Origin of the sequence: Pseudoalteromonas sp. TB64, assembly GCF_000498095.1 — a bacterium.
Taxonomy (GTDB): domain Bacteria; phylum Pseudomonadota; class Gammaproteobacteria; order Enterobacterales; family Alteromonadaceae; genus Pseudoalteromonas.
Genome location: NZ_AUTQ01000152.1, coordinates 57,672 through 115,342 on the forward strand (window position 1 = coordinate 57,672; position 57,671 = coordinate 115,342).

Annotated in this window: 59 protein-coding genes and 3 pseudogenes (2 of these 62 cut by a window edge); 14 read left to right on the top strand and 48 right to left on the bottom strand. The window is 36.1% G+C overall.

All coding sequences use genetic code 11. The features are described from left to right. The 21 genes and pseudogenes from L647_RS0112490 to L647_RS0112595 form a co-directional block, all read right to left on the bottom strand. Positions 1 to 470: the 5' portion of a DUF3261 domain-containing protein gene (locus L647_RS0112490; RefSeq protein WP_024611391.1), read on the bottom strand. Its footprint begins 91 nt before the window's first position; only the first 470 of its 561 coding nucleotides appear in the window; the start codon lies at positions 468 to 470; the stop codon falls past the left edge of the window. A 2-nt stretch (positions 471 to 472) separates the two neighbouring features. Further along, a complete protein-coding gene (locus L647_RS0112495) occupies positions 473 to 1,747 on the bottom strand; it encodes an NAD(P)/FAD-dependent oxidoreductase (protein ID WP_024611392.1) in 1,275 nt (424 codons plus the stop codon). Further along, the gene (locus L647_RS0112500; protein ID WP_139015442.1) at positions 1,747 to 4,089 is read right to left on the bottom strand and encodes an MMPL family transporter; all 2,343 of its coding nucleotides are present in this window, start codon (positions 4,087 to 4,089) and stop codon (positions 1,747 to 1,749) included. Before L647_RS0112500 ends, L647_RS0112495 begins: the two co-directional genes overlap by 1 nt. Continuing rightward, positions 4,058 to 4,621 carry a hypothetical protein gene (locus L647_RS0112505; RefSeq protein ID WP_024611394.1) on the bottom strand — a complete coding sequence of 188 codons (564 nt, stop codon included), beginning with the start codon at positions 4,619 to 4,621 and terminating at the stop codon, positions 4,058 to 4,060. Before L647_RS0112505 ends, L647_RS0112500 begins: the two co-directional genes overlap by 32 nt. Further along, positions 4,611 to 5,039: an acyl-CoA thioesterase gene (locus L647_RS0112510; protein WP_024611395.1), complete on the bottom strand. Its 429-nt coding sequence runs from the start codon at positions 5,037 to 5,039 to the stop codon at positions 4,611 to 4,613. The genes L647_RS0112505 and L647_RS0112510 overlap by 11 nt, the downstream gene beginning before the upstream one ends. Before the next feature lie 9 nt (positions 5,040 to 5,048). Then, positions 5,049 to 6,607, bottom strand: a pseudogene (locus L647_RS01000000124155) (aromatic amino acid ammonia-lyase). A 19-nt stretch (positions 6,608 to 6,626) separates the two neighbouring features. Continuing rightward, positions 6,627 to 7,616: a family 2 glycosyl transferase gene (locus L647_RS0112520; RefSeq protein WP_010553033.1), complete on the bottom strand. Its 990-nt coding sequence runs from the start codon at positions 7,614 to 7,616 to the stop codon at positions 6,627 to 6,629. A gap of 13 nt (positions 7,617 to 7,629) precedes the next feature. Continuing rightward, positions 7,630 to 8,367, bottom strand: coding sequence for a glycosyltransferase family 2 protein (locus tag L647_RS0112525; protein ID WP_024611396.1), 738 nt, complete (start codon positions 8,365 to 8,367; stop codon positions 7,630 to 7,632). 12 nt (positions 8,368 to 8,379) lie between these two features. Beyond that, positions 8,380 to 8,736 (bottom strand): acyl-CoA synthetase, encoded by a 357-nt coding sequence (locus tag L647_RS0112530; protein ID WP_024611397.1) that lies wholly within the window; start codon positions 8,734 to 8,736, stop codon positions 8,380 to 8,382. After that, positions 8,729 to 10,057, bottom strand: a complete 1,329-nt coding sequence (locus L647_RS0112535) for an AMP-binding protein (RefSeq protein ID WP_024611398.1) — start codon at positions 10,055 to 10,057, stop codon at positions 8,729 to 8,731. Before L647_RS0112535 ends, L647_RS0112530 begins: the two co-directional genes overlap by 8 nt. Next, the gene (locus L647_RS0112540) at positions 10,041 to 10,607 is read right to left on the bottom strand and encodes a hypothetical protein (RefSeq protein ID WP_010553037.1); all 567 of its coding nucleotides are present in this window, start codon (positions 10,605 to 10,607) and stop codon (positions 10,041 to 10,043) included. Before L647_RS0112540 ends, L647_RS0112535 begins: the two co-directional genes overlap by 17 nt. After that, complete coding sequence (locus tag L647_RS0112545) at positions 10,607 to 10,861, bottom strand: acyl carrier protein (RefSeq protein WP_024611399.1); 255 nt, start codon at positions 10,859 to 10,861, stop codon at positions 10,607 to 10,609. The genes L647_RS0112540 and L647_RS0112545 overlap by 1 nt, the downstream gene beginning before the upstream one ends. Before the next feature lie 59 nt (positions 10,862 to 10,920). Beyond that, entirely contained in the window at positions 10,921 to 11,178 is a 258-nt protein-coding gene (locus tag L647_RS0112550) for a phosphopantetheine-binding protein (protein ID WP_024611400.1), read from the bottom strand. Continuing rightward, positions 11,171 to 11,965 (bottom strand): lysophospholipid acyltransferase family protein, encoded by a 795-nt coding sequence (locus tag L647_RS0112555; protein WP_024611401.1) that lies wholly within the window; start codon positions 11,963 to 11,965, stop codon positions 11,171 to 11,173. The genes L647_RS0112550 and L647_RS0112555 overlap by 8 nt, the downstream gene beginning before the upstream one ends. After that, on the bottom strand, positions 11,947 to 12,675 hold the full coding sequence (locus L647_RS1000000124995; RefSeq protein WP_024611402.1) for a beta-ketoacyl synthase chain length factor: 729 nt from the start codon (positions 12,673 to 12,675) through the stop codon (positions 11,947 to 11,949). Before L647_RS1000000124995 ends, L647_RS0112555 begins: the two co-directional genes overlap by 19 nt. Positions 12,676 to 12,756: 81 nt before the next feature. Next, the gene (locus L647_RS0112565) at positions 12,757 to 13,278 is read right to left on the bottom strand and encodes a hypothetical protein (RefSeq protein WP_024611403.1); all 522 of its coding nucleotides are present in this window, start codon (positions 13,276 to 13,278) and stop codon (positions 12,757 to 12,759) included. Then, a complete protein-coding gene (locus tag L647_RS0112570; RefSeq protein ID WP_024611404.1) occupies positions 13,275 to 14,381 on the bottom strand; it encodes a beta-ketoacyl synthase N-terminal-like domain-containing protein in 1,107 nt (368 codons plus the stop codon). Before L647_RS0112570 ends, L647_RS0112565 begins: the two co-directional genes overlap by 4 nt. Beyond that, entirely contained in the window at positions 14,381 to 14,653 is a 273-nt protein-coding gene (locus L647_RS0112575) for an acyl carrier protein (RefSeq protein WP_010553044.1), read from the bottom strand. Before L647_RS0112575 ends, L647_RS0112570 begins: the two co-directional genes overlap by 1 nt. Next, on the bottom strand, positions 14,644 to 15,795 hold the full coding sequence (locus L647_RS0112580; protein ID WP_024611405.1) for an ABC transporter permease: 1,152 nt from the start codon (positions 15,793 to 15,795) through the stop codon (positions 14,644 to 14,646). The genes L647_RS0112575 and L647_RS0112580 overlap by 10 nt, the downstream gene beginning before the upstream one ends. Before the next feature lie 120 nt (positions 15,796 to 15,915). Further along, positions 15,916 to 16,686, bottom strand: coding sequence for an ABC transporter ATP-binding protein (locus tag L647_RS0112590; protein WP_050581985.1), 771 nt, complete (start codon positions 16,684 to 16,686; stop codon positions 15,916 to 15,918). 68 nt (positions 16,687 to 16,754) lie between these two features. Continuing rightward, on the bottom strand, positions 16,755 to 18,779 hold the full coding sequence (locus L647_RS0112595; RefSeq protein ID WP_024611407.1) for an NADPH-dependent 2,4-dienoyl-CoA reductase: 2,025 nt from the start codon (positions 18,777 to 18,779) through the stop codon (positions 16,755 to 16,757). A gap of 266 nt (positions 18,780 to 19,045) precedes the next feature. On the opposite strand from L647_RS0112595, the gene L647_RS0112600 reads away from it, so the two are divergent. Then, entirely contained in the window at positions 19,046 to 19,867 is an 822-nt protein-coding gene (locus tag L647_RS0112600) for a HEAT repeat domain-containing protein (RefSeq protein ID WP_024611408.1), read from the top strand. 29 nt (positions 19,868 to 19,896) lie between these two features. Here L647_RS0112600 and L647_RS01000000124160 read toward each other — a convergent pair whose 3' ends face one another. Further along, positions 19,897 to 20,343: a DUF2141 domain-containing protein gene (locus L647_RS01000000124160; RefSeq protein WP_024611409.1), complete on the bottom strand. Its 447-nt coding sequence runs from the start codon at positions 20,341 to 20,343 to the stop codon at positions 19,897 to 19,899. 84 nt (positions 20,344 to 20,427) lie between these two features. Here L647_RS01000000124160 and L647_RS0112610 point away from each other — a divergent pair, with 84 nt between their 5' ends. From L647_RS0112610 to L647_RS0112625, 4 genes are read left to right on the top strand one after another with little or no spacing between them, the layout of a single operon-like run. Continuing rightward, positions 20,428 to 21,348 (top strand): hypothetical protein, encoded by a 921-nt coding sequence (locus L647_RS0112610; protein WP_024611410.1) that lies wholly within the window; start codon positions 20,428 to 20,430, stop codon positions 21,346 to 21,348. Between the two features lie 9 nt (positions 21,349 to 21,357). Then, positions 21,358 to 22,512 carry a beta-ketoacyl-ACP synthase III gene (locus L647_RS0112615; protein ID WP_024611411.1) on the top strand — a complete coding sequence of 385 codons (1,155 nt, stop codon included), beginning with the start codon at positions 21,358 to 21,360 and terminating at the stop codon, positions 22,510 to 22,512. Positions 22,513 to 22,525: 13 nt separating this feature from the next. Beyond that, the gene (locus L647_RS0112620; RefSeq protein ID WP_024611412.1) at positions 22,526 to 22,927 is read left to right on the top strand and encodes a hypothetical protein; all 402 of its coding nucleotides are present in this window, start codon (positions 22,526 to 22,528) and stop codon (positions 22,925 to 22,927) included. Between the two features lie 10 nt (positions 22,928 to 22,937). Continuing rightward, positions 22,938 to 23,942, top strand: a complete 1,005-nt coding sequence (locus tag L647_RS0112625) for a BtrH N-terminal domain-containing protein (RefSeq protein WP_024611413.1) — start codon at positions 22,938 to 22,940, stop codon at positions 23,940 to 23,942. A gap of 59 nt (positions 23,943 to 24,001) precedes the next feature. Here the strand turns inward: L647_RS0112625 and dapA are convergent, their stop codons facing one another. Further along, positions 24,002 to 24,919, bottom strand: a complete 918-nt coding sequence (gene dapA / locus L647_RS0112630) for a 4-hydroxy-tetrahydrodipicolinate synthase (RefSeq protein ID WP_024611414.1) — start codon at positions 24,917 to 24,919, stop codon at positions 24,002 to 24,004. 172 nt (positions 24,920 to 25,091) lie between these two features. On the opposite strand from dapA, the gene L647_RS0112635 reads away from it, so the two are divergent. Next, positions 25,092 to 25,745 carry a DUF6058 family natural product biosynthesis protein gene (locus L647_RS0112635; protein WP_024611415.1) on the top strand — a complete coding sequence of 218 codons (654 nt, stop codon included), beginning with the start codon at positions 25,092 to 25,094 and terminating at the stop codon, positions 25,743 to 25,745. Between the two features lie 143 nt (positions 25,746 to 25,888). Here the strand turns inward: L647_RS0112635 and L647_RS0112640 are convergent, their stop codons facing one another. The 8 genes from L647_RS0112640 to L647_RS0112675 all read right to left on the bottom strand — a co-directional run bounded on the left by L647_RS0112640 (position 25,889) and on the right by L647_RS0112675 (position 31,241). Continuing rightward, a complete protein-coding gene (locus L647_RS0112640; RefSeq protein ID WP_024611416.1) occupies positions 25,889 to 26,653 on the bottom strand; it encodes a 2-keto-4-pentenoate hydratase in 765 nt (254 codons plus the stop codon). A 97-nt stretch (positions 26,654 to 26,750) separates the two neighbouring features. Further along, complete coding sequence (locus L647_RS0112645; RefSeq protein WP_024611417.1) at positions 26,751 to 27,155, bottom strand: hypothetical protein; 405 nt, start codon at positions 27,153 to 27,155, stop codon at positions 26,751 to 26,753. Between the two features lie 106 nt (positions 27,156 to 27,261). Beyond that, positions 27,262 to 27,420, bottom strand: a complete 159-nt coding sequence (locus L647_RS1000000126125; RefSeq protein WP_010553058.1) for a hypothetical protein — start codon at positions 27,418 to 27,420, stop codon at positions 27,262 to 27,264. Between the two features lie 136 nt (positions 27,421 to 27,556). Next, positions 27,557 to 27,790, bottom strand: coding sequence for a hypothetical protein (locus L647_RS01000000124165; protein WP_253948873.1), 234 nt, complete (start codon positions 27,788 to 27,790; stop codon positions 27,557 to 27,559). 402 nt (positions 27,791 to 28,192) lie between these two features. Then, positions 28,193 to 28,480: a putative quinol monooxygenase gene (locus L647_RS0112660; RefSeq protein WP_024611418.1), complete on the bottom strand. Its 288-nt coding sequence runs from the start codon at positions 28,478 to 28,480 to the stop codon at positions 28,193 to 28,195. A gap of 81 nt (positions 28,481 to 28,561) precedes the next feature. Beyond that, the gene (gene dkgB / locus L647_RS0112665; protein WP_024611419.1) at positions 28,562 to 29,377 is read right to left on the bottom strand and encodes a 2,5-didehydrogluconate reductase DkgB; all 816 of its coding nucleotides are present in this window, start codon (positions 29,375 to 29,377) and stop codon (positions 28,562 to 28,564) included. A 467-nt stretch (positions 29,378 to 29,844) separates the two neighbouring features. Continuing rightward, positions 29,845 to 30,153 carry a hypothetical protein gene (locus tag L647_RS0112670; RefSeq protein ID WP_024611420.1) on the bottom strand — a complete coding sequence of 103 codons (309 nt, stop codon included), beginning with the start codon at positions 30,151 to 30,153 and terminating at the stop codon, positions 29,845 to 29,847. A gap of 122 nt (positions 30,154 to 30,275) precedes the next feature. Further along, positions 30,276 to 31,241: a sensor domain-containing diguanylate cyclase gene (locus L647_RS0112675; protein WP_024611421.1), complete on the bottom strand. Its 966-nt coding sequence runs from the start codon at positions 31,239 to 31,241 to the stop codon at positions 30,276 to 30,278. Between the two features lie 441 nt (positions 31,242 to 31,682). On the opposite strand from L647_RS0112675, the gene L647_RS0112680 reads away from it, so the two are divergent. The 3 genes from L647_RS0112680 (at position 31,683) to L647_RS0112690 (ending at position 32,679) form a co-directional block, all read left to right on the top strand. Next, positions 31,683 to 31,892 carry a cold-shock protein gene (locus tag L647_RS0112680; protein WP_024611422.1) on the top strand — a complete coding sequence of 70 codons (210 nt, stop codon included), beginning with the start codon at positions 31,683 to 31,685 and terminating at the stop codon, positions 31,890 to 31,892. A gap of 185 nt (positions 31,893 to 32,077) precedes the next feature. Further along, entirely contained in the window at positions 32,078 to 32,284 is a 207-nt protein-coding gene (locus tag L647_RS0112685) for a cold-shock protein (protein WP_029880466.1), read from the top strand. Between the two features lie 185 nt (positions 32,285 to 32,469). Further along, complete coding sequence (locus L647_RS0112690; RefSeq protein WP_006792548.1) at positions 32,470 to 32,679, top strand: cold-shock protein; 210 nt, start codon at positions 32,470 to 32,472, stop codon at positions 32,677 to 32,679. A 798-nt stretch (positions 32,680 to 33,477) separates the two neighbouring features. On the opposite strand, the gene L647_RS0112695 is transcribed toward L647_RS0112690, so the two are convergent. Further along, positions 33,478 to 33,747: a hypothetical protein gene (locus L647_RS0112695; RefSeq protein ID WP_024611424.1), complete on the bottom strand. Its 270-nt coding sequence runs from the start codon at positions 33,745 to 33,747 to the stop codon at positions 33,478 to 33,480. Positions 33,748 to 33,989: 242 nt separating this feature from the next. On the opposite strand from L647_RS0112695, the gene L647_RS0112700 reads away from it, so the two are divergent. Together L647_RS0112700 and ykgO are read left to right on the top strand one after the other, a co-directional pair. Next, a complete protein-coding gene (locus tag L647_RS0112700; protein ID WP_024611425.1) occupies positions 33,990 to 34,253 on the top strand; it encodes a type B 50S ribosomal protein L31 in 264 nt (87 codons plus the stop codon). Between the two features lie 2 nt (positions 34,254 to 34,255). Beyond that, on the top strand, positions 34,256 to 34,390 hold the full coding sequence (ykgO, locus tag L647_RS0112705; RefSeq protein ID WP_002958669.1) for a type B 50S ribosomal protein L36: 135 nt from the start codon (positions 34,256 to 34,258) through the stop codon (positions 34,388 to 34,390). Between the two features lie 63 nt (positions 34,391 to 34,453). On the opposite strand, the gene L647_RS0112710 is transcribed toward ykgO, so the two are convergent. Both L647_RS0112710 and L647_RS0112715 read right to left on the bottom strand, forming a co-directional pair. After that, positions 34,454 to 34,840, bottom strand: coding sequence for an OsmC family protein (locus L647_RS0112710; RefSeq protein ID WP_024611426.1), 387 nt, complete (start codon positions 34,838 to 34,840; stop codon positions 34,454 to 34,456). Between the two features lie 173 nt (positions 34,841 to 35,013). Then, positions 35,014 to 35,403 (bottom strand): cytochrome b562, encoded by a 390-nt coding sequence (locus L647_RS0112715; protein ID WP_024611427.1) that lies wholly within the window; start codon positions 35,401 to 35,403, stop codon positions 35,014 to 35,016. Between the two features lie 545 nt (positions 35,404 to 35,948). Between L647_RS0112715 and L647_RS0112720 the strand changes: the two genes are divergently transcribed. Both L647_RS0112720 and L647_RS0112725 read left to right on the top strand, forming a co-directional pair. Next, positions 35,949 to 38,801 carry a TonB-dependent receptor gene (locus L647_RS0112720; protein ID WP_024611428.1) on the top strand — a complete coding sequence of 951 codons (2,853 nt, stop codon included), beginning with the start codon at positions 35,949 to 35,951 and terminating at the stop codon, positions 38,799 to 38,801. A gap of 615 nt (positions 38,802 to 39,416) precedes the next feature. Further along, complete coding sequence (locus L647_RS0112725; protein WP_024611429.1) at positions 39,417 to 42,257, top strand: TonB-dependent receptor; 2,841 nt, start codon at positions 39,417 to 39,419, stop codon at positions 42,255 to 42,257. Between the two features lie 77 nt (positions 42,258 to 42,334). Here the strand turns inward: L647_RS0112725 and L647_RS0112730 are convergent, their stop codons facing one another. The 10 genes and pseudogenes from L647_RS0112730 to L647_RS0112775 form a co-directional block, all read right to left on the bottom strand. Beyond that, complete coding sequence (locus tag L647_RS0112730; protein WP_024611430.1) at positions 42,335 to 44,113, bottom strand: sugar phosphorylase; 1,779 nt, start codon at positions 44,111 to 44,113, stop codon at positions 42,335 to 42,337. A 57-nt stretch (positions 44,114 to 44,170) separates the two neighbouring features. Beyond that, positions 44,171 to 45,391 (bottom strand): glycosyl transferase, encoded by a 1,221-nt coding sequence (locus L647_RS0112735; protein ID WP_024611431.1) that lies wholly within the window; start codon positions 45,389 to 45,391, stop codon positions 44,171 to 44,173. Next, the gene (locus L647_RS0112740; protein ID WP_024611432.1) at positions 45,384 to 47,129 is read right to left on the bottom strand and encodes an HAD-IIB family hydrolase; all 1,746 of its coding nucleotides are present in this window, start codon (positions 47,127 to 47,129) and stop codon (positions 45,384 to 45,386) included. The genes L647_RS0112735 and L647_RS0112740 overlap by 8 nt, the downstream gene beginning before the upstream one ends. 145 nt (positions 47,130 to 47,274) lie before the next feature. Next, positions 47,275 to 48,493: pseudogene (locus L647_RS01000000124170) on the bottom strand (uracil-xanthine permease family protein). A 9-nt stretch (positions 48,494 to 48,502) separates the two neighbouring features. Next, entirely contained in the window at positions 48,503 to 49,132 is a 630-nt protein-coding gene (gene upp, locus L647_RS0112750; protein ID WP_024611433.1) for a uracil phosphoribosyltransferase, read from the bottom strand. A 146-nt stretch (positions 49,133 to 49,278) separates the two neighbouring features. Further along, entirely contained in the window at positions 49,279 to 50,235 is a 957-nt protein-coding gene (locus L647_RS0112755; RefSeq protein WP_024611434.1) for a kinase, read from the bottom strand. A gap of 173 nt (positions 50,236 to 50,408) precedes the next feature. Beyond that, positions 50,409 to 50,553, bottom strand: a pseudogene (locus L647_RS1000000125855) (Mobile element protein); the annotation flags it as partial. Positions 50,554 to 50,801: 248 nt separating this feature from the next. Then, complete coding sequence (locus tag L647_RS0112760; protein WP_024611435.1) at positions 50,802 to 51,140, bottom strand: hypothetical protein; 339 nt, start codon at positions 51,138 to 51,140, stop codon at positions 50,802 to 50,804. 166 nt (positions 51,141 to 51,306) lie between these two features. After that, the gene (locus L647_RS0112770; protein WP_024611436.1) at positions 51,307 to 51,552 is read right to left on the bottom strand and encodes a hypothetical protein; all 246 of its coding nucleotides are present in this window, start codon (positions 51,550 to 51,552) and stop codon (positions 51,307 to 51,309) included. 156 nt (positions 51,553 to 51,708) lie between these two features. Beyond that, positions 51,709 to 52,137, bottom strand: a complete 429-nt coding sequence (locus tag L647_RS0112775) for a LysM domain-containing protein (RefSeq protein WP_024611437.1) — start codon at positions 52,135 to 52,137, stop codon at positions 51,709 to 51,711. A gap of 998 nt (positions 52,138 to 53,135) precedes the next feature. Between L647_RS0112775 and L647_RS0112780 the strand changes: the two genes are divergently transcribed. Further along, positions 53,136 to 53,528 carry an antitoxin Xre/MbcA/ParS toxin-binding domain-containing protein gene (locus L647_RS0112780; RefSeq protein ID WP_024611438.1) on the top strand — a complete coding sequence of 131 codons (393 nt, stop codon included), beginning with the start codon at positions 53,136 to 53,138 and terminating at the stop codon, positions 53,526 to 53,528. 7 nt (positions 53,529 to 53,535) lie between these two features. Here L647_RS0112780 and L647_RS0112785 read toward each other — a convergent pair whose 3' ends face one another. The 4 genes in view from L647_RS0112785 to L647_RS0112800 are tightly spaced (at most 50 nt apart) and all read right to left on the bottom strand, a layout consistent with a single transcriptional unit that may run on beyond the window. Further along, positions 53,536 to 54,939: a TnsD family Tn7-like transposition protein gene (locus L647_RS0112785; protein WP_024611439.1), complete on the bottom strand. Its 1,404-nt coding sequence runs from the start codon at positions 54,937 to 54,939 to the stop codon at positions 53,536 to 53,538. Positions 54,940 to 54,941: 2 nt separating this feature from the next. Further along, positions 54,942 to 55,847, bottom strand: coding sequence for a hypothetical protein (locus L647_RS0112790; RefSeq protein ID WP_139015443.1), 906 nt, complete (start codon positions 55,845 to 55,847; stop codon positions 54,942 to 54,944). A gap of 50 nt (positions 55,848 to 55,897) precedes the next feature. Then, positions 55,898 to 57,304: an ATP-binding protein gene (locus tag L647_RS0112795; protein ID WP_024611441.1), complete on the bottom strand. Its 1,407-nt coding sequence runs from the start codon at positions 57,302 to 57,304 to the stop codon at positions 55,898 to 55,900. Further along, positions 57,301 to 57,671, bottom strand: partial view of a hypothetical protein gene (locus tag L647_RS0112800; RefSeq protein ID WP_024611442.1) — the 3' portion only. It continues 1,924 nt past the right edge of the window; 371 of the gene's 2,295 nt are visible here — the last part of the coding sequence; its start codon lies beyond the right edge, outside the window — the gene reads right to left on this strand; its stop codon occupies positions 57,301 to 57,303. The genes L647_RS0112795 and L647_RS0112800 overlap by 4 nt, the downstream gene beginning before the upstream one ends.

The following is a 57,671-nucleotide window of genomic DNA, read 5'->3' on the forward strand; positions in this document are numbered from 1 at the left end:
ATTAATGTATCGCCTCGATAAAAACGACGTGTTAGTTGCCCTGCAATAGCAGCTTGTGTTACTTGGCAGTTTTTACACATATGTTGTTTAAGTAGTGCTAATGGCCAAAATGCACTTTGCATATCATAAATAATTTTTTTCCCGTCAAGGTCAACTTCTAACGAATTAGTCGTTGTTAACTGCTCCGTGAGGGTATTAAATTGCAACTGAGATAGTGGAACACCTTCAAAACTCAATGCTGCAACGTTGATCATTTCCTCAGAAAATTCAGTAGACACTAGCATTGACTGCTCAACAACACCTGAAAATTGAAATTTCTCAAGCCAGCCTTTGCCAACCATTTCATTAGGTATTGGCATTAACTCAAACAATGCAGTATCAAATTTTGGTTTATGAGTAATCTGGCAAGCATTTAAAAACACTATAAAAATGATAATAAATACCGCTTTAATACTTTTATTAAGCAACATACTTATACAACAGCAGCATCGTTATCAGCCATTTCAGAGTCACATATTTTTTCTAAAATATTGAGACCTCGTTTAGTGTTTTTAACGAACGGATTTTTTTTATCCCATGCATAACCCGCTAAAATGGAGCAGACCATTGCTTTTACATCAGGCTGACCATCTGCAAAAAAGATAACTGATTGTAAACTCGTATCATACCAAGAGTTCACAAAGTATTTGAATACAGTGATCCCTTCACGCAGTGGTATTTCATATTCATTTTTCCAATCAACAGTCTCACCTTGTAATTGTTTAACCACAAGTTCAGATGCCTGTACCGCAGAACGAAGTGCAATTGTTACCCCAGAAGAAAATACGGGATCTAAAAATTCACCTGCATTGCCCAATAACGCAAATTTATCACCATGTAACTGTTTTACATTTGCTGAGTAACCGCCAATAGTGCGAACAGGAGCAATTATTTCAGCATCAGCTAACAATGATGATAAGTTATCATCTTCATTAATAAACTTAAGTAATATTTGCTCAAGGCTCATATCTGGATTTTCTATCTGTGCGGTTTCACCCACAACGCCTACGCTCACCGTACTGTCACTAAATGGGATAAGCCAATACCACACGTCAGGAATATCTGGGTGAACTGTAATAAGTATTTTATTACGATCAAATTTAGGACAATCTATATTATCTTTAAAATGTGTAAATACGGCTTTACGAGGTGATAACTCACTCGCTTCTTCTAAATCTAATAAACGAGGAAGAACTCGACCAAATCCACTACCATCTAAAGTGAAGCGGGCTGTTATTTTACTTTGTTGCTCCGTTTTTAAATTAGTAATGTCAATGCACGTACCATTTTCGTTAGTTGTGAAGTTTGTAACACGGTTCCCAAAGCGAATTTCAGCTCCTTGATTAATTGCTTCTTGAGCTAATAAATTATCAAACTCAGCTCGTTTTACTTGATACGTTGTGCCAGGACCTTCACTAAATTTTTCTTCAAAATTAAAATTCGTATGATGACCACTTCGGTAAAATGCAGCGCCGTTTTTAAATTGGAAACCCAGTTTTTCAGCATTTTCAAATAAGGTATCGAGCATATTTGCTTGGCGTAAGTAGTCCATTGATTGTGGTAATAAGCTCTCACCAATAGAAAAACGAGGAAACTCATCTCGCTCTACTAAACATACACTTAAACCATGCTGCATTAATAAACACGCAGCAACTGTTCCTGACGGACCAGCACCAATTATAGTTACATCAAAATCAGTTGATATCATTAAATATTCCTTTTCGATACAAGAGTAAGGCGCGGGGCCATAATGAACACCATAACAACACCTATAAATACAGTGAAACCAAATTGGCTCACTGCGGGTGTTGAGCTAACAATTAAAATTGCAAATACAAATAAAGAACTTAAAGCTGAGATGAGCGTGGTTAATGTTATTTTTTCACAAAGACCATGCTCAGCATAAAATACGCAGTAGTCTAAACCCAATGCCAAAATGAGTATCCCCGCTACATAATTAAACACACTTAAGCTGTCAAAAAACCATGCACTAATAACAAGTGCTATTACCATAGCAATTGCCGGTCGGCTTACGGCAATAAACGCATTAAGCAATCCGTACCGTAGCCAAAAAACAAGCATTGCAGCACCAAGTGCAAAAATATAAATTAAAACCAAATGATGCCTAAACAAACCTACCTGCTCACTTACAGCTAATACTTTATCAACAAAAAAAACATCTTTGTAGTTATTTAAGGTCCTTTCGAGCATCTTTGGATCGTTAATACCTTGCAACTTAATAATACTGTAATAACGATTATTAATTTCGACCCATTGATCTGTAAATAAGTGGGATATTTGACTTTTTTGCCACGTCCGAAAATTTAACTGGCTTAGTTCTGTATTATTTTGCGTTTCTGATAATTCTAATAAAGCTTTTAATTGATTAAACAAACCGTCATTTTCGGCTTGCAACATTAACGCTTGCGACTTTTTCTGCATAGCAATTGAAGGCAACCACTGGCTGATACTTGAATATTTGGAAAAGGCATTATTTTGCTTTAGTTGGCTTAAGTCTTCAGCTAATTGTTCAGAGCGTTCCAATGTTTGCTGAGAAGAATCCCCCGCCACTAAAATATATGGGCTGTCCCATTGTGCATTTAATATTTCTGAAATTTTCTGTTGTTGAGTCACTAAGCTAGCTGAGCTTTTATAAAACGTACGCGGATCATCAACATTATTAACCATACTTAAAGCTACTATCGCTATAACTAAAAAACCAGCCTGCCACCAATAGTTTAAGCGTTTTTTAAGGAGTGCTTTTTGCCAATTATTAAGTTGAGTAACAAAGTGAGGAATTACGCTTGGTTTTTTTACAATAAAACCAACAATACTTGGGTAAACAAGTAATACCGTAAGCAAAGCCCCTAATAAACCAGCCATAGTAAATACGGCAATTTGCTTAAATAATACTAAAGGTGTAAATACTAAAATTAAATAACCGACTGTTGTCGTAATAAAACCCAATAAAAGTGACGAACGAATACTGAGTAAGGGGTTAAACCTGTCAACTTTACTAAAGCGTAATTCGCTCAATGCATGAAAACTATAATCAGCAGCAATACCAATTAATGTAACTGCAAATACCAACGTTAATATATTTACTTCAGTAAAAAATAAACGTAATGCACTATAACCGTAAAGCATACTTATAGAGATGACAAATAACGTACAAAAAATACTTAACGTGCTTCTATAAACAACCAAAATCAACAATAAAGTAGCAATAATGGAAATACTGCCAAATACAGTCATCTCGTTCTGAGCCGTCATACTTGCGTCAGCGGTAAAAAATGCGGCTCCGGTAACAAGATAATGTACACCGGATTTTTTTTCGTCATTTTGTCTTTTTATATCGTTAACTTTTGCAGCTATGTCTTTGGCTATATTTAAATCTAAGCCAGTATCAGAACTAACAAAATTAATAAGCACATAGTAAATTTTATCGTCAGAACGACCGTTTTTTATCTCATCTTGAGCAATAAGATAACCTTGGTAGTTTTTAAGCTTCATTGAGGGGGCGTATTGTTGATTAAAAAAATCAGCTAAACCCAAATTAGGATCAGAAGCTAATGTTGCTGCCACCCACGGCGACCCCATTTCATTTAATAAACTAAATTGATAATTAAACACAGCATCTGAATTTTTGTTTTGTAATAGCTGTTTATACTTTTCACTCAGAAATGCATATTTATAAGGTAGGTAATCCTTAACTACAGATTGCAGTTCTGGAAGTGCTCCAAAATGAATATTAACTTCAATACCATTAATATCCCTTAGCGCAAATGCAGCTTGCTCTGCGTACTTTATCGCGTTGCTACGCTTTTTATGACCAACAAGCATGACGTGTTGACGCAACAGTTGCTGCTCAACTTTATCACTCACTAATCGCACATCCTCACTTTGTTCCACCGTAAATATCTGGTTAATATCTGCCACAATAGCAAAAGGCTTAAATAGCCATAAATAACTTAAACCAGCGAGTAAAATAAGTAGTTGTAAACCCCAAAGGAGTAACTTAGTGCGTGAGTTTAACGACATCCATGTCATTTTGAGTCAGCTCCTTGCTGGTAAATACCATCATTATCTCTGTTTTATTATTCTGCTGGTCTGTTAATACTATACTGCGTTGACTTTCATCAAGTGCACACAAGTTAACATTGGTAAATAATGCAGCAACGTCTTTAAGTTTTGGTATTAAGTTATAACAACGTTCATTGTCTAAAGCGGTTATGTTCCAATCACTTTCATTAATTTGCCCACTAAGGAGCTTTGCAAGTAAACTATTTATTTGCTTATCTTGAGTAAGCGTTTCATATTCTTTTGATGTTTCTAAGCGACGATAAATCCCACTAGGCAGTAACAGCATTTCACTGCTAACCGGTGATATGGTGTGCCAGTAAACATGTTGATCATAAATAACAAATTCACCTTGCGATTTAATCGCCCGCTTTAAAAATGTAAAATGTTTAGCTTGGCTAAACTGCCCTTTACCCTGCGCTACTTTAAAGCGACTAAAGTCATTAGCTGCAGCGTGTGTACTTAAAAAAAATAAAAGTACTAAAGCCAGTTTATTCAACATAAACCATCACTTTATCGGTAAATATACTTGGCGATTCAAATTGGAGTTCTTGAGTATGTAAGTCCATCGCAACTTGTATCGTATAAGCTTTAGTCAAAACCTTATCCGTATCAAGGCATTCTATCCGGTAATCTATTTTAATCCGCATCTCAAATTCAACCAAAGAGGCGTGAATACGTATACGAGATCCAAATACAGCCGATGCAACATACTTTAATCGCATATCAACAATCGGCCACATAAAGCCTGACTCTTCCATCGCATTATAGTTATAACCAATTTTATCTAGCAATGCGCAACGGGCATCTTCTATGTATTTTACATAGTTACCATGCCACACAATTCGCATTGGGTCTAAATCATAAAATGGCACCACCATATCTATGGAGGCACTAACAATTGCTTTGGATTTTTTCATTATTTACCTTTAGCTAGTTTGATAAAGTGCCCAGCGTTGAGTTTGAATATACTCAATCGTCTGACGTAATATCATATCTGTTGGGCGATCTTCTTCTAATAAATCAAAGAAACTTGCTACATCATCAATCATTGCAGTAATTTCAGGGTTTAACGCAGAAGCATCAATTTCATTATTTAAAATACGAATTCGAACACCTTGCACAGCAGCAAGTAACGTTGCGGCAAGTACCTGTTCTGTTAATTGTAAAATACGTAAACAGTCGCGTGCAGCAATGGTCCCCATACTCACTTTATCTTGATTATGACACTCTGTAGAGCGTGAAAATACACTGGCTGGCATCGTTAATTTAAGTGCTTCAGCAGTCCAGGCAGAACAGCCAATCTGAATAGCTTTAAAACCATGGTTAATAAAGTGACGTTCACTTGAAGCTGCACTTAAATTAGATGGCAAACCATTATTCATTTTAACATCAACCATCGTCGCAATTTGTCGATCTGCTAAGTCAGCTAAATTTGCCACACAGTTTTTCATCGAGTCCATTGCCATTGCAATATGCCCACCGTAAAAATGACCGCCATGTAAAACATGCTCGCCAATACCATCAATAATAGGATTATCATTAGCACTGTTAAGTTCATTTTCAATCATATTTCTTAACCACGGTAGGCTATCTTCAAGCACACCTATAACGTGCGGAGCACATCGAATAGAGTAGCGATCTTGTAAGCGGTCTGAATTACGTGGGTGCTCAACATGGTTTAAGTCATGCTGAATACGTTTAGCAACATTTTGCTGACCGACGTGTGGCTTAACACTAAATAAAATATCATCAAAGTGATTGCTATTACCTTTGAGCGCAATACTTGCAAGTGCAGTTATACGCGTCATTAAACGACTTGCGTACTCAGAGCGGTCGAATGCCTGACATGCTAGCGCCGTCATAACNCGGCGGTGCCATTCATAATAGCCAACCCCTCTTTAGGGCGTAACGTAATTGCTTTTAAACCCTCAGCAGAAAATGCCTCTAATGAATTAACAACTTGATCTTTATAATACGTATCACGTTCACCAATTAAGCTACCAGCAACATATGACAGAGGTGTTAAATCACCACTTGCGCCTACCGATCCTTCTTGTGGAATGACAGGAATAATATCGCGGTTGATCATCTCAACTAATAATTTAAGTAAATCCCAACTTACACCAGAATAACCTTGTGACAAAGACGCCAAGCGACTTGCTAAAATAAGCTTACCTTGCTCTGGCGTAAAAAAATCACCCAAGCCACAACCATGAAAACGCGTTAGGTGTATTGGCAACTCATTAACGAGTGCTAAAGGAATTTCAACGGTGCATGAATCACCGTAACCGGTTGTTACGCCGTATATATGACCTTCTTCAGCTAATAGCTTATCTAAAAAAGCGACGGCAGAATCAATTTTTTTTGCAAAGTGACTATCACCAGAAAGCGCAACTCCGCGCTTATCTTTTACAACGCTGATAATGTCTTCAATTGTTAAACGGCCTGCACCAAATAATAGGTGACTTGATGTATTACTTTCCATTTACTACTTCTCCAGATATTTAGCTAGGCTTTGAATCTTTGTCTGTGGCTTTTGGCCAAAAATTAAAAAAATTGTACCATTGATACGGCGCTTTTTTACAATAAAACTCGAGTCGTTGTGCGAACTTAGTAGCCATTGACTGAAAATACGCTTGACGCTCTTTACGTTTAACCTTTATAGGGTCTGCAAATTTTTCAATGTACGTTTTATAACGTCCTTGCTCATTAATACAAAACATTAAAAATACAGGGCATTCCATAATATTTGCAAGAGCAAATGGACCTACCGCAAACGGAGCATCTTCTCCTAAAAACGGCACATGATGTACACTATTTGGGTTATTAACCGATGTACGGTCAGCAAAAATAATTACGGCTTCACCGTCGTCTAACTTTTGCTTTAATTTAATTGTATCATCTGGACCAAAGTTATTGATATGAATAAAATTAATGGCCGCATCTTGGTTAACTTTCTTTAAAAAATTATTAAATGAAGGTGTATGCTCATTATAAGTAATTACGTTAAGCGGTCGTTTGTTATCTCCCATGCTAAAAATAGCACGACAAATTTCCATATTACCTAAATGAGCACTAAAAATAACAGCGCCTTTAGCCTCTAGTAATTGCTGATAACCTTCTGGTGTAGCAATTTCTAAATCTTTAATATTTACTTTACCAAGCCAAGCATCAAATTTATCTAAAATTGCCATACCAAACGAGAAGTACAACTTAAAACCTTGTTTAAATCGCGCCCAACCAGTGCGTTTATCCTCACCCATACTGACATTAAGATTATCTAAATAATGCCAAATAGCTTGACGAGATAAACGACCTGTAACGTAAAAATAAAACATAACTGGTGTTAAAACTATTTTAAACAGCCACTTACCAAATACCTTGTATATAAATACCAATACTTCGATACCCAGCATAGAACCGCGTTCTTTTAATTGTGACCAATGAAATGGTTTATCAACGTCGTTATGTGGTGCTTTTTTTTGCTCTGACACGCAATAAATCCCTCTATTTAAATTTGTTTACAATTAAACGTGGTAAACGCCACAACATGCCAAAAAAGAGTCTCGTATGCATTTTTGAAATTAACACGTTATCGTCCCACACATTAAAGTGTGATACTCCATTCTCTGGGTAATGAACTTTAGTTTTGATAAATTCAACAGGCGTACCTTGCCAATAAAGCTTTACCATTACCTCTATATCAAAATCCATTTTATTGCCCAAACGAGTACTATTTATAAGCGTTATATAAGCATCTAACGGATATACACGAAAGCCACACATAGTGTCCTTTAATGCAAACGATAACGTTTCTATATAAACCCAAAAATGAGTAATAAAACGTCCATAATAACGTCCTTTTGATATTGACTCATCGTAGATAGGTTGCCCACTCACTAATGCTTTAGGGTAAAGCTTAGAGCGTGCAACAAGTTGGTCTACATCGTTTAAGTCGTGTTGACCATCAGCATCAATTTGAATTGCATGACTCCAACCTGCTTGATGCGCATGAACAAGACCCGTTTGTACAGCGGCTCCTTTGCCACCATTTTCAATGCGACGTACCAATGTAACCAAAGCAAACTCTGCATCTATTTTTTCAAGCACATTTTGTGTTTGTTCGTTGCTTCCATCATCAACCAATATAATAGGTAGATTAAAATCAACTAAAGCAGATATCGTATCGTGAATCACTAAATCGTGATTGTAATTTGGGATGACAAATCCATATTTACTCGACATTATAAAGCACTCTTATTCATCATTTAGCACTACTTTTCCTGATGCATGCTGCCCGTGCTCTGAGCTGTAACTAAAGCTAAATTTAGTATTTTTAATTTGTTTTAATAATAAATCTACTTCGTAATTTGGTTTAACTATAATCTGAAATTTTAATGCATCAACTGAAATTGCTTTTTGGCAATCTACATTCAAATATTTAGTCAAATAATGCATCACCCAATCAAGTTGAGCTACACCGGGTAAAATTGGTGCTAGCGCAAAGTGACCTTGAAAATAAAATAGATTTTCTGGTATTTTCAAACGCAAAAGCACATGTTCAGGGCTTTGTTCTATTACTTCACAAATAGGTTTATATACAAAATCAGTCAAACATTTTCTCCAATTGCATTTTTTCGAGTTTACCTTGCGTGTTATAAGGCAATGCCGACAAATAACGAAACTTACGTGGTATCACTAAAGGTTCAAAAAATACTTTTAAATGACTCTTAAGAGCCTGTGAAAACTTAAATTTACCGTGCTCTGCTAATACAGCTTCACCCTCTTGGGTTAGCACTAATACTGCGGCAATTTCACTTCGTTTGTTTTGCTGCTCACTTTCAAGAAGTAATACATAGCATTCGTTAACCAAAGTGTATTGATTTATCTTTTGTGTTATCTCATCTAATGAACAACGTTTTTCTTCAATTTTAACAATGCGATCTGCTCGACCTAATAACGAAAACTGATTGCTGTTGGTTAATTGCGCTCTATCATCTGTTTGATACCACTGACGCTGATCAACATAAGGCGATGAGATAATAAGTCTTTGTAAGTCATCCGTTTTTATTTTTATAGGCGTAAATGCTTGCCAGATTATAGACTCACTTTGTTGACGCCAAGCTATTCCGCCAGTTTCAGTACTTCCAAGCACTTCAACCGGTGCATAACCAAATTGCTCGCTTAGTAAATTAGCAGCAACTGATTGTAGTGGTCCACCAGATGAAAAACAGCAGCGTAATTTATCTTTAACAGATACTAATACGTTATCTTGAACCAATCGATGATAGTAAGCTGGGCTACTAATTAAGGTAATATCACTTTTAGCTGTATTTTCAATAAACGAAAGTAAATGCTCTGGGTATTCAAAGCTACTAAAACAAACATTTCGACCAGAGTATAGAGGCAAAAGTACTTTAAATAACAATCCATAAATGTGTTGATGCGACACAGTAGCAACCAAAGTCGTATTTACAATTTGCCCGCCAAATTGTTCTTCAAGTACATCAAGTTCTAAAACTAATTGCTTAAACGTTTTATCTACCGCTTTAGGTTGTCCACTCGAACCCGACGTAAAAAAGCGAATACGTGTAAGCTCATCAATATCAAGCTCAGCTGTAGTGCTACTTATTAAATCTGGTGTAAATGTGATGTCAGCAGATGATAAACTAGCATCACCACAAAATGCATCGGCATGGCTTAAGCATTGCGTGAGCTGGGCAGGTTGTCCATTTTGGGGCAAAACAATTGACTTTTTTGCCACTAATAAAGCAAAAAACAATACGCTAAACTGGTAGCTATCAGCATCAAAAAGCAACCACGTAATTTCAGGGTGCTTAGAAAACTTTTTAGCGTGCCCGTTAACCTGCTCACGCCAAGTTGTAAAGTCATGGTTCTCACCATAAAAATAGTTATTATTATTTGGCCACTTCATTCGATTTATTTTTTGCCTTTTGCCATTTTCTTACAATCAATTCTATGATCATTAATAACCCCATCAGCAGATACGAAATCAAGCCATTATAGGTAAGCCATACTTTTGGATTTGGGTGAAATACAGTTACAGTCGCAATAAAACCATTCAATATAAAAAACACACACCACACTTTAGTTACTGATCGTGTGTAACGCTTTCCATGTTCATCTAGGGTTTCAAATTTGCCTGCAATAATTTCAATTACACTTGGGGGTCTATATAGTGAATAAGCAAACACAGCTAAAAAGCAGCAGCTAATAACAACAGGGTAAAACTTTAACGCTAATGCTGAATTTGCAAAAGTAGCAAAAAGTAATAACCCACACCCGCATGCAGTCATAATTTTTAAATGAGGAATTGTTGCTTTACTGTCTTTAACCAACCAATGCCTTAGCAGTAAAACGGCAACAAAAACACCACCAATAATTACCGGTTCGCTGTACTGTAAGCCAAAATATACCGCAAAAGGATAAGTTAATAACAACCCAGCTAACAACGCCTTTTTCATTAAGCCTCAACAACCATTAGCTTTTCAATTGCATCAATTACATCTTGTACAGTACGAACTTGTTTAAAGTCATCAGGTTCTATTTTTTTACCTGTTTGTTCGCGTAATTTTACAACCAAATCTACGGCATCAATACTATCAAGATCTAAATCTTCATATAAACTGGCTGTGCGGGTAATATCCTCAGGCTCTATTTCAAAATATTCCTGTAAAATATCGCTAAGCATAGCAAAAATTTGGTCGCCATTTTTCATGTTTTCATTATTCATATATATATATCCAAACACTGTATCGCTTTAAAAAACGCAGTAAGTTACGCCTTTGTTGCAGCTATAAAATCACATAAAGTTTTAACCGAGTAAAAATGCTTTTTACTATCATCGGTATTTCCATCAATTTTCACATCGTATGCTTTTTTAATTGCGACACCCAACTCAAGTGCATCAATTGAATCTAAGCCTAAACCATCAACAAAAAGTGCTTCATCATCATTAATGTCTGCGGCTTCAATATCTTCTAAATCTAAAGTTTCTATAATTAGTTGTTTAACTTCAGTGCTTAAGTCACTCATATTTTAATTTTTCCTCGTTAAGATAAGCTTGTAAATCGCGTGTTAGTTTGCGTACCGAATTAGTTATCTGGTCGTCTTGTATATAAGGCGCAATCAAATAAGGTGGTAAAACACGCATCTTAAAGGTAAAACGGCGATCAGTTACCTGATACCACTTTTGTCCTTTGGTTAATGTTATTGGGTTTACGTCAATTAAGATTGGTAAAATATCGACTTGAGTTCGAAGCGCAATGTTGCCTGCCCCTCGTTTAAAATGCCAAGGTTTACCTGGTATACTTCGAGTTCCTTCAGGGAACACTATAAGGTTGTTTCCACTTGCAAAGCTTTTTTTGCATTGCCCTAAAAAGTAATCTGGCTCAGCATCATTATTGATATAACCAGTGGCTTTAACTACACCTTTTAGAAAAGGGTTTTTCCATAGATCAGCTTTAACAACACAGTCTGCATGGCGCACAATAGAAATAAGAACAACAACATCAATTAAAGATGGATGATTAGCTATTATTAACTGCCCTTTCGCCCGTTTTATTGCATCGAGCTTATCTATATCCAAGCGTAATATGCCAACTAGGCGCATATAACCAACAAAAAATTTAAATGAATAATGCACAGCAGTACGCGCAGCTTGATTTCGTTTATTTATATCACGATAAATAAGTCGTTGAATTGAAAAAATAATAACAGATAATGCCAAACCACCAGTACTAAACAGTGCAAAGGCACTGCCTGTTGCAATAATACGGTATGCTTTTATCAATTGAGTTTTCATTAGCGCGATAGTTGCCATTGATATCTTTTTGAATTTATTTCTAACTTATTATTTTTTGAAAAATAAAACTTTAAAAAATCAAGAGCTTGTAAATTAGGTGTTTCGCTTTCTTTTACTTGATGATGACCAGTGCATTTTAACTCAAAACCGTTGCTACTTTCACACGGTTCAATAAGCAACCCTACTGCTATATTGTCAGGTTTTTGTTGTACATAAGGTTGGTAATGTTCAGGTACAGCTTGGTCACTATATACATATAAAATACGCTCATAGCCACGAGTTTTTAGCTTTGCTACAGCATCTACTAATCCCATAAAAAAACTATCCTCGCCGGCGGACATAGCGCAAAGTGGAGCTTTATTTCCAGCATAAATACTAAATAAACCACCCACAGCATTATGAACCGATAATGCAAAGTTAGTTGGAGAGAGCGTATCTTTACTTGCAACATCTGCAATTAATTTAGTTGTTTTGTGTAGGTCGCCATGGCGAGAAGAAAATACACTAGGGATGTCATGCTGAAATGCTTCACTTGCCTCTAAAGCACAGTGAAGTGTCAGTTTAGCAAATGCACTTAAACGTCTTCGCTGCATTGCAGGTATCTGTTTTAATTCAGGAAGCGTTAACGTTTGTGGGTTTACTATTGTTCCGTTTGAGAATGATTGCCAATCCTCAAAATTTGTTTTCCCGTCGCCCCAAGCGATGCATTTTTTGATAATAAATTTCAATGTAATAATCCCTATTACAGCAGTGGTGACAAAAAGAGGCTAGATTCTACAGTCGCACTTGTTTTGATTCAAGGAAAACTCTCATATAACACCACGTTCGCCGAAAAAACCATCATTTTTGATTATTTTCGCCCAACATTCCCGTTGGTTTTCATCTTCTTGCCAAACTAGTAAAATAGCACATTCAATCAACCCTAAGCTCATGTCGGTTTCAGCTAGCAACTCATTTTTTCCTATTGCTTGCTTACTGCTGCCTATAAAAACATTTGGGCCATCAATCGCATAGGTATTGGCTATATAATAATTTGCAGCATTGCCAACACTTGCAACAAAACTTAATGGTTTTATAGGATTACTTTGGTCCACATCAATTAACATCGATTGCATTGAATCACTTGAAAAGTAATCGGCGCAACTATATAAACCACTATTTTCACTGAGCTCAATATTTCCTTTAGCACGGTATACTGCAAGTAACGCAATTAATGTAAAAGAGTCCATTCTACGAACCTGTAAACCTGTTTCTTGTTTTACGAGTTGCCTTAAGCTTTTTACATCTAGCTTTTTTTCAAAACTTAAATAACTACTGCCGACTTCTTTCATTCAGTACCCCTATAACGCTGAAAAACCAAAGCCGCATTATTACCGCCAAAACCAAAGTAATTAAATAATACAGTGTTCACTTGTGAAAAATCATTTCCTTTATAAAAAGGCCACATTAAATCGTTATTGTTACTTATATAATCTGGCGGGGTGTACGATTTTTTACTTAAACAATCAGCAAATAATGCAATTTCAATTGCACCACATGCGCCTAACGTGTGCCCTGTAAAAGGTTTGAAAGCAATAATAGGAGGAGGACTCTGAGTTATTTCTGATGTATTAAATAATGCAGTTAAAGCATTGCACTCTGCTTCATCATTCCCAAGCGTGGCGGTACCATGCACTTTAATTAGATCTATATTATCACTTTGGATATTTGCCTGTAATAAACAATCATTAATAACTTGTGCAATATGACTTCCGTCTTCCTGAGTCATTGTTAAACTATAAGTATCGCATGACGATGCACCACCCAGCATTTTGAGAGTACATTGCGCAGTAGGGATAGATGATAAATAAAGGGCTGCAACTCCCTCCCCTAAAATTAAACCAGAACGACCTTTAGCAAATGCAATTAATTCTGTTTTACTAATTAAATCTAATGATTTAAAGCCTTCAACGGTTAAAGGGTTATAAAATTCGCAACCTATAACCAGTGCATGTTCAATTTTTCCGGTACTTATTAAACGCGAAGCATACAAGCATGCATTAGCACTTGCTGTACATGCTGTACTAAAGGTAAATTCCAATTCATTTAAACCGTAGCGTTTTACTAACGCTTGGCTAATTTTATCTGTTTTAGATAGCCATAGCTTATCTTCATCCCCTACTTTCACAGCACTGATATCTAAAGAAGTAGATCCTAAAAACAAATTAGTTTTTGCTAAATCACTAGCTGATAAATTCAACTTTTTAAAAAGAGGATATAGAACAGCATCAAAATAACTTAAAATACTCGTAAAATCGCTACAATTTATTTCTTCTCGGAATGATTTAAATGCCACACTCTCATTTTCAATAGTGTTAACAACACTACTTATTTTATTACTTAATGGTGCCGATAGCACCTCGCTGGCATTTAAATATACATCCCGTTTATTCATTATTTAGCACGCTCTTGAATAATAAAGTCGGCAATTGTATCTATAGACTGTAAATGTTTACGCGTTTCTTTAGAGCCTTCAACTTTAATACCAAAGTTCTGTTTTAATACTAATGAGAGTTGTAAAGCATCTAACGAGTCTAAGTTGATGCGTGATTTACTTCCAAACAATAGCTCTGAGTCAATAATATCAGCGGGCTCAAAATCATCTTCTTTATCACATTCAGTAATAATTAATTGTTTTAACTGTAGTTTTAATTCGGCTAATTCCATGTCAAATTCCTCATTTTTTTATTAAATATATATAGTGCAGCAACAAAGCATAACAATGAAAAACCCCAAAGCGATGCTGTATATTGCCAAAAAGTGTGATCAACTGATTTGCTCATCAGTTGTCGTAATAGTTGAGCTGACCAAAACATTGGTGACCCATTTGCCAGCGCAGCTAAATTATCTGGCATAATTTCAAGCGGCACCATAAAGCCACTTAACGCAGCTAAAATTATATTTACTCCACCACCGACAACAATAGCTTGCTCATAACTCGACACCATACTTGCTAATAATAAAGCAAAGGCAATCGCAGTAAAACTAACTGTTATAAATGTAAATATACTAAGCAATAAACCATGCAGCGGTAGCAAAGGTACATTCAAAAAATAGGGAATTACAATACAACCAATAATCGCAAGTAAACAACCTTGTATAAGACTTACAATTACATAAGCACACGCTTTGTTATAAAAATAGCGAGCCATACTAATTGGATACGTTTTTAATCTAACCAAAGTGCCATTATTACGCTCATTAATAAAAGTGAGCGAAATAGGCAAAACAATAAAATAAATACCAAATACCCACCAGGCAGGAATACTGTTCAACGCTGGGTTGTGTAATGCTTTAGCTAGCGGCTTTTTTAATAAATAACTTACATCAGATGATGCAACAACTTGATTAATTTGCTCAGCTAACGACAAATCCTGAGATAAATCACCTGTATCAAGCATATACAAATAGAGCTTTAATTGAGACAAGCTTGCTTTGACTTTCTCTGTCATTAGTAATCGCGTTTGCGGCGCGAGTTCGTCACTTATATCTAACCGTAACTGGTTATTACCTTGGCGCATTAAAATTTGTTTATCTACACCGGGCTCTACTGTTAATCTGTTATCGGAATTATTTTTATCTATAGTAAAACCCTGTGCAATTAAAAGTGCGATTAAAATATTGCTATGCGCACTATTCTCTTGCCCGATTACACTGAGAGTAAGGTTAGCTTGTATATTTTTTTGCGACTGACTGCTTGCCATCGTCATAATAACCATAAATACAATAGGCATGAGTAATAATACAGCTAAGCTGTGTAAGTCATTTATAATTAATCTGGCTTCTTTTTTTACCGTATGGATTAACATGATGACTCCGAAAATAAGTCTCGATACAGTTGCTCTATATGGCTATTTGTAAATGTCAGTGTTTTAATATCATGACTTAAATTAGCAAGCACTGTAAAAGCTGATGCTAACTGCTCGCTATTATTCACTTTTAATTGATGCCCGCCATTTTCTAAAATGGNGAGTAGCCGATAGTGGCTTAACGGTAGTGAAGTTTAAAGATGGTTTTTGAATATTTAAAAGTTCATTTGCTACGACTTTACCATTATTTAAAAACACAACTTCATCGCATAGCAATTCAACTTCATGTAATAAATGAGAGGTATAAACCAAGGTTTTACCTTGTTGTTTTAAATCCAATAATAAATTAATTATTGCATCACGCGATAATGGATCTATGCCTACCGTTGGCTCATCTAAAAATATAATGTCTGGCTGTTTACTCAAGGCAATTGCAATATTTAAGCGACGCTTATATCCACCAGATAAAGAACCCGCCATTTTATTAATAACATCATCAAGCCCGCATGCACGTATAGCCGATTTAATATGGTTTGAATGTAAACTGCGATTTTTTTCACTTATGGACACAAAAAAAGCTAAATTATCGTGCACGCTAAGCTCATGATAAAAGGCAAAATCTTGCGGTACCAAAGCAACTTTTTGCGCGATAGCTTTTTTGGTCGTGTACTGTGAGTAAAAAGGGTAACTAATTTGACCTGTTTGAGCAGTTAAAAGACCACTCATTAATGAAATTAATGTTGATTTTCCAGCTCCATTAGGACCTAAAATTGCAGTGCAACTACCTTGAACAAGATTGAGTGATATATTATCAACACTCAATGGCATATTTGCTTTATAGCCAAAGCTCACTTGTTTTAGCGCCAACATAATAGGCATTAACTGCGTCATACCTTTCCCTGTAACATTAATTATTCCTTTATATTTTTAATTATAGTAATAGTGAACTGCGTAACCAACTATAAACCTTGTGCAACAGAAAAAGCATCGCCAATCGCTCTTTGTAAATCTAACTTTTCAGAGTTTAACGCACCACCTATATAGCTAACTGGCATTAAACTGTTTAGTTGCTGATGATACTCTGGCAACACTGACTGCTGACCACTACAAATTACAACATGATCCACATTTAATACTCGTTCTCGGTTACGTATACTTAAATGCAAACCTTGTTCATCTATTTTTTGATAATTCACAGCAGCAAGCATTTTTACTCCCTGCTGTTTTAAATGCTCTCGGTGTATCCAGCCTGTCGTTTTCCCTAAATCTGCACCATGCTTTCGCAGTTTACGTTGCAGCAAATACACTTCATTTGATATTGTTGATTTGGCAGGTTTTTCTTTTATACCACCAGCATTGCCGACGCTCAAGTCAATACCCCATTGCTCACTAAAACGTGCGTTTGAGGGGGTCATATTCAAACACCGATTTTTCATTGCAACTATGTAAGCGGCGACATCAAAACCGATTCCACCAGCACCAATTATTGCAACTTTTTCGCCAAGCTTTACTTTAGCGCTAAGCACTGTTTCATAACTAATTACATTTGGTAATTCAACGCCTTTTATTTCAGGGGTTAAACCTGTGACACCAGTAGCAATGACGCAGTGATCAAAAAGAGTTAAAGCCGCTATATTGACTGATATATTTAAGTTAACTATTACATTTAGATTTTTTAAACGGCTTTTAAAATAACGTAGCGTTTCTTTAAACTCTTCTTTTCCAGGTACATTGGCGGCAAGTAATAATTGCCCGCCTAGCTCTAATGCGCTTTCAAATAAAGTAACTCGATGACCTCGTTCTGCTGCATAAATAGCACAAGCCATTCCTGCAGCGCCACCACCCACTATAGCAACTTGTTTTACCTTATTAGCTTTAGTAACGGGCATTAGTGTTTCATTACAAGCTTGAGGATTAACAATACACGTGGCTGGTAAGTTAATAAAAATATTATCTAAACAAGCCTGATTACAACCAATGCATGTATTAATTTGATCAGAGTTACCCGCTTTCGCTTTTGCTACAAACTGACTATCGGCTAAAAAAGGCCGTGCCATTGAAATAAAGTCTGCATGCTTGTCAATCAGTAATTGTTCTGCAACCTCAGGAGTGTTAATTCTGTTACTTGTAATAACAGGCACTGTTACTGCTGCTTTTAGCCGTTGACTTAAGGATGAAAAAAACGCTCTTGGGACACTCGTTGCAATAGTCGGAATACGCGACTCGTGCCAACCAATGCCTGAATTAAGCATATCAACACCGGCATGTTCGAGCTCACGCGCCAACTGTAATACTTCATCAAAAGTACTGCCGTCTGCGACTAAATCAAGCAACGACAAACGAAATATTACAATAAAGTCGCTTCCTAGAGTTACGCGAACTTGTTTTACAATACTAACGGCTAAGCGAATACGATTTTTATAACATCCGCCCCATTGGTCATCTCGATGGTTAGTCGCTTTCACAATGAATTGATTTATTAAGTACCCTTCAGAGCCCATAATTTCGACACCATCGTACCCTGCTTCTTTAGCAAGTTTGGCGCATTGCACAAAGTCATCTATTTGTTTTTCTATTTGTCGGTGGGTTAATTCTGCTGGAGTATAAGGGCTTATAGATGCTTGAATAGCTGATGGGGCAACTTGCTTAGAATGATAACCATAACGCCCCGCATGCAATATTTGCATACAAATTTTTGTATCGTGTTTTTTTACAGCCTTAGTAATTAGCTTATGTTGTTCAACGCCATCCATAGAATCTAAAACACTGCGATTAGGCGCTAATATCCCTTCTTGGTTTGGAGAGATACCACCGGTAATAATCAAACCAACACCTGCGCTGGCACGTTCACCATAAAAAGCGGCTAAACGCTCAAACCCCTGAGGTAACTCTTCTAAATTTGTGTGCATAGAGCCCATTACCACACGATTATTTAGTGTAGTGGAACCTAACTGATAAGGCGTAAATAAATGGCTATATAGCATAAAAACAACACAAAGTGGCTCAAAACCGCGCTAGAGTAACAAGCTTTAATTATGACTGCAAAATTTACTGCAATATTTTAACATTAACGATAGAAACAGTTTGATTTACAAACAAATAAATAATAAATCTTGTTGTGTAGCAAAGTGATGGCTATGATAGTTAACAAGTTTATTATACTAATTAACTTTCAAATACAGAGCGCTATATTTAAAAAATTAACAATATAGTATTACTCTTTTTTACTCCCTCTATACAAGGAATCGTTATGTTTTCATTAAAGCCATTATTAGTGGGCCTGAGTTTAGCTGCATTATCAAGTTCTGCATTTGCATTAACAACAAGTGAGCAGATCGATTATGACCGATTGATTTCAGGCAATATTAATCAAGTAAAACAAGCTGCTCAGTCTATAGTATCTAGCAACAACAGTAACCCTGAAGTGTTAGATGTATTAGCCCAATACCTGGCTAAAAACTACTTAGCTGCGGCTGATTATCAATTAGATACAATGGCATGGGCGTGTCGAGCTTTAGGTGAGACAGGAAATGCGCGTTACCGAGATTTACTCTCTACTATAGTTAATAGCGATGCACATAAAAAAATCCGTAAATATGCAAAAAAATCATTAAAGCGCTTACCTTCTGATAGTACTGAGCAATTTGTAATTGGGTCTGTAGATTTATCAAACTTACAAAAAAATGCCCCTCAATCAAATATCCCATCGCTTAAAGGTGACGATAAAATATTGTTTGATATAGCTAGCGGAAACCTAACTGAAATTAAGTTGCTTGCGCAAAAGTACACATCTTCAGGCATACCTTCTAACAAAATAGGCGACACGCTTGCGGAATATTTTTCTCAAAATTATAAAACTAGCGAGCAACACAAGTTCGATACTCTAGCATGGGTGTGTAAAGGTTTAGCAACCGACACAACCGGACGTTATAAAACACTAATTGAAGAAGCTGAAGAAAATAGCCCTATTCGAGCAGTACGAAAGCATTGCCCTGATGATGTTGACGGTAATGGTCCATATTACAAAGCGGGTGATATTGATTTAGCTGCAATTGAGAAGCAACTCAAATAACATGTTTTATGAATTAATAACGCCGTAATTCAACGGCGTTTTTTATAATTAACATTTACTTTAATAGCTTTGCTACTTGTAAAATCAAACATACTATTTTCAGGTGATGGCAAACCCATCATTAAGTTAGGGTTATTCGAAAACCCAACAGGTTCTTTAGGAATAGAACTCGACGACACATCAAGTATACCGTTTGCATTTAGATCTTGAAAAAAACGTAAACAATAATGACCCTCAGGTAACTCTTTAATCGTTACTTTATGCTCGTAACTGGTTACTGTAAAATTTTGTGCTCGAACCTCTGGTAAATCGTCCCATGCTAGAGCTGTGTTACTACAATCAAGAACTTGAAAGTGTGATTGACCTTCAACTTGCCTAAACTTGGCGAACGAGACATCAAGAGAATAGCCTTGCTCTACAGCAAATAATTTAAAACTAAATAGTACAGTAAAAGCGAAAATAACTATTTTATACATCAGTTAATCATCCAATTTAGTGTGGTTTGAGTTTTTATATTGGGTATAATAGCCGACTATTAGGAAGTTAGAAAAGGTAAAAGGATGCACAAAGTACTCGTTATTCATTATTCTCAAACTGGTCAACTCACCAAAATTGCAGATTCAATTGTAAAACCACTGCAAAATGATGATGAAATTACGGTAGATTACCTTAATTTAAAACCTGAAAAAGAATACCCATTTCCTTGGCCTTTTTTAACCTTTTTTCATATTTTTCCTGAATGCGTAAAAATGACGCCACAACCAATGAAAGTTGTTGAGCCTGATCATAGCGATTACGACTTAATTATTTTAACGTATCAAGTATGGTTTTTATCTCCATCGCTTCCTGTTTCATCATTTATGCAGTCGCCACAAGCAAATAAACTACTCAATAATAAACCCGTTATTACCGTTATTGGTTGTCGTGGTATGTGGTTAAGCGCACAAGAAAAAATGAAACAGCTACTTAAAAATGTAAATGCTAACCTAATCGATAACGTGGTACTTAGTGACGAATGTGGCACTGGCTTTAGCTTTTTAGCAACACCACTTTGGATGTTTACAGGAAAGAAAAAGCCTGTGTCGTGGGTGCCTGCAGCGGGTATCGCTGAGAAAGAAATTATCGATGCTAGCCGCTTTGGTATCGCAATTAAAAAATCAATTAATAATCTACCTAATACCCAACAACTTCAACATTCTGTATTAAAAGGATTAGGAGCAGTTAAAGTAAATGAGAGATTTATTGCCAGTGAACGTGTTGGTCAACACAGTTTTAAGATTTGGAGTAAAATCCTAACAGCTTTGGGACCTATGCACTCAAAGCGTCGAAGTTGTGGGCTTATAATCTATGTGCTATTTTTGCTCACCTTAATTATTACTGTGGTGCCAATTACAGCAATAATAAAAAAATTAATTGCCCCTTTAACAAGAAAAAAGATTGCAAAGCAAAAAGCCTATTTTGCTGAGCCTTCTGGAGAGTAGTTTTACGTTATGGAAAATGCTGTATACATAAATAACTTACATGCTGTTTTACCAAATAGTCCTGTTAGTAATAAAGAAATGGAAGTTGTATTAGGTGAAGTTGGAGGGCAACGTTCGCGCGCTAAACCTGTTATTTTACGCAGTAACCAAATAAAAAACCGTTACTACGCTATCGATCCGAAAACTGGCGAATATAATTACACAAATGCATCACTAGCAGCTGAAGCCGTAAGAGGCTTATTTACTAGTGAGGGTACCCAATTAGAGCAACTAGATTCTTTGGTAGCGAGTACCTCTATGGCAGATCAGATCATGCCTAATCACGGTGTAATGGTCCATGGAGAGCTTAAAAACCCGAGCCTTGAAGTTATATCAACAGCAGGTATTTGCTTGTGTGGAATGACGGCTCTTAAATATGCTTACTTAAATGTTAAAGCTGGTGAAAGTGAGCACAGTGCTGTTGTTGCCAGTGAGCTTGCATCTAATGTAATGCATTCAAGAAACTTTGTCGCCGAAAGCGATTATAAAGTTGATATGCTCAATCAAAAACCTGAAATTGCTTTTGAAAAAGACTTCCTTCGTTGGATGCTATCTGACGGTGCTGGCGCAGCATTATTAAGTAATCAAGCTAACCCTACTGGTGTATCACTTCGTATTGATTGGATTGATATTGTTTCTTATGCAGATAAACTTGAAGCTTGTATGTATGCTGGGGCAGAAAAGATAGATGGAGAACTAAAAAGCTGGACCCGTTTCGATTCTAAAAAACGTGAACAACAATCCATACTTTCTGTTAAGCAAGATGTAAAACTACTTAACGAAAACATCGTCAAATTTACGGTTGAAGATGCCCTCAGTAAAATAATAAAAAAACGCGCGATAAAAGCCTGTGATTATGATTTCTTTTTACCACATTATTCATCAGGTTACTTTCGCGAACGTTTATTTGAAGGGCTAAATAATATCGACTTTCAAATCCCTTACGACAAATGGTTTACTAACTTGACAGAAAAAGGCAACACAGGCTCTGCGTCTATTTTTATTATGCTTGATGAGCTTTTCAAATCTGGAAAATTAATGAATGGTCAAAAACTATTATGTTATGTACCTGAGAGCGGCCGTTTTTCAAGTGCATTTATGCAATTAAGTGTCGTAAGCCAATAGTTTAGAGCCCATTATGAAAAAAGATGAAGTACCTCAAGATAATAGCAAAAGCTATCAAGGTCAAAACAAGTTACTTTACGCGGTAGACGACAGCGGTCATTATCATGGTGTTAAATCATCTGGCTGGGAAGTCGAAAACTTTGCAACCCAGCTAGCGGTAAATGATTTAAACGAACAAACTAGCCAAGCTCTATCAGATGCGCATTCGGGGTTAATTTCTTCGCTTGGTTATCATATGCTAGCTAGGCGCTTTGATGTGGCGACCCTTGCTGCTGCCAGTGGCTTTTTTCAATGGCAAATTAACCGTCATTTACGCCCTGCTATTTTTTTAACGCTATCTGATAAAAAAATTAGCCGCTATTGCGATACACTAAAAATTAGTCGTGACGCTTTATTCTCACTGCCCACACAATAACGAATCCTTCATGCCTGACATTATTTTACCTATTAACCACCTACAATCTTCACATTGTGAAACGGGTGTAGTTGCCACGCTTTTACAAAGTAAAGGCATTGATATGAGCGAGCCAATGGCTTTTGGTCTTGCTTCAGCACTTACTTTTGCTTACTTACCTTTTGTAAAAATTAGTGGAATGCCATTAATTGCTTATCGCATGCCCCCCAAAACAATTATTAAAAAGGTATGTAAAAAATTAGATATTGAATTAGAAACGCGTAAGTTTTCAAATGCACAAGATGGGATGCAAGCTCTCGATGACGAACTAGCTAAAGGTAACTTAGTTGGTTTACAAAGCTCGGTATATTGGCTCCCTTACTTCCCTGAAGACATGCGCTTTCACTTTAATGCACATAACTTAATTGTTTACGGAAAAAACTCTCAGGGCGAATATCTTATCAGCGACCCCGTTTTTGAGTATCCGGTAACGTGTGCTGCAGAAGATTTAAAAAATGCACGTTTTGCAAAAGGTGCACTTGCAGCAAAAGGATTAATGTACGTTATTCGTAGCACACCATCGCATATTGAGCTTAATGAAGTAATTAAGCCCGCAATCAAAAAAACAGCAAAAATGATGAATGGATTAATACTGCCTTACTTTGGTCTCAAAGGCATTCGTCATATGGCAAAACAAATACGACAGCTTGATAAAAAAACACCTAAGTATGCTCGTCTTTATTTAGCGCACATTGTACGTATGCAAGAAGAGATAGGCACTGGTGGAGCTGGTTTTCGATTTATGTATGCTAGTTTTTTAGAGCAAGCAGCCGATATATGCCAGATACCTGCACTTAACAAATGCGCTGAGCACACTACTTTAGTGGGTGATTTATGGCGCGAATTTGCAATGGATGCCGTAAAGTATTGTAAAAAGCGAGGTGATATTAGCTTAGGCGATATTGCAAAAAAACTTGAACAAGTTGCTGAAGAAGAAGCAAAACTAAGTAAAATGTTACTTTCAGCTATCGCTTAAAATATAAAAGTCACTTTTGGGTGACTTTTAATAAATAGAGTAAATCAATTACTTAATAATTAAGAAAGTAAGGCTATATTTTCTATATCTATACAACTTGCTTTACCACCGACTACATCACTTTGATTAAGCTGATTTATTAATGGCAAACCTACTTTTTGCTGCTCATTGCTAAGTGGTAAATACGGCAATCTAAATACTGGGTTTACTGCACCTGTCATCATCAACGCTGTATTAATAGCAATCGGGTTAGGCTCACAGAATAACCAGTTCATTAGTGGTTGTAACGATGTGTTTAACTTATTGTTTGGCGTATCCATTAATTCACGGAATAATCCTGGTATTAAGTTAGAAGTAACTGAAATAACACCGTGCGCTTTGTACGTATGGCGTGCATCGTGACTTTCATCGTCATTACCCGACCAACACGCAATACCTTGTTGTTCATAATGGGCAATACGTTCATTCCCGCCACATTCTTTAACGCCAATAAAGTGCTCATGCTTTGCTAATGGCTCAATAATATCAGGTGTTAAATCTTGCCCTGTGCGCCCTGCTACGTTGTAGATAAAAGCAGGTCCAATATCAAGCACACGCTTAAAGTGCTCTTTTACACCCGCAATAGACGTACGTCCGTAGTATGGGTTAATTTGCAGTGCTGCATCCATACCACTAGCAAAACCATATTTAGTCGCTTTAATCGCTTCACGGGTATTATTACTGCCTGTATTACCAACTATAATTAGCTTATCGCTATATTTGTTGGCAGTATGCGCAATAAGCATTAAATGCTCTTCCCAGTTCATTAACTGGCCTTCACCTGTTGTGCCACCTACAACAATACCGTCAACTCCTGCTGTTATTTGTAACTCAACAAGATGATCATACGTTGCGAGGTCTATTTCACCATTTGCTAAGTAAGGTGTTTTAATTGCTGTAATAAGGCTTGCTTGCTTAATTTGTTCTAGGGTGCGCATAAAAAATCATTCTTTATAAAACTTGCGCTATTTGTACCATATTTTTAGACCTATTTGGAGGTGTAAGGACGTATTTATCAATAAAATAACTTGTATTAAGGTTATTGATAATACAAAATAAACAACTGTACATATAAACAGTGTTTGTATTTTTAATATTAGGCGAGCCTTTATGCGTTTATCTCACTACTTAACAACTCACTTCTATCACACTGATGAACTATGCCAAGCATTAAGTATTGATGTAGATACGCTACAACATTGGCAAGATCAAAGTATATTCCCCAAGCCAAGTTACTGTATTAAAAGCCAACTTAGCTGTAGTTCATATTCAGGTTTGTATGAATGCGAAGAGTATGACGACTACTACCCACGGGGTTGTGTTAATTGGGGGCAAGGACTTTTAAAACAAAAAATAGAATCATCAAGCCACGCGTTTAATTATTTTGCACAGCAATATACAGCTAGCCTAACGAAGCTCGCACAGCAAGGCTTTGAGTTTAACGAAGAGTTATTTGGTTGTGAAATAGAAGAGCATCTACAACAAGTATGGCAACAGTTTTTATGCAGTAAATACGGTGTGCTTACACAAAATGGTTTAATAGACGAAATAGTTGCTGTTGATATAGGCAAGTTGGTTGTTGATGACATTACAGAACTACGAACTAAAGCCGGCTTAGATCAAGATGAGCGTACTCGCCTCCATCCCGCTATGAAGCTTTTAAACCGCGCATTAAATCACGGGGCTGATCACGAAAAACAACAAACACTGCGCACTCGGTATATAGATGCACTTATTTTGAAATACGACTTATCAATAAAATAGCTATTATCTGTTTGGTCGTGCTACTTAGTGTGGCTAATTAAGCTTTTAGATTTAAAATACGAAGCTAAAACTACTAACCTTAACATGAGGCAGTATGTAACCGCCCTCACATAGAAATCTTTGTGTTAATAAGGTTATTAAGTCTAACGTGCTAAAAATTTAACGCTAAAGGTACCTAAGTTTTCATAAGCTATATGGGTTTGCTCATTTGTATTTAGCTCAACCACACCACAATAAGACCCTGTAATAAACACTTGCCCTGCCTTTAAAGCGATCCCTTTGCCAGACAAAAAATTAATAGCCCAGTAAAGTGGAGATTGCGCAAGCCCAGCGGGGTGTTTCCCTGCTAGGTTTAGTGCTTGTTCATCTTGTTTTATATCAATATTTACAGTGCTTGAGTCATACGCTTTTGCTTTATTAATTTCTGGACCAAGGTAAACACCTTGGTTAAACAATCCATCTGCAAGTTTTTCAATATAAGTAGCCTCATACCCCTGTGAAAACCTATTTTGAATAAGTTCAAGTGCAAGATGTGCTTTACCAAATGCTGCATCCACGTCTTCATTGGTGTATGTTTTATTACCGTCTAGGTTTTTATCTAAAATAAAAGCAATTTCTGGCTCAATTACCGCCTTGTTATTTTTTGTATAAAGGCTACAGGTCTCTGTTGATTCAATAGGAGCATGAAAAAGAGGGGCTAGAATAATCGACCCATCATCTAATGGCAACATACACTTCCAGCCATACACGGTTTGATTATTTAAATAAATCATTAGCTTTTGAACTTCTAATGCATCATCAATAGAGTCTAATATTAATTCTTTAGGAAGATCTGAAACGGCAGGATTTTCTTCTCTCTGTGTTAAAAAATGTGTTGCTACTAATTTAAGTTGTATTGAATTATTCACGTTTGTCTCTTTAGAAAAATATTGATAAAACAGTAACTAAAAAATTACCGTATTTATTACCGATCTTAGCTATTAATACTATATTCGAATAGATCCATTAAGTATCAATAGATTTAAGTGAGCGTAAAAAAAGACCTAAACCACCAAATGCTAAAACTATAATTACAATCAAGTCGAACGAAGTCATAGTACGCATACTAAATCGGACACTCGATATAACACCAAATATTAATGCGGTTAACGAGCCAATAGACAGCACCCACCCTAAAATATTTTTAGAATTATAAAAAATCAGACCCACACCAAAAATAAACGGGATCATCACCATGCCGCCGGTAACGCCAAAGCCACCTAACGCATTAAAACTATAAATACGAGCACTAAGCCCAAAATTAGAGGTAACCGAAATCGCGTTAAGCAGCATATAAAAGCCACCGCACATCATAATCAAACCAATAAAAAAATGCCCTATACCACCAGAACTTCCACCTGCACCCTTCATTATTATTTTTATCCTTTATATTTTTAACTTAATCGTTTTAAATGGGAATGGCTCTACTATTAACATTGACCGCAGTATGCGTAAAATCAGTGCAAGCGAGAAAAACTTATCGCGTAATTACATGCCAAATAACATAAAACCAAGATAAAAAACCATGCAAAATTGCCCATAACACAGACTCGTTAGCACTCCATGAAATAGCAATTGCTAGGGCTGTACCAAAAGAGACTCCATATTTTACTATTTCATTTCTTGAGTTTTTCATTAATTATTCCTCATTTTTAACTTATTAGCAGCTTGATTTGCTTACTAAAGCTGAAAGCTCTTTACCATCAATATTGATACTTGCTTCTTTGCCTAGTTCAACAACTAAAGAGGGAGCCATATGTTTTCCATTAGTTTCAGGTCTGTTTTACTAAACTAATCGTAGAGTCATCAATACGCGTTACTGTAAGAGAAAAACTATACGAATTATCAACTGAAATTGATGCCTCTTCGTTTGAATTGACAACTAAAACAGGTGAGCCAATTAAGTTTTTATCACCATAACATTTGGCGTTCACTACAAAACTATCATTAGCTTGTGCAAATGAGACAAAGCCTAATAACACTACTATTGCGATTAATTTTTTCATTCTTATCTCCATATAAATTTATACCACTTTATTGGCTGTGTTTTTCAGCTAGTGATTGATGTTATATCGCTCGCTATACTTCCATGCGCCAAGGCACTTAACGGTGCCTGTAGTGTTTCTATATTTACACCAGAGAACTTTAATGTAAACAATAAATTAAATAAGCTATTTATTAGAGTGAATTGTGATACCAAAAACGACTTTTAATGATGTTATGGATTCTTTTAGATTTAGCCACACAGCGAATGAACAAAAAATAGTCCTATCTGGTTTCATTAATATATTGGAGAAATTAAGTATTTAGGCAGGCTGGGCGTAAGGATAAAAGGTGATGTAAGTTAACAGCACCTGTTTGAATATTTACTGGGTTATATGTAATTTAGCTAAATGGTATAAAAACGCTTAACCAATTGATTTATATACATCAATACTACTGTTGGTTAGAAGACCTGTAACTTGCATGCCAAAAGCTTTAAAATGAGGCTCTTCTTTATGCGCTTCAAAATGCTCGTTTGACGCCCACTGTTCGCTTACTACATAGTCTGTATGTTCAGAATCACTTTTTACCGATAACTCATAGCGTAAGCACCCTACTTCTTGGCGTGATGATTGCTGCAGATTTTCAAGTGCTGTAAGCATTACTTCAGCATCAATATTTTTGCACGACAGTACAGCTATAACCGTTAACATGTGTATTCCTTTTAAAGTTAGGGCGCAGTATGCCTACACCCTATATTAGATAGTTTAACTTTTACTTTTTAAGTCGGTTTATTAATCCCACTGAGGTGCAAAGTCAGGAGTTGCTTGACGATCGTTACAGTCTAAGCCATCAATACGTGCAATGTCTTCATCATCAAGTTTAACGGCTTTGTCGTTAAAGTTATCTTCAAGGTTTTTACGCTTGGTTGATGACGGAATTGTCGTCATACCTTTGGCGTTTTCCCACGCTAAAACAACTTGTGCAGGGCTTGCATCATGTTTTTTAGCGATGTCGATAATAGTTTGATCTTTGAGTACTTTACCTACAACAAATGGCATGTAAGCTGTTACATGAATATCATGCTGGGCGCAAAAAGCGCGCAATTTGGTATTCGTTAAATACGGGTGGACTTCTATTTGATTGGTAAATATTTCACGCGAGTCTAGGGTTTGCATTGCTTCGTTTAAATTAGCAATCGTGAAGTTAGATACACCAATATGCTTGGTTAGTCCAAGTTGTTTAGCTTTGAGTAATTCGGTGAGGTATTCGCTCATTGCCTGGTTGTTAGCAGGCGATGGCCAATGAATAAGTAATAAGTCGACCGACTCAACTTGTAGTTTTTCAAGTGACTTTTTAACACTTGGAATAAAGTCTGTTTTATTTAGTTTGTTATTCCACACTTTGGTGGTTAAAAATATTTCACTGCGTGGAATACTGCTGTCTTTAATGGCTTTACCCACTTGCTCTTCGTTGCCATAAATTTGTGCTGTATCAATATGGCGAAAACCAACTTCTAGTGCCATTTTTACTGAATTATAGGCTGTATCACCCTCTAAACGAAATGTGCCCATACCGAGCTCTGGCATCTCAATTACGCGTTTTGTCATGGCTTTGTCCTTATAAAATAAATCGGTTTTAAAATACAAACTTCTCTGAAGTTTTACGAAATACACCTTTTACTTATTGATATATCGGTCACTTAAATTTATGACCTATAACAGGTATGAGGTCATATAATTTAGTTTCAAGGGTAAGGTTTATTGATTTTTTAAAGGTGGTAGTTTATTCAAACAAGTAAACGTTAAAGTAATAACCCCGATGAATAAGTAAAAATGAAGCAACAAAAGTAGGTTGTCAGTCACTATTTGAATAGTAAAAATTTAGTGGCTATACATTCCTATTACTTATTGCTATTAAACAAGCATATTGCATAAGCCGCCAAGCTAATAAAAAATACTAAAAGTTAAGCATGAGAGCTAACACATTAGTATGTAAAGGTATTAAAAAACCAAGCTTTAAAGACTAAACCCCGAAGATTGAGCATAAAATAAGTATTGAGAATTTGTATAAAAAATTAACGAGCTCTAATGCCTAACCAATTCCATACATACGTTTTATTAGCTGCTGGAGTAAATAGCATTGGATCGTTGATAGAAGAGCACTCGATTTTAGAAACGGCACCGGCATCATTCAAGAGCTTTATCACATGTTCAGCAACGTTTTTATCTACTCCGGCAATGAGCACACAAGGTAGCGATTTATGAAGGTGAGTTTGTATTTCTTTTGCATGTTCTAAATTTAAGCAACCAATAAGCCGCAAAGATTTAACAAGTGGCAATGTGTTCCCCGATACAGATATTACACTAACTTGGTATTTATCCATGATTTAACTCCCATAGTAAATTTATACATATTTATGCATAGTAACAGAAGTATTTATCACATTGGAGATACCGTTGTATTGCAATCATGTAACTTCAGGAAACATGTTTACTAATAATTAAATTATTCAGCGCACAATGCTTTTTTATTTTTATACATTGCTGCATCTGCGCCTTGAAGCATTTCTTCAACTGTGTTTTCGGTATCATAAGGGTAATTCATTACCCCTACGCTATATTGAATTTTGTATGGTTTATTAATAGTGTTATTGGCTTGTTCAATAGCATCTGCAAATCGTTGTAGAACAGTGTTTGCCTTTTTTCCATCAGAGTCACTTAACATCGCAACAAATTCGTCCCCGCCAAGTCGTCCTATAATTTCGCAATCACGAAATGACTCAAGCATAATTTTGGCAAACGTAATAAGCACAAAATCACCTTCATGATGACCATAAACATCATTAATAAGCTTAAACTTATTTAGGTCAAACAGTATAAAAGACATCGATATTTTATTGCGCTTACATACACTTAGGCTATGTTCGGCTAAATTTAGAAAGCCACGTCGATTAGATATCATTGTTAACTGATCTATTGTAGCGAGCTGAATAGATTGTATTTCTTGCTCTACCATCGCGCCTAAATCTTTAAGTAATTGTTGATCTTCTTCTGTTAAATTTCTTGGTTTAGAATCAATAAGACACAAAGTACCAATGGTTATTCCCTGTCTAAGCTTTAAAGGATACCCCGCATAAAAACGAACTTTAGGATCATTTATAACAAAGGGATTATCGAAAAAACGCTTATCTTTTAAGGTATCCGGAATTATAAATAACTCACTTTCATTTATTGCATGCCCGCAAAATGATGTTTCACGAGGTAACTCACAAACATCAAGCCCTTGCTTTGATTTAAACCACTGACGATCTTCATCAACTAAACTTACAAGTGAAATAGACACATCAAACATACGTTTTGCTATACGGGTTACACGATCAAACCTTTCTTCATGTGAGCTATCAAGAATATTTAAAGTTCTGAGTGCATGTAAACGCGCAGCTTCATTTTTTGGAACTTCAGGTTTAGTCATAGTGATCCTGTTATTTAACGTATTTTAATAGTTTGCAGCACATCTAAAATATGCCGTAATTTATCCGCATGTAATTTTAAGTCAAATCAAGCCTATATATAATAAACTCAACACTTTCACACTAGAACATTATATAAAATTAGCAATAGTAATGTTGCATTTTAACCTAATAAGAAAATATAAAAGCGTGGTTGTAAAATTATAGCTAAGTTAAGCCATGCTCGTTGCGTTGTTTAAAAGTATTTTAGAAAAAACTTGCTATACGTTTAAATATGCTGGTACTATCCGTCGCATCGGGTTGATAGAAAGCCCTGTTTATTTGTAAGTACCACGTTGTTATTAGTAATATAATCCTTCGCGCTATCCTCAGTTAAATATGTTTTCTTCCTTGTTTATCGCCTAATTTAGGGCGCAATATAATTATTATTTAGGATACTTTTTATGTCTAATACAACAACTGGTTCAGTTAAATGGTTTAATGAAGCAAAAGGCTTTGGTTTTATTGAACAAGAGTCTGGTCCTGACGTTTTCGCTCATTTTAGTGCAATTACCAGTGACGGCTTTAAAACATTAGCTGAAGGTCAACGTGTACAGTTTACTGTTACACAAGGTCAAAAAGGCCCGCAAGCTGAAAATATCGTTTGCATCTAAATTGTTTTAATTGATGGGTTATAATTAACCCGTCAATATATATAAGTTTGAAAGAAGTTCTGTTTATTTGTACGTACCACGTTGTTATTAGTAATAATTCTTCGCGTTATCCTCAGTTAAATACTTTTTTTCCAGCTCAATCGCCTATTTATAGGCAAATTTTATTAATTTCTAGGATATCTATTATGTCTACAACTACTGGTACAGTTAAATTTTTTAATGAAGCAAAAGGTTTTGGTTTTATCGAACAAGAATCTGGTCCTGATGTTTTTGCTCATTTTAGCGCGATTTCTGGCGACGGTTTCAAAACTCTTGCTGAAGGCCAACGTGTACAGTTTTCTGTTACACAAGGTCAAAAAGGTCCACAAGCTGAAAACATCGTTTGTATCTAACATGTTTTCATTGATGGGTTAGTAATAACCCATCAATATATATAAGCTTGAAAGAAGTTCTGTTTATTTGTAAGTACCACGTTGTTATTAGTAATAATTTTTCGCGTTGTCCTCAGTTAAATAATTTTTTTCGGCTCAATCGCCTATTTTCAGGCACATTTTTATTAATTTCTAGGATATTTATTATGTCTAACACAACTACTGGTACTGTAAAATTTTTCAATGAAGCAAAAGGTTTTGGTTTTATTGAACAAGAATCTGGTCCTGATGTTTTCGCTCATTTCAGCGCAATCTCTGGCGACGGTTTCAAAACTCTAGCTGAAGGCCAACGTGTACAGTTTACTGTTACACAAGGTCAAAAAGGTCCTCAAGCTGAAAACATCGTTTCTATCTAACATGTTTTAGTTAATGTGTTTATTTACACATTAATAACTCACTTGTAGTTTATCTATAAGTGAGTTTTTTTTATGTCTTCATTTTATTGCTACTTTGTTTATATTCTTAATTTCCACTTTATATTCCAAACTTAGCTTTTAATTTCGTTAATTTATATAAGCTTTATATCAAGACCCTTCCCTCCTAAATACAATTAACTTCCCAAGTAACTTCTCAAAATGATTTTTAATACCAAATTGCTTAATTAAGTAATCTATTTGAGATAAGAATACGTTATTGATAAAAAGAAAAATTCGTTATTCCGTGATTCTCTGTAATTACTTCTGCACTGCTCTACCTTCTGTATTTATACTGTCGTAAATAAGAAGTTTTTATGTAGGTAGCGGCCAGGTTTGATGCCTAAAACTGATTAAGTGTTATTGCTGACTGGTGTAGTCATATACACAACCATGTTAAGTATTAGTTTGAATGAATTAGTTCGTTATTTAGAAAAGGATGTCAGAGACTATTTATTTCTGACTATCGATTTATTAGTGATTAGTGCTAGCTATGAGTATTATCGATGAGTTACTAGCTATTAGGCACTGCCTATGCGGCATTAACGCTAATTTATAAATGATGGTACTTCTTTTAGGCATAATTAAGAAAACAATTTAATCTTTGTATTTATTACTTACGTTAAGCAAATAAACTAAATTCTTATTTTAGTTACCCAATAAAGCTATATTAAGTAACTAATTTAAGTAACGGGTAGTTAAATTAGTTACCAAGTAAAAACAAACTGTCATATGGTTAGCTTAGTTTTGGTGTTCGTACTGACCCCGATACACTTCAAATACCTTTAGTACAGTATGTTGTTCTTTTGACAAGTTATCGAACCAATCATCAAACAGCTCGTCATTATCTTGTTCACTCAATGCCATGTAATGGGCAAGTAGCTCTACAATATCATTATTATTACAACTTAGAGGGTTAAGTTGCTGAGCTAAAACACTATGGTCGCGCTCTCTTAGGGTATCCATTACCCCTTGATCAATTTGTTCTTCTTGTTTTGTTGCGTCACTCATACGTTACCTCTGTGCTCTACTTTTAAATGCGTTTGTTAACGTTTTTAATTAACTTAAATATAGTTATAACAGCCTAAACGGCAATAGCCAGCATTTTTGATCTAAGTGCTTATTTTTTGATTTGTTTGCACAAATAGCCATCAAATTGATGCTTTTAGAAGCTTTTAAAATCATTTGCAAAGTATAAATAAATGAGTTAAATTAAATGATACAATATCACATAACATTTATATAGGTGTATCATGAAACCAAACATTCATCCTGATTACAACGAGGTAGCTTTTCACGACACAGCTGCCGATAGTTATTTCATTATTGGCTCAACTATTAAAACTAATCGTACAATTGAACTCAAGGGTAAAACTTATCCGTACGTGCCTATAGATGTGTCTAGTGACTCTCATCCTTTTTACACTGGTAAGCAAAAGTCAGTTACAACCGACGGGCGGGTTGCACAGTTCAATCGTCGCTTTAAAGGTCTTTCGTCTGGTAAAAAGGAAGCGTAACAATGAAGGTACTTAGTTCACTTAAAAGCGCAAAACAACGCCCTGGCTGTCAAATAGTAAAGCGTAAAGGTCGTGTATTCGTTATTTGTAAAAATAACCCACGTTTCAAAGCAGTTCAAGGAATGAAAAAGAAATAGTAATAAAGACACCCAGAGGCTTATAAGGCATAAACCTCTGGGTTAATTAGTTTAATAAGTAAATTATTTTACAACAACTGAAAACTCAGGAACGGCCTGAATTACTTTTTTAACAGTGCATGTATTAACAGCGGCAATTAGTGCTTTTTTATATTTATCAGGAAAACCATCTGGCAAACTGATCTCAATAGAGAATAACTTTTTCCCATTATCGTCAACATTTTCATTATTTTGTTTAAGAGTCATACCTTCGGTAGAAATATCACGTTGCTCGCAAAATTTACGAGCATAAAATCCGGCGCATAAAACCATACTTACTAAAAAGTAATCAAATGGTTCGGGATGTTCTGCATTACCACCTGCAGCAACACTTTGATCGCTTACTACTTCTAAATCGCCAAATTTTGCGCTTTGCTTTTGACCTTCTAACATTGAAACTGAAATTTCCATTGCTACTCCTTATATAACCAATGTTTTGGTTAAAATATTTACTTATTTATTAATATGGTTACGTTTACTTTTTGCTAGTAAAGAATTCTAATAGCTATATCTCTGTTATAAAAAAGTCATAGCTGTTAGTAGGAAAAATACTTGCTAAAAAATCTGATTATTTACACGTGTGATTATGAGCCGAATAATAATTCAAAAAACCCCGGTGGTTCATGTAACTCATGATACTTTTTACGTAAGTTATCTATATTTTTCAAAGATGATTTTGCTTCAGTAAGTCCCTGCTCGTTAGCTGATTTTTTAGCAAGCTCTGCTTGAGCAATCACTTTATCAAGACCTTGTAATGATTGTTCAGGCTTTTTGTAAAATTTAGCGGTTTTACTTACTTTAACCAGCTTAATAAACTCGTCTATTGCTGTATTGAACGTAGTAAGATCCGTTGCTTGTACTGCTTTTTTATAGGCAAGACCTGTATTTTTCATGTTTATTTCAAGATCAACGGGCTGATTTGAAAATGCTAATGAACTAAATAGCAGCGTAATAAATATAAATAAAAATTTCATAAACAACCTTATAAATTAAAGACAGCTAATTGTATCAATTATACAAAGGAAAGTACGATGCAAACATTGCTTTTTAACTGTAAAGGGGCTTTACAGTTAAAGTATGAATAGAAAATTATTTTATTGAGATATTATTTATCTTAATATTTCATTTGAGTATATAACAACCTTTGACCCTCTAAAACGCAACATTAACTTGAAACACAATCCCCTTTTTAGAAACAGTAAATTAAGTCATCAATTAACCCCCCATATAATTACCGTAAATTCATGAAGATAACAAAAACAAAAATAAACATAGCATTTACATGTTGATAAAAACAAAACCATAACGTTAACCATTACAATTTTAAGTCATTGTTTTAATTGAATTTTAACAAGTTATTTTATCGCTTTTATTTGTAGGTTCAACGAAAATTAATTACCCCAGTCAAATTAAGTGTTAAATCTAGGTACGTAATGTAAATTTTATAGTCAAATAACTATTAACATGAAAATTATGTTGCAAGTAATTTTAAAAACAAACGATTCATCTAGGGGATAACATGAAATCTTACAACAAAATCTCAAGCAGTATAAAAACGGCGCTGTGTTTAAGCGCTATTGGTTTATCACACACAGCTATTGCAGCAGACGCTGATACTCAAAAAATAGAACGTGTACAAGTAACAGGCTCAAAAATAAGCCGCGTAGGAGCCATTGCTCCGGCACCAGTAACTGTAATTACTGGTGAGCAATTACTTAATACAGGTGCAGTAAATATTGGTGAGGCACTAAATAAACTGCCGGCTTTAGGTAATACTTACTCGCTTGCAAACTCAGGTCGCTTTATTGGTACTGCAGGTCTAAATATTCTTGATTTACGTAATATGGGTACCGACCGTACGCTTGTACTTGTAAATGGTAAGCGCCATGTATCAAGCTCTGCAGGTTCTCAAGCTGTTGATACAAACACCATTCCTAGCGTATGGGTTGAGCGCGTAGAAATAGTAACCGGTGGTGCATCTGCTGTTTACGGTGCTGATGCTGTAACAGGTGTTGTTAACTTTATACTTAAAGATAACATTGAAGGCTTAGATTTTACCGCCACTAAAGGTGTTTCAGACTTAAGCGATTACAATAATGAGAAAGTAACGTTCTCGTACGGTTCTAATTTTGATAGTGGTCGTGGTAATGCTGCGTTTGCAGTTGAATACTCAGCTCAAGAGTCTTTAAATGCATTAGATCATCCATGGACTGATGGGTCATATTCAAGCTTACGAAACCAAGCACAAAATGATTCAAATAAAGACGATCCTAATTTTCCTGATAAAATATATACACAAAATGCAGGTTACTACGCGTTAAATAATGCGGGTGTGTTTGATTTAGGTAATGGTTTTGTTAATACCTTTAATTCTGACGGCTCTCACCGTGATATTTATACTGGTAATAATGTTGATGGTTTATTATGTGCCGATTGTGACTCATTTAATCTAGCTCAATTTGACGAGATTCAACCTAAATTTGAACGTTACAATGTAAACTTTAAAGTTAATTACGATGTGACTGACGATCTTAATGCATACTTTGAAGCTAAATACGTAAACAGTGAAGGCGAAAGTATTGGTCAACCTGCTTTCTTTTTCTTTGATCCTGACAATAGCATTAAAATTGATAATGCCTTCTTAGACCCAAGTGTAAAAGCTCTTATGGAAGCAGCTGACGACGGTAAAGGCGTTGAATCAATTAGCCTTAACCGAATGATGACTGACTTAGGTCGTCGTATCGAGAATAATACGCGCGAAACTACTCGCTTTGTAGCAGGCCTTAAAGGCACTGTGTTTAGTGATTGGGATTTAGATGCGTCTATAGTGCGTGGTCAAACTGATTTAGAGCGCGTAAATGGCGCAAACATGATAAGAGCTAACTACTTTAATGCACTCGATGCAGTTAAAGACGATAGCGGTAATATTGTTTGTCGTAGCGAAGCTGCTCAAGCACAAGGCTGTGTACCTGTAAATATTATGGGCTTTGGCGCACCTAGTGATGCAGCAATTGACTACATTAATACAGTATCAACTGGCACATCAGAAATAACTCAAACTGTAGTATCTGCGTCTCTTGCCAATGGTGCTTTATTTGAACTACCAGCAGGTTACGTTGGTGTTGCTTTTGGTGCTGAATACCGTAAAGAAGAAAGTGAAACAAAAGAACCTGATAATGCTGAAGGTACGTTCTTTAACGCTCTTGGCGAAGATCAAGGTGACTTTGATGTAAAAGAAATTTTTACAGAGGTATCTGTTCCACTACTCTCAGATATGCCATTTGTTCAAGATTTAGTATTTGATGCAGCTGTACGATATGCTGATTACAGTACAATTGGCGATGCAACTAGCTGGAAATTAGGTCTTGATTGGAGTCTAAACAACGAGTTACGTTTTCGTCTAACTCAATCAGAAGCACTAAGAGCACCTAATATTGGTGAAATTTTTGGTGCACCAAGTCAAACTTTCTATGATGTTGACGATCCTTGTCAGGCTGATAACTTAAACGACTTACAAAACAGCAGTACACGTCGTACAAACTGTGCTGCACTAGGTGTACCTACAGGGTTTGATTCAGATTATGACTCACAAACACTTGAAGGTTTAAGCAGTGGTAATCGTGAAGTTAAAGGCGAAGAGTCAACAAGTACTACAATCGGTTTAGTTTACCAACCAGAATTTATAGAAAATTCAACACTAACTATCGATTACTGGAAAATTGAAATTGAAGATGCAATTGACTATATTAGTGCACAGGATATTTTAGATCGCTGTGTAGATAGCGGCTCAGGTATTTCTAATCAATACTGTAGTTTAATTACCCGTGATGCTAATAGTGAAATATCATTAATACAAAATTCAGCACTTAACGTTGCTGGTCAAGAAGCATCTGGTATCGATTTTGAATTAGGTTACGATTTTGATGCATTAGGGGGTAGCTTTAGAACGAACCTCATAGGTACATACTTGATTGAGCGAAAAGAATTCCCGTTCCAAGATGAACCTAGTGACTATATAGAAAACGCAGGTGTTACAGGTGAAGCACAATGGCAAGCTAACTTAAATCTTGAATATAGCTACGAGAATTTATATACAACATTCAGTACGCGTTATATTGAAGAAGTAAGCTTATACACAGATCAAGAATTAAGTGATAACCCTAACCCAAATAGCTTAACTAGCTATGGTACTTACGTTATTTCAGATATGACAGTAGGTTATAACTTTGATAATGGTGTTGGCTTAAAAGTAGGCGTAGATAACTTATTCAATCGTGGGCTGCCTTTTGGTACGCGCGGAGATGGAGAAGGTTCTGCTAGCTACGATAATATAGGTCGTTTTGGCTATATTACTTTCTCATATAGTATGTAAGTTTAATTTATAGTAAAAGGCTCATAAATTGAGCCTTTTTTATGTGTGTCACTCTATTTAGTGACGATTAAATAAATTTTTTATGCATATTTTCACCCAATAAAATGAAATATATTCATATTCCGCATTGTTTATTTTAAATCCCCTAATTAACATGGATTATTTAGCGATTATAAAAAGAGCTATATTTTACACTTAATAAACTTAATTGAGTGATAAAAGATCAGCTATAACGATTAAGTTAGTTACGTATAAAAAAGTAAATAAATACACATAGCGTTAAAATAAACAATCCTGCTAAATAACGACCTAAACATATATAAAAATCCATCATAACGTTCACTTCTCAAGCAACAAGTTTAAACCCCACTTTATTAAGGGCTAATACAAAGCCAATTACAATTGCAATAATTGCATCAATAAAAACAGGTTAAAAATAAATATCCTTAATATTCATTAACATTCGTTAAATTAACGTACTTTTATTCATTATTTCACCGTGCCATAATTGCGCCTTAAATAATAAAATGAATTATAAATAGCGCTATTTATTGTGTTTTAAACACTTTATTTAGTCTATTTGGTTGCACTAAAATAACCGCTCTTGGGAAAACAATGAAACATTCTTTAATTTGTAATAGCATTAAATTTGCTCTTATTACAGCTGCTGCAACAGCTAGTAATTCTGTACTTGCTCAAGATGAGCAAGCAATAACTAAAATTGAACGCGTAGAAGTAACTGGCTCACGTATTTTACGCGAAGGCGCAATAGCACCTGCACCGGTTACAGTGATCACCGGCGAACAGCTTATGAATACTGGCGCTGTTAATATTGGTGAAGCCCTAAATAATTTACCAGCATTGGGTAATACTTACTCTTTAGCTAATTCGGGTCGCTCTATTGGTACTGCAGGTTTGAATCTGCTTGATTTACGTAATATGGGCACAGACCGAACACTTGTGCTTGTTAATGGTAAACGTCATGTGTCTAGTTCAGCTGGCTCTCAGGCAGTAGATACGAATACAATCCCAAGCGTTTGGGTTGAGCGAGTTGAAATAATTACCGGTGGTGCATCTGCTGTATACGGTGCTGATGCGGTAACTGGTGTTGTTAACTTTATTCTAAAAGATAACATTGAAGGGATGGACTTTAGCGTTACTCGTGGTTTTGCCGATCTAAGCAGCTACAATAACGAAAAAGTATCTTTCTCATACGGCTCTAATTTCGATAATGGTCGTGGTAATGCTGCATTTGCAGTGGAATATTCTGGTCAAGATTCATTAAATGCACTTGATCACCCATGGACAAGTACATCATTTAGTAGTTTACGTAATACAGCTCAAACAGACGCAAATAAAGATGATATTAATTTCCCTGATAAAATTTTAACCCCTAATGCAGGTTATTATGCGATTAATGATGCTGGTGTTTACGCATTAGAAGATGGCTTTACAAATAGCTTTAACCCTGACAGCTCATCTCGTAATTTATACTTAGGCAATAATGTAGATGGCTTACTTTGCGCTGAGTGTGACTACTTTAACCTTGGTCAGTATGAAGAAGTTCAACCAGAGTTTAAACGCTACAATGTTAACTTTAAAACAAATTACGATATTACCGACGACTTAAACGTTTACTTTGATGCTAAATACGTAAACAGCCAAGGTGAAAGCATAGGTCAACCTGCATTCTTTTTCTATGACGATGAAAATAGCATTAAAATTGATAATGCCTACTTAGCACCTGATATTAAAGCCCGTATGGAAAGCGAAGGTGTAGAGTCAATTATGATTAATCGTATGATGTCTGATTTAGGGCGTCGTATAGAAAACAACACACGTGAAACAACCCGCTTTGTTACCGGTTTAAAAGGCACTGTTTTTGAAGACTGGGAATTAGATACCTCAATAGTATACGGTCAAACAGATCTAGAGCGTGAAAACGGCGCTAACATGATTTTAGCTAACTACTTTAATGCGCTTGATGCCGTTGAAGATACAAATGGCAACATTGTGTGTCGTAGTGCTGCAGCACAAGCAGAAGGCTGTGTACCAGTAAATATTATGGGTAATGGTGCACCAACACAAGACGCTATTAATTATATTAATACAGTGTCAATTGGTACTTCTACAATTAAACAAACTGTCGTTTCTGCATCACTTGCAAACGGCGCTATTTTTAAGCTACCAGCTGGCTATGTTGGTGTTGCTTTTGGTGCTGAATACCGTAAAGAAGAAAGCGAAACAAAAGAGCCTGATAACGCAGAAGGTACGTTCTTTAATGCATTAGGCGAAGATGAAGGCTCATTTAACGTACGCGAAGTGTTTTTTGAAACATCAATGCCTATATTAACTGACCTACCATTTATTCAAGATTTAGTCTTTGATACTGCAGTGCGTCATGCTGACTACAGCACTATTGGGGAAGCAACAAGTTGGAAGTTAGGACTTGATTGGACAGTTAATGACGAACTACGTGTTCGTGTTACGCAATCTGCAGCACTTCGCGCGCCTAATATAGGCGAAGTATTTGGTGCTCCAAGCCAAACTTTCTATAATATTGATGATCCTTGTCGCTCAGAAAATCTTAACGATTTACAAAATAGCTCTACTCGTCGTGCTAATTGTGCAGCATTAAACGTCGCAACCGACTTTAACTCTGACTATGATTCGGCAAGTATCGATGGCTTACAAAGCGGTAACCGAGACGTTAAAGGTGAAGAATCAACCAGTACAACTGTGGGTATTGTTTACCAACCTGAGTTTTTAGAGAACGCTGTACTTACAATAGATTACTGGAAAATTGAACTCGATGATGCAATTGATACAATTGATGCTCAAGATATTCTTGATCGTTGTGTAGATAGCACAACCGGTGTTAATAACCAATATTGTAACCTTATTACACGCGATGCCAATGGCGAAATTTCACTAATTCAAAATTCAGTACTAAATGTTGCCGGTCAAGAAGCATCAGGTATCGATTTCGAACTAGGCTACGATTTTGACGCACTTGAAGGTAGCTTTAAAACACGCTTAATAGGTACTTACTTAATTGAACGTAAAGACTTCCCTTTCCAAGATGATCCTTCGAGTTATATTGAAGCAGCCGGTACTTCTGGTGAAGCGAAATGGCAGACAAACCTATCTGTGAACTACACGTATGATCGTTTTTTCTCTACGTTTGAAACACGCTTTTTGAGTGAAGTAGAGCTATACACAAATTTCTCACTTGATAGCAACCCTAATCCAAGCAGTCAAATGTCTTACGGTAAATATTTTATAACCGATATTACTGTTGGCTATAGCTTTGATAGCGGTGTTGCCGTTAAATTTGGTGTTGATAACGTATTTAATCGCGAGTTACCTTACGGTACGAGTGGAACAGGCGAAAAGAGCGCAAGTTACGACAACATTGGTCGTTTTGGCTATGTTAGCCTCTCATATAAACTTTAATTTAAAGTAATTAATAGTTTTTAGTTAAAAAAATGCCAGTTGATTAAACAAACTGGCATTTTTATATATACGTTAAGCTATTTTATATTACTTAACCACACACTTTGATATGGCTCCATTTCAATAGTGAGCTGCCCTTCTTCTATCAGTTTATCAGCAATTAAATCAAACCACTGCTGTGTATCTATTAAGTTTAAATCAGCTAACTTAAGTGTTTCAGGCTTATCACTAATATTGTAAACACAAAATACACTTTGTTGTCTGTCGATACTTTGGCGCCAAAAACCAAACAAACCTCCCGCTAAGTGCAGTGTAAACTGCGTTGCATTTGGATGAAATGCACTTTGCTTTTTGCGTACACCCAATAACGATTTAATACCGTTAAATACTTTGTGATGATGGCTGTATTTTTCACTGATCGCAGCTAATAGTTTAGATTCTTGCCAACGATGACGGTTAATAGCCCTGTTATGCTGTGAGTTTTCAAAACGCTCATAATCGTTTGTTGTGCCTAATAAACTATGAATATACAAACCTGGTATGCCTTCAAGCGCAAACATAATTGCATGGGCACACATAAATCGTTCAAGCCCAAACTTATCAGGCCCATTGTGCGTACCTTGTAGCGCATCAAATAATGCAATATTGAGTTCATAAGGCGTATGGGTGCCATCGTTACTAGTACGCATAGATACCCGACCACCAAACTGCATAGTGGTTGTAACTAAAGAAGCCACTTCGCTTGGCTGTAGTAACCCCTCAATTGGACGAAGCCCTACCCCATCATGCGATGCAATAAAGTTAAAATAAGCGGTGCCATTTTGTGCCGGTGGCATACTCATCATCCAATGTTTAAGGGCGGTGCTATCACCACTTAATAATGTATGTAGCAATAATGGCGGCAGTGCAAAATTATAAATAGCATGCGCTTCATTTGCGTTACCAAAATACGATAGGTTTTCTTGATTTGGGATATTTGTTTCGGTAATTATAACCACGCTTGGCTCTACGTGCTCAATAAGCGTGCGCATTAATCTAACAGCTTCGTGTGTTTGCGGTAAATTAATACAATTTGTATTTAGTTGCTTCCATAAAAAAGCAACAGCATCGAGTCTAAATAAGCGCACACCATTATCTAAATAATGGCGAATAATACCCACAAACTCTTTTAGAACATCAGGGTTTGCAAAATCAAAATCAACTTGATCGTGACTAAATGTACACCATACATGCTTTTCGCCGCTAGGCGTGTTCACAGTATGTAAAAGCGATGATGTGCGTGGACGCACTACTTGGCTTAAGTCATCATTTAAACTGGCTGTTTTAAAGTAATCTTTACCTGGGTGTAAATCGTTTAAAAAGTTTTCAAACCATATACTTCTGCTCGAACAATGATTAATAACTAGATCAGCCATTAGCTTTACGTCTTTGGCTATATTTTTAATGTCTTGCCAGTCACCTAAAGACTCGTTTACTTGCGCATAGTTCATTACCGCAAAGCCTTCATCAGAGCTGTACGGATAAAAGGGAAGTATATGCAGAGCATTAAGTTGCATATCACATTGCTCTTTTATAAACCTATGCAATGTTTTGAGCGGTGCTTCAATTGGGCTCGATACTGCAAATTCGCTATCATCATGCTTAATAATTGAGTCGCCATACGCAATTAAAACAATATCATGCTCATCCCATCTATTAGTGTGCGGTGTAGGATCGCGCAGTGGACTGCTACCTAAAATAATTTTAATAAGTTGCTGAGCAAGCTCAGTAACCGGTAAAGGTAATTCAACACCGTCATAAATTATCCGAAGATGATGCTCAACCTGTTGTAAAAATAATTCGTTAACTGTACTCACATGCGCCCCTTTTTATTTTTAATTACTTAACCTGACCTCAGGTTACTTATTTTTGGGTTAGCTATATTCTTCGTTATCAAGCTCTACCGCTTCTTTTAAGCGTTCAAGCACGTCTGGCATTGCTGATACAACACGGTTCCAACTTGGCACAAATGGCGCTTCCATCGGGTTGTCTAAAAAGTGTTGACCTGCATTCATAATATTTTGTGCAAACATTTCTACTGCTTTTTCCTCTTGATGCACATCAAGCGTTAAACCATTCATTATTGCGTCGTTGTGGTAGGTTTCTATAAAGTCTAACCCAATACGGTAATAGGTAGCTTTAAGTGAGCGAATAGTTTCACTGGTAAACGTAACACCTTGCGTTGCTAGCTTTCTAAATAATGCTTTGGTGATATCAATCGACATTTTAGATAACCCAGCACTTTGGTCGTCAAGCGATAGTTCTTGATGTTTATGATCGTAGTTATCGGCTATATCTACTTGGCATAATCGGTTATGCGAGTAGTTACGGTACATCTCGCTTAATACGCCAATTTCTAATCCCCAATCGCTTGGAATACGAATATCGTTTAGTACGTCACGTCTAAACGAAAACTCACCCGCTAATGGGTATCTAAACGAGTCCATGTATTCTAAGTAGTCGCGGTTACCTAATATTGTTTTAAATGAACGCAGTAATGGCGTAACTAATAAACGTGATACACGACCATTAATTTTTCCATTTGCTGTACGCGGGTAAAAGCCTTTGCAGAACTCGTAGTTAAAACGAGGATGCGCCACTGGGTAAATTAGCTTAGCAAGTAAGCTCCTATCGTAGGTTAAAATATCGCAATCGTGCAATGCTATAGACTCTACTTCCGCCGTTGCTAGCTTATAACCCATGCAATACCAAACGTTTCTGCCTTTACCAAGCTCTCGTGGTGCAACGCCAAGTTCTTGTAGTTCTTTATCGAGTGCTTGCAAGCGAGGACCGTCGTTCCATAATACTTTATGATTTTGATTTAGTTCTTTAAAAAAGCTGAGCGCATGACGATACTGTGCTTCATCTGCCCTGTCGAGACCAATTGTAATTTGTGATAAGTAAGGTACTTCGCGTAATTCGCTTACTATATTTTTAAGTGCAGAGCCTTCCAATTCGCTATATAGCGAAGGCAATATAAGCCCCATTGGACGCTGCTTGCTAAACCCTAATAATTCTTTTTCTAGGTCTTCAATTGGTCGGTCAGCAATATTGTGTAACGTAGTAATTACGCCATTTTGGTAAAAATCAGCCATGAGATATTTTCTCCTCAGTAATACTTAAAATACTGTTAATACACGGTAGCGATGTTATTTCTTCAATCCATCCTTGTGGAGCAGGTAATTGTGAATAACGCGCTTTATTGTGTGATAATTTAACCGGCTTTTTGCTTGCCGGATTTGCAATAATAATAGCGATATTTGCTTGCTCTAACATTTGTTTATCGTTATCGCTATCGCCCAATGCTATAACTGTGAGAGGCTTTCTAAAATGATGGGTAAACTGTTTAACTAACCACTGCTGTGCAGCGCTTTTGTCTGTATTTTTGGCAATATGAATAAAGCGGCCACCTATTTTTATATCGTAACCAAGCGCTTTAACATCTTGCACAAAGGTGTTTAGTAAGTCATCGCTGCCATACCAATAAAGTGGGTCTGAATAATCTCGTGTTTGTGCACGCTTTGCTTGTGCATCGGTTAATCCTGTAAGCTCAGATATTTGCTCGCTTGTTAAGTTACTGAACAATTTATAATGAGCTTTATACTGTGTATCAAGTGACTCTAAATCGCTCAGTAAGCTCGATAAAGGCTTAGCAAGTGCAAAACACCAGTATTCTCCTACTTTTTTACAACCAATAGGTTTTAGTTCAAAGTAGTTTTCAGGTATGTAAACTGCCGCGCCATTTTCAACAATAAAAGGTTGTTGAATACTTAACTCATTTTTTATTTCAGCTACTTCACAAAACGTTTTACTGGTATTAAATACCACAGGAATGTGAGCACTTTGCAATTGTTGTAATAACTCACTCACATTACTGGTATTGTAATCTGCGTGGTCGAGCAAAGTACCGTCAAGATCAGTAAATATAATAGGCTGCAAGGTATCGTCACTAATTAAATGCATACCGCTTATATCGCGATTGCTATCAAGCTCTATCAGTGCATTTGCTTTTGTGCTGAGGGTGTTTAAATTTTCGCGAGTGATCCGTTCAAAATGAGAAATAAACCACACCAATTGTTCACTATTCATGGTACCTGTACCGGCACCTTTTTTAGCAATTAGTTTTTGCTCTTGCTCTTGGCGCCATGTAAACACATCACCAAAACTTGGCGCTTTAAGCATAACGGTATAATCAATTTTATTAAAAATTGCCTTATACTCATTCGCCAAACAGCTGTTTATACAACGGCGCCAAACGCCCTCTTTATCATGAAGTTGCTCTAATTCGTTAAGTGGTTCACTCAATGAGAATAGCGGTTGCGGCTCGCTACCTACACACCACCCTTCTAAAATAACAATATCGACGGGCGCTGCGTTAGTTAACCACTCATTTTGAGGAGCACAATCATCCTCGTGCTTATTAAAACTCGGTAAAGGCACATTTATATCACCCGCTAATAAACGCGAAATGGTGCTATTCATTAATTCGGTATCATGTGTACCTGGTACGCCACGCGTCGCAAATAAAGGATGAACATCTTCAGCTAACTGTTTACGTTCTTGTTTAGTTAAATAAAAATCATCTATCGACAGCGCAACGCTGTTTAGTGCCGTATTTTTTGAAAACCACGTTACTAAAAAATCAGCTAGCGTGCTCTTTCCAGAACCTTGGCAGCCGTTTATAGCAACAAAAATAGGAGTTGATGTTTTTTTTGATTCGAGAATGTCATGCGCAAGCGGAACAAAGTATTGCTCACTCAAATATTGATACTTTAAAGGCAGTTGGTGCTTTGCTAAAAACGGGGTTATATCCACAATATTGGCCTCTGACATAGTAACTCCTTGCATATAATGCGTTCTGTAGGGTTAAATGCAGGTACTAGACCAATATTATTTTTGTATATTTTTTAATGAGTTAAAAAAATAGCGCATTTAAAATGCGCTATTATGGTGCAAACTAATTAGCTAATGTGCAAAATTAAGCGGTCTCAGATTCTGCTTTTGGTAATACTAAGTTAAGTATAATACCTAAAATAGCGCATAAGCTTACGCCTTCCAAACTAAATTGGCTGCCACCAATATGCATACCACCAATACCACACACTAAAATAAGCGCGACAATACTTAAATTACGCGGTGCAGTTAAATCATCACCCGACTTAACAAGTGTGTTTAAACCAACAACAGCAATAGATCCAAAAAGTAAAATCATAATACCGCCCATTACAGGCACAGGTATTGTTTGTAGCCCTGCGCCCATTTTAGCTATAAATGCCAAGGCAATAGCAATAACTGCAGTCCACATCATTACTTTTGGATTAAAGTTTTTAGTTAGCATAACCGCACCTGTTACCTCTGAATAAGTGGTATTAGGTGGTCCACCAAATAATGAAGCTGCCGATGTAGCTAAGCCATCCCCAAACAGAGTACGGTGCAAACCAGGCTTTTTCAAAAAGTCTTTATTGGTTACTTGGCTAATAGCCATCATATCGCCAATGTGTTCAATTGCAGGCGCAATAGCAACAGGCACCATAAATAAAATAGCCTGCCATTTAAATTCTGGTAACGTAAAATTAGGTACAGCTAACCACTGTGCATTCGTTACAGCGTCAAATTGTACAACACCTAAACCAAGCGATAAGCCATAACCCGCTACAACACCAGCTAATATAGGAATAAGCTTAAATACGCCCTTTCCCCATACTGCAAAAATAAGCGTAACCACTAACGAAAACATCGAAATAAAAATAGCACTGTTGTAATCAATTAATTGCAAACTGCCATCGCCACTTTTACCCATTGCCATATTTACAGCAACAGGCGCAAGCGCTAAACCAATAACCATTATTACGGGGCCTACAACCACAGGCGGTAAAATTTTATGAAGCGTTGCTACGCCTTTAAATTTTACTAATAAGCTCAACAGCATATACGCAAAACCTGCCGCCNGGTACTCCCCACATTTGTACGGCAGCAATTATAGGTGCAATAAAAGCAAATGAAGAGGCTAAAAATATAGGCACTTGACCTTTAGTCACTACCTGAAACAACAAAGTACCAAACCCTGCTGTAAACAATGCCACACTCGGATCGAGCCCAGTTAATAGCGGGACAAGTACCAACGCACCAAACGCTACAAACAGCATTTGTGCACCAGTTAAAATAGTTTTTATCGAAAAAGTGGCATTATTTTGCACTGAAAGCTCCTAAACTGTTCCAAATATCTTATCGCCTGCATCACCTAAACCAGGCACTATGTAACCTTTTTCGTTTAAGTGGCTGTCTACTGATGCGGTAAATATTTCTACGTCTGGGTGAGCTTCAAGTGTTTTTGCAACGCCCTCTGGTGCCGCTACAAGTATAATTACTTTAATTTCTTTACAGCCTGCTTTTTTAAGCATATCGATAGTGGCAATCATTGAGCCACCCGTTGCAAGCATTGGGTCAATTACTAGGCTTAAACGCTCGTCAATATTGCCTACTAACTTTTCAAAATATGGGATTGGTTCTAATGTTTCTTCATTACGTTGAAGCCCAACAACACTTACTTTAGCAGCTGGTAATAATTGCATTACGCCGTCCATCATACCAAGGCCTGCACGTAAAATTGGCACTACCGTGATTTTTTTACCTTTAATATGCTGCACATTTAATTTGTTACCATCCCAGCTGGTAATTTCGTTGTCTTCAAGTGGAAGGTTTTTGGTCGCTTCGTAGGTTAATAATGTGCCTACTTCAGAACACAATTCACGAAAGCTTTTAGTGCTTATGCCATGCGCGCGCATTAAACCTAATTTATGTTGAACAAGAGGGTGAGAAATAACGTGAATTGCCATGATATAAACCTACTGATACAAGAATTTGCAGTATTTTATATTAAAAAAGGTCATTTGACCTGTAGTTTTAAAGAGATTTTCATACATCGTGCCAAAATGTATTGTTTTGCTTGATATTTATGCAAGAGACTAACAAAACTTGTTTATTAAATGTTACTCGCTAACCAGCTATTTACCTGCTTAAGCATATAGCTATTAACTTTATAATGCTCAGGACTCCAGCCGGCCAAAAATCGATAAAAATCAGCCCAAGCAGCAGACCATAAACCAAGCCAATCATTAGCTATTTTATCTGCAGGTGCTTTTGGGTGATAAGTAGTAATAGCCGCTTTTAAATTATCAAAATAATATGCAAGGTATTCATCCGCACATTCATATAATTGTGTATCACTTAAACAACTGGTCATAAAATACATTACATCAATTATTCCGCTACCGGCACCTATATACTGAAAGTCGTACCCACGTATTTCACCACACTCACTAGTTGCAAAGTTGGCAAGTTTAGCATCGCCATGAATAAGCGTTTTATACTCACAATTTTGTAGCTGCTTATCTATTTTAAGCGCAGCGTGTTTAATATCGGACTTTTTATCATCCGCTGCTTTAAGTTTATTAAACTCATCTGGCCGTGTGCTTAAATGCCAATAATTACCTTGCTGCCATAACCCATCTGCAGGCTTATTTAAGTTAAACGCATGAAAGTGTGCAAGCCATTTTAATATAGCTTTAACATGTTGCTGCCCTGCTTGAGTAAACCCATGTTTGGTAAAGTCTTTAAACACTAGTGCGTATTCATCATCTTTATTAATAGCGCTTATACAGTCAATACTTTGCGCATGTGTTGGTAAATGCTGGCTATAAAGCTTATAAAAAGTGTATTCAACGCTATAGGAGTACTGCTTTCTTTTAAGTGCAACTTCGCTTTGTTTAATTTTAGGATGATTTATATAGCTGGGGATTTTAATCGCCTTAATAACGCATGGCTCATTATCAAGCTGGCACTGCACAATACTGCCACAGCCACTCCAAAGCGATGTTAGCGTATCGCCAATTTCAATTTGCTTAAAATGAGGTAGTAATAAAGGGATATAAAAGGTCATTGTTAACAGTTCTACTATTTATTTTAGTAATATTAATTTAAAACAAGGTCATTATTTGCTTAATGCAAAACGAATATACATTAGCAATAAAAGTAAAAATAGTGCATTGTCAATTTAACTAATTTTTAATGGATGACCAAAATCACTGCCCCACTGCACTTATCTTCAACTCAGCCTCGTCTATGTTCGTAAGACTTACCTGTAAAGTGGTCTTCACCACACAGAAAAGCACGACGCACGCAACGTGAAATTCAGTGAAATACAGTGATAATATTTTGTATCAACCAAACTTACTTGACGATTTCTTACTACAGCCACGAGTCACCTGCTTGTTTAATGTACTAGCTAAAATTTAGTCATTAACTTAAAAAAGCGGAAGTTTAGGTTGGATGTCTGGTTTATTTGAGTTTATTTAGAACCGATAGGAAAGATGCAAAGCTGATGTTAGTAAAGCCAAATTAGTTCACAAAGAGGATTAAGAAGCGCTTCGCTTTTAGAGGGTTAGAGCAGCTTTTAATAGGCAGAATTAGTGCATTTAAAGTCAGATGTATCAAATTAAGGTTTGGTCACTTTAACTTTTTTAAAAGTAGTCCTAATAGAGCCAAAACAAACACCATAGATGCTGAAATATAACCATGATAAAAATACGAATTGCCCTGCTCAAAATAAACTGCTTCTCTAAAGGTAGGATCAGCGTACATATCATAAAAACCATAAGCGAGACATGCAGAAATAAGTGCAGCAAATAGAGGAGCCAAATTAAACCGTAATGAAGCAATAAGCACTAACATACCAAGCGCAATGCTTAGTAGCCACATATTCGAAATACTCGGTACTTTATCAGATACCTCTGCATAACTTACCGAAGGTAATGAAACTAACAACAAACCAACTATTTTTTTCATTCAGTAACTTCCACTAAAATTTTAACTTTACTTGAAGTTATATAATCTAAAATTTTATCTGTCATTGTACTACCCATAACACCGCCACCGATACAGTCGCAACTAACTAGACAGTCACTCTAATTGTGATGGGTGGTGTGGGGGTTAGAGACCTCCAGCAACCCGATTAGGTGACTTTATATTTTAGTAACTGCTCATAACAATCTAGCACCTTATCCATGCCGCTGTCTTTATCGTAATTTTCGCTGGTTACGACATCATAATAAACCCTATAGAGCGGACCATTAATTCCATCAATAGTATTTATAAAATATGGGTTTCCTGATCCGATATCGCATATTGCAACTGGGATATACCCATCTTTCTTTGCAAAGGCGCCAGGGTAACAGTCGTTAAGTTCTTCATTGATCATTCTTTAGGTTGAGCTGAGGTACGAAGCCCAATAGATTGTTTTAGATATGAAAGGGTTGGGCTGCTTATCGTTAGACCAACCTATCTAGCGAATACAAGACACACCCAAAAGGTGGGGGTGTCTTTTAAAATTCTATAAATAAATACTGAGTTAAAATTATAGAATTATCAATACCTGTCCAATACGTATGTTGTTTACATGCTTAATCTGATTCAATTTTGCAAGCTTCTTCACACTAATTCCAGTTTTTGCAGAAATAAGTGACAAATTATCACCAGAACGAACAGTATAAAATTTTTGTTTAGTCTTAGTAGGCTGTTTTACCACTGTCTTTGTAACGACAACCTTCTTGGTTGGGGTACTTTTAACAACAACTTTCTTGTTATTATTCTTAACGTTCTTAGTAACAACTACTGTTTTCGTATTATTCTTACTAACGTTTTTATTTACCTTCTTGGTATAGGTAACTTCATTTTGTTGTTTATGGTTATCAGATCCGCTGTTGTTATCCGCTGATGCCACGCCTGCAAAAGTTAAAGCCAAAACCGAAAGAGCTGTTACTAAAGTTAATTTTACGTTTTTCATTTTATTTACCCTTGATTAAATTTATTGGTTTAAATTCGTTTGTTGCTTTTGTTCAAACGTTGAAAGTATTTTACATTAGATAAATGCAAACTTGGGTAGAGAAGAAGTAAAAAATAATTGGGTCAATGCATGGACTCCTTCTAAATAGAAACATAACGAGCCTGTAGATTAACCCGTATTTTTATTTTTTTATTGATACATAAACCATAGCTGAGTTCCTATTTTGGTTCAATCTATTACTGTACTTTTACGCAATATATAGAAAAGCGTTTAGTATTGTTTTAATTGGCGTTTTGGAAGCTATTACTGGTATTTGAGTGGCTTTAATTTAGGTTAAAAGGGCTTACCTTCTTAATTTATCGTGTTTTCAGCTTTTCTATATTATGGCAAGGCAATACTGTTACCGTACAATAAAGGCATTCACTTTCACCAGACCGCGTAAGGTCAATTTATTCATGCCATTATTGTACCACTACAGATCCCTGAATTTAAATTACACATAGAGACGACTGCATAATTGACATTCTAATTTCTACTTTAAAAACACATAAAAAAGCCCCGCTTATTTTTACACAAGCGGGGCTCCACACTAATTTTTTAATCAACAATAAAAGCGCCGATTGTCAGTTTTGAATTAAGTTTGTGATTTTAGTCACCGACACGACTGTAATTAATACTAAGGGGATATTAATAAAGTTTGTGATATTAACCAATTATAATCAATAAGACTCAGCCTAATATTAATTAAGATTGTGATGATAAATTGACAGCTTTAAATTTAGAATATATTAAAAACCGCTTAGATTAGATAGGTTGCTTTTATGTTATTAGTTATTTTATATTGTTAATCACGTTACATCTAATGAATAGAAAATACAAGTGCATTTTTCCTAGTCAAAAATTTACATGAATGAGATTACTGGTAGATGAAGTCGTTGCTCAAGTGTAGTTTATGAGCTAGATTTAGATATAAACAAATAATATGAATGTGGGTTTTAATGGCTGATTTAACAAATGAAATTTCTGAAGTATCCGGTGATAAAATAAGTGCTATTGCAATCAAAACATTTTTTAACATCATGGATGAATGGGAAGTCCCAGCGGCCAATCAAGCGAACTTACTTGGATTAAAAGAGGCTGAAAGCCTAGATAATTTCAAAATAAGCACTCCGGTAACTCTTACTGATGAAATCTTAAAACGTATTTCTTATATCCTAGGTATATACAAAGGTTTGGGTAATTTATTACCGACAAGAACACAAAGTAATAAATGGATTAAAAAACCTAATGTAAATTTCGGTAGTCTCTCTGCTCTTGATTATATGTCACAGGGCGAAGTCTTTAATTTACGAGAAGTTAGGGAGTATATCGATGCGCAAATAAACAATTAGAGTAATTTTAATATCTTATAGATGCAGGTACGTGCCCATACAACCATTCTGTATCATAATTGTACAACCAGTGGTATGTAGATGTAATCGCAAGCTGTATTTTTCTTCTGGTCTTCGCTTCATTATGAGCTAAATAGTGTAATAATTTTTCTCTTTCAATTTTACGTTTTTTGTAGTGACGCCTTTTAACCCTGAGCTCAACGATATCTGGATGTAATTTTAAAATCTTTTCAATAGTACCCTCATGACGTTCAAATTCCATCGCTATATTTTTAGTTGAATATCCGGCTAATAGCTTGAAAATAATCGTCTTACGCTCTGCTTGTAGCATAAAGTGCTTTTTGGCTTTTATATTTAGGCCACTTTTTTTAGCTATTTTACGGATATAATTTATAGACATCGTGGTCGTTTCGGCAATTTCATGGAGTGTGTACTTTTTCTCAATCAACTCAATAATCATTTCAGATCCACCCAATGATTGAGTAAAAGCTAAGTTAGCGCTAGAAGCTAATACGAAATCATCATAGTTCCTATCAAAGCTACGTATTTGATGGACACTTTTAAATAGATACACCATTATCAATAAATGCTTTATGGGTGTAAACGTACTATCAGAGCGATAAAAAATGGCCTCTGGAAATACCTCACTCTGTTTTGCAGAGAACACATCTGAAATCTCATCAATATTAAAAAGTGGTTCCCAGTATTGGATTAATTGCTCTCGCAATAGCGTCATCCGAACCGACCCCTTTCGCGTTACCATACCTCTATATCTCAGTGCGATTATATATAACGCTTTAAGACTATGCTGAAATGAAAATGGGGTATCATAAAGGTAGTTAATAAACTGCGTTAATTTAACGGCTTTATCACTTGCTAATACGTGCTGGCATCTAGACCAATTAGGCCAGTTTTCAAATGCGTATTTCGTTGCTAGTTGCTTCTCCAGTATACACTTATGTCTGAGGCATACATGAGCACCCGGTAATTGATGACGTATATGCCAATACGCAACACCAACCTCAGATTCATCATCTCGGGCACATTGCGGACAAAAATAGAGCACTTTCTTTTCATAGTTCTTAGTGGCTGTGAGCGACTGACAAGTGAACACCTTTTTCGATTCTGACTTGAGTAATCCTGACATCACAGACTTATATTTAGAGGGTGATAAAAATACTCTACAAGCAGGTAAAATCGTATGTTCACGAATTATATACTCAATATCGACCCCACTTAATTCGCTAAGTTTTGGTAGAAAAGATGGAAAGTCAGAAAAATATAATAGTGAGCAAGATCCAAAAAGGTGGTCGAGACTATGCATTTTATTAGTTTTACATTGCAATACGGCTAAGCGCTGAATCAAACTAAATACAGTTTCACCGTCTAACCAAGTAGGACATGTCTCCATTGTTATTTACCCCATTTCTTAAACGATCCGAAAAGCTCATTTCGCTCTTCAATACTCAGAAAAACCCAACCTAAAAGTGCATATATTACAGGTGAGTAGCATGTAGATTTATTTAAAATACACCCAAGAGTTAGCTCCTTATAATATTTAACTGCATCATAAGTAACTTTTTTGAAAGTAAATAATTTATAGGCTCCAGTTTCGTTGTATTCACTCACTAAATGCTTTTGTGCTTCGTTTCGTCGTGTGCTTAATCTACTCTTCGGAGTAAAATTATCATTAGTATTAATGATCTGATTAACACAATCAATTAAAGCTAACTTATCAACATATATTCCTTTATTTGATAAATGGTGAAGCTCTTCTAACCACGTTTCAAACGGTGTAAGTATATTTATTTTCACTGATGGGGGTAATAAAGTATTACAAACGATACATCGTTCTAAAGATTTAAATGCTTTAAGTTGCTTATATTCAGGTGTTTTAATATTGCAAAATTTACAGCAAGAATTCAGAATCAATTTATGACGCGGACAACGAATTAACCGAGGGTCCTGATGGCTATTTCTCCAGAAAGAATACCCATAATCTGAAATATCATTTCTCGCGCACATTTTACACCAACGCAATTGAAGATCAGTTACATGAAGTATTTGGCTGTCTTTTTTTATGCTGTCACAAAACTCTATCGCCTTATCTAGCACTGCTCCATAAAAGTTAAAGTGACCAAATTGTGTTGTCCTTAATAGAAACCAATTAAGGTCCAAGCCGGAGGGCAGTTCCCATACTAGTTTTTTAATAAATGAAACCTTCAAGTACTTACTCAAGCTTCTATTTTTATTGAATTTACTTTCTTTAAAAAGAGGGAAACTATTATGTACCCCCTCCCATCTCAAAATAACACTCATGTAATGCTCGTCAGGGTGAATTACGGGTATGTATTGTGACTTGGGTAGCATTACTGGTGATGCTCCGATAAACCGGCCTGTAGCTCATTTTTATGAACCTCAGCATTACAACTATTCAATTTAGCTTTTGACCGTTCTGATGCCATTTTTGCACCTCGTACAGATGAATGCATAGTTCTAGATGTATTCAGTTTTTTTGGCTTCTTATCCGAACTTTGTTGAATCATATACTCATATTCTTGAGCTTTATTTTGTCTCAACTGTGCGATAGATAGGGAAATTGCTTCAAAATGTTGTAAGTACACCTTGTCCAGTAACGAGAAATACTCACCAGTATTTACATTTTCAGGTGTGAGATTCAATTTATGAGCCGCTTCAAAAAATAAACGCAACAATCGAGCTATAATTGCATGTATGCCAAACGTTAAATAATGAACCCGATGTCTAAATTCATTCTTTTGCACTTCACTATCAGTGAATAGGTACTTGGGTAAAAATAAATCAAAAAAAGTATGATAAAATTTGCTGTTAATATCGATAGGTTCAAATTCATATACTCGCTCAGACATTAAACGCCTTACATTTTGGACTCTTGGTGAGCTTCCTTCATCATTATCATTAAAAAACAACTTAGCACCTTCAGGAGTACTCGTCATAAGCATAGGAATGCCTATTCGATTAAATAAGCTTTCAAGATGCTCTAAAGTGGCACTTTCTCCACTTTTAATGCTTTTCAAAAGGTGCTGACATTCATCGATATGAACAAATCCGATCATATGCTTTGCGCATAACTCTCTAATCGCACCAATATAAAAATCGACAGGGTTTCTTAATGCCCTATTATTATACGCATAGCTTGTCCCCAGCTGCTCATCGAGTGCTGTAAAGAAATTCAAAGCAAGCCCTTTTAAACTATTTGATGCACTAACATCTATTGAAACCCATACTAGCTGATCCATGATAAGCGGTGTCGAGTTATACTCTCTGTGTCTAATTACTTGTGGAATACAACTAAGTACTGTATTTATTACCTCCGACTTACCAACCCCCGAAACCCCCTTCGCGAATGAACATTTAGCTTTTCCTGCATGCGCTTTATTTCGCTTTGGAATGGCATATTTTTGCCCGAAGTTGCCCCGAGTTATTACGGTATTAATAAAGCACTGACCACTTTTGTCTAATGGATTTTTAGACCGATAACCCGACTTTATCTGCTGAATAAAATGAAGATAAAGGGTCCAAGCACTCGGGTGTGGCAAGTAAGCCACCTCAAGTTCTGAGAAGTAGTCCATTGCTGAGAAATTATCATAATCCCAAAGTCCAACAGGTAGCTCGGGGATCGTCTTAATAGCATTGTAAAAATCGACTTCACTTTCAATGATCGGTATGCATTCAATAAGAGGGTTGTTTTTATAAATATTTGTCTGTGCAGGTGCGTATATCGCGTTATGTATCATATGAATTTGTCCTCTGAAAATGTATCTACTTCTACTGATGGGGGATCTTGTTTAGTAAAATCGTTATTTTGATTAATAAGCTCTTTTTGAATTTCTTTATCTTTAGAAATGGCTTGAGACTCAGCGTATTCTTTTCGGCGATTATTAACGCCATTTTGATAGCTAGTTTGATCATTTCGCGGAGCATCTTTAGCTTCTTTATTCGCAGAAATAAGCATTTCTTTATCTTCGGTTTTATTAGCAAGTTTATTTGCTAATCGCTGAGAACTTAATTCCCTTTGCTGCTCTCGTAAAAACTCTCGTCGCTCATGAACTTCTACCCAACTTAAATTTTTAAACTGTTCACTTTTTTCTGACAATATAAATG

Excerpts from the sequence above, each read along its gene's own strand:
- L647_RS0112495 (WP_024611392.1), bottom strand. The coding sequence starts at position 1,747 with ATGATATCAACTGATTTTGATGTAACTATAATTGGTGCTGGTCCGTCA.
- L647_RS0112500 (WP_139015442.1), bottom strand. The coding sequence starts at position 4,089 with ATGACATGGATGTCGTTAAACTCACGCACTAAGTTACTCCTTTGGGGT.
- L647_RS0112505 (WP_024611394.1), bottom strand. The coding sequence starts at position 4,621 with ATGTTGAATAAACTGGCTTTAGTACTTTTATTTTTTTTAAGTACACAC.
- L647_RS0112510 (WP_024611395.1), bottom strand. The coding sequence starts at position 5,039 with ATGAAAAAATCCAAAGCAATTGTTAGTGCCTCCATAGATATGGTGGTG.
- L647_RS0112525 (WP_024611396.1), bottom strand. The coding sequence starts at position 8,367 with ATGTCGAGTAAATATGGATTTGTCATCCCAAATTACAATCACGATTTA.
- L647_RS0112535 (WP_024611398.1), bottom strand. The coding sequence starts at position 10,057 with ATGAAGTGGCCAAATAATAATAACTATTTTTATGGTGAGAACCATGAC.
- L647_RS0112540 (WP_010553037.1), bottom strand. The coding sequence starts at position 10,607 with ATGAAAAAGGCGTTGTTAGCTGGGTTGTTATTAACTTATCCTTTTGCG.
- L647_RS0112545 (WP_024611399.1), bottom strand. The coding sequence starts at position 10,861 with ATGAAAAATGGCGACCAAATTTTTGCTATGCTTAGCGATATTTTACAG.
- L647_RS0112550 (WP_024611400.1), bottom strand. The coding sequence starts at position 11,178 with ATGAGTGACTTAAGCACTGAAGTTAAACAACTAATTATAGAAACTTTA.
- L647_RS0112555 (WP_024611401.1), bottom strand. The coding sequence starts at position 11,965 with ATGGCAACTATCGCGCTAATGAAAACTCAATTGATAAAAGCATACCGT.
- L647_RS0112565 (WP_024611403.1), bottom strand. The coding sequence starts at position 13,278 with ATGAAAGAAGTCGGCAGTAGTTATTTAAGTTTTGAAAAAAAGCTAGAT.
- L647_RS0112570 (WP_024611404.1), bottom strand. The coding sequence starts at position 14,381 with ATGAATAAACGGGATGTATATTTAAATGCCAGCGAGGTGCTATCGGCA.
- L647_RS0112575 (WP_010553044.1), bottom strand. The coding sequence starts at position 14,653 with ATGGAATTAGCCGAATTAAAACTACAGTTAAAACAATTAATTATTACT.
- L647_RS0112580 (WP_024611405.1), bottom strand. The coding sequence starts at position 15,795 with ATGTTAATCCATACGGTAAAAAAAGAAGCCAGATTAATTATAAATGAC.
- L647_RS0112595 (WP_024611407.1), bottom strand. The coding sequence starts at position 18,779 with ATGCTATATAGCCATTTATTTACGCCTTATCAGTTAGGTTCCACTACA.
- L647_RS0112600 (WP_024611408.1), top strand. The coding sequence starts at position 19,046 with ATGTTTTCATTAAAGCCATTATTAGTGGGCCTGAGTTTAGCTGCATTA.
- L647_RS01000000124160 (WP_024611409.1), bottom strand. The coding sequence starts at position 20,343 with ATGTATAAAATAGTTATTTTCGCTTTTACTGTACTATTTAGTTTTAAA.
- L647_RS0112610 (WP_024611410.1), top strand. The coding sequence starts at position 20,428 with ATGCACAAAGTACTCGTTATTCATTATTCTCAAACTGGTCAACTCACC.
- L647_RS0112615 (WP_024611411.1), top strand. The coding sequence starts at position 21,358 with ATGGAAAATGCTGTATACATAAATAACTTACATGCTGTTTTACCAAAT.
- L647_RS0112620 (WP_024611412.1), top strand. The coding sequence starts at position 22,526 with ATGAAAAAAGATGAAGTACCTCAAGATAATAGCAAAAGCTATCAAGGT.
- L647_RS0112625 (WP_024611413.1), top strand. The coding sequence starts at position 22,938 with ATGCCTGACATTATTTTACCTATTAACCACCTACAATCTTCACATTGT.
- dapA (WP_024611414.1), bottom strand. The coding sequence starts at position 24,919 with ATGCGCACCCTAGAACAAATTAAGCAAGCAAGCCTTATTACAGCAATT.
- L647_RS0112635 (WP_024611415.1), top strand. The coding sequence starts at position 25,092 with ATGCGTTTATCTCACTACTTAACAACTCACTTCTATCACACTGATGAA.
- L647_RS0112645 (WP_024611417.1), bottom strand. The coding sequence starts at position 27,155 with ATGAAGGGTGCAGGTGGAAGTTCTGGTGGTATAGGGCATTTTTTTATT.
- L647_RS1000000126125 (WP_010553058.1), bottom strand. The coding sequence starts at position 27,420 with ATGAAAAACTCAAGAAATGAAATAGTAAAATATGGAGTCTCTTTTGGT.
- L647_RS01000000124165 (WP_253948873.1), bottom strand. The coding sequence starts at position 27,790 with ATGAAAAAATTAATCGCAATAGTAGTGTTATTAGGCTTTGTCTCATTT.
- L647_RS0112660 (WP_024611418.1), bottom strand. The coding sequence starts at position 28,480 with ATGTTAACGGTTATAGCTGTACTGTCGTGCAAAAATATTGATGCTGAA.
- dkgB (WP_024611419.1), bottom strand. The coding sequence starts at position 29,377 with ATGACAAAACGCGTAATTGAGATGCCAGAGCTCGGTATGGGCACATTT.
- L647_RS0112670 (WP_024611420.1), bottom strand. The coding sequence starts at position 30,153 with ATGGATAAATACCAAGTTAGTGTAATATCTGTATCGGGGAACACATTG.
- L647_RS0112675 (WP_024611421.1), bottom strand. The coding sequence starts at position 31,241 with ATGACTAAACCTGAAGTTCCAAAAAATGAAGCTGCGCGTTTACATGCA.
- L647_RS0112680 (WP_024611422.1), top strand. The coding sequence starts at position 31,683 with ATGTCTAATACAACAACTGGTTCAGTTAAATGGTTTAATGAAGCAAAA.
- L647_RS0112685 (WP_029880466.1), top strand. The coding sequence starts at position 32,078 with ATGTCTACAACTACTGGTACAGTTAAATTTTTTAATGAAGCAAAAGGT.
- L647_RS0112690 (WP_006792548.1), top strand. The coding sequence starts at position 32,470 with ATGTCTAACACAACTACTGGTACTGTAAAATTTTTCAATGAAGCAAAA.
- L647_RS0112695 (WP_024611424.1), bottom strand. The coding sequence starts at position 33,747 with ATGAGTGACGCAACAAAACAAGAAGAACAAATTGATCAAGGGGTAATG.
- L647_RS0112700 (WP_024611425.1), top strand. The coding sequence starts at position 33,990 with ATGAAACCAAACATTCATCCTGATTACAACGAGGTAGCTTTTCACGAC.
- ykgO (WP_002958669.1), top strand. The coding sequence starts at position 34,256 with ATGAAGGTACTTAGTTCACTTAAAAGCGCAAAACAACGCCCTGGCTGT.
- L647_RS0112710 (WP_024611426.1), bottom strand. The coding sequence starts at position 34,840 with ATGGAAATTTCAGTTTCAATGTTAGAAGGTCAAAAGCAAAGCGCAAAA.
- L647_RS0112715 (WP_024611427.1), bottom strand. The coding sequence starts at position 35,403 with ATGAAATTTTTATTTATATTTATTACGCTGCTATTTAGTTCATTAGCA.
- L647_RS0112720 (WP_024611428.1), top strand. The coding sequence starts at position 35,949 with ATGAAATCTTACAACAAAATCTCAAGCAGTATAAAAACGGCGCTGTGT.
- L647_RS0112725 (WP_024611429.1), top strand. The coding sequence starts at position 39,417 with ATGAAACATTCTTTAATTTGTAATAGCATTAAATTTGCTCTTATTACA.
- L647_RS0112735 (WP_024611431.1), bottom strand. The coding sequence starts at position 45,391 with ATGGCTGATTTTTACCAAAATGGCGTAATTACTACGTTACACAATATT.
- L647_RS0112740 (WP_024611432.1), bottom strand. The coding sequence starts at position 47,129 with ATGTCAGAGGCCAATATTGTGGATATAACCCCGTTTTTAGCAAAGCAC.
- upp (WP_024611433.1), bottom strand. The coding sequence starts at position 49,132 with ATGGCAATTCACGTTATTTCTCACCCTCTTGTTCAACATAAATTAGGT.
- L647_RS0112755 (WP_024611434.1), bottom strand. The coding sequence starts at position 50,235 with ATGACCTTTTATATCCCTTTATTACTACCTCATTTTAAGCAAATTGAA.
- L647_RS0112760 (WP_024611435.1), bottom strand. The coding sequence starts at position 51,140 with ATGAAAAAAATAGTTGGTTTGTTGTTAGTTTCATTACCTTCGGTAAGT.
- L647_RS0112770 (WP_024611436.1), bottom strand. The coding sequence starts at position 51,552 with ATGATCAATGAAGAACTTAACGACTGTTACCCTGGCGCCTTTGCAAAG.
- L647_RS0112775 (WP_024611437.1), bottom strand. The coding sequence starts at position 52,137 with ATGAAAAACGTAAAATTAACTTTAGTAACAGCTCTTTCGGTTTTGGCT.
- L647_RS0112780 (WP_024611438.1), top strand. The coding sequence starts at position 53,136 with ATGGCTGATTTAACAAATGAAATTTCTGAAGTATCCGGTGATAAAATA.
- L647_RS0112785 (WP_024611439.1), bottom strand. The coding sequence starts at position 54,939 with ATGGAGACATGTCCTACTTGGTTAGACGGTGAAACTGTATTTAGTTTG.
- L647_RS0112790 (WP_139015443.1), bottom strand. The coding sequence starts at position 55,847 with ATGAGTGTTATTTTGAGATGGGAGGGGGTACATAATAGTTTCCCTCTT.
- L647_RS0112795 (WP_024611441.1), bottom strand. The coding sequence starts at position 57,304 with ATGATACATAACGCGATATACGCACCTGCACAGACAAATATTTATAAA.